At 64.1% G+C, this 55983-nt stretch carries 52 protein-coding genes, 2 tRNA genes and 1 pseudogene (1 of these 55 cut by a window edge); 37 read left to right on the forward strand and 18 right to left on the reverse strand.

Going from position 1 to position 55983, the window contains the following annotated elements; genetic code table 11:
- Positions 1-105 precede the first annotated feature (105 nt).
- Together orn and RTH46_RS06500 are read left to right on the forward strand one after the other, a co-directional pair.
- Positions 106-648, forward strand: a complete 543-nt coding sequence (gene orn / locus RTH46_RS06495; RefSeq protein ID WP_316905268.1) for an oligoribonuclease — start codon at positions 106-108, stop codon at positions 646-648.
- Positions 649-740: 92 nt separating this feature from the next.
- The gene (locus RTH46_RS06500; protein WP_110996140.1) at positions 741-1352 is read left to right on the forward strand and encodes a trimeric intracellular cation channel family protein; all 612 of its coding nucleotides are present in this window, start codon (positions 741-743) and stop codon (positions 1350-1352) included.
- Positions 1353-1503: 151 nt separating this feature from the next.
- Here RTH46_RS06500 and queG read toward each other — a convergent pair whose 3' ends face one another.
- Complete coding sequence (gene queG, locus RTH46_RS06505; RefSeq protein WP_316905269.1) at positions 1504-2568, reverse strand: tRNA epoxyqueuosine(34) reductase QueG; 1065 nt, start codon at positions 2566-2568, stop codon at positions 1504-1506.
- 65 nt (positions 2569-2633) lie between these two features.
- Here queG and RTH46_RS06510 point away from each other — a divergent pair, with 65 nt between their 5' ends.
- The 13 genes and pseudogenes from RTH46_RS06510 to RTH46_RS26240 all read left to right on the forward strand — a co-directional run bounded on the left by RTH46_RS06510 (position 2634) and on the right by RTH46_RS26240 (position 17105).
- On the forward strand, positions 2634-3494 hold the full coding sequence (locus RTH46_RS06510) for an NAD(P)H-hydrate dehydratase (RefSeq protein WP_316905270.1): 861 nt from the start codon (positions 2634-2636) through the stop codon (positions 3492-3494).
- Positions 3491-3955, forward strand: coding sequence for a tRNA (adenosine(37)-N6)-threonylcarbamoyltransferase complex ATPase subunit type 1 TsaE (tsaE, locus tag RTH46_RS06515; protein ID WP_371923667.1), 465 nt, complete (start codon positions 3491-3493; stop codon positions 3953-3955). Before RTH46_RS06510 ends, tsaE begins: the two co-directional genes overlap by 4 nt.
- 12 nt (positions 3956-3967) lie before the next feature.
- The gene (locus RTH46_RS06520; RefSeq protein ID WP_153786169.1) at positions 3968-5401 is read left to right on the forward strand and encodes an N-acetylmuramoyl-L-alanine amidase; all 1434 of its coding nucleotides are present in this window, start codon (positions 3968-3970) and stop codon (positions 5399-5401) included.
- Positions 5398-7299: a DNA mismatch repair endonuclease MutL gene (gene mutL / locus RTH46_RS06525; protein ID WP_316905271.1), complete on the forward strand. Its 1902-nt coding sequence runs from the start codon at positions 5398-5400 to the stop codon at positions 7297-7299. The genes RTH46_RS06520 and mutL overlap by 4 nt, the downstream gene beginning before the upstream one ends.
- 1 nt (position 7300) lies before the next feature.
- On the forward strand, positions 7301-8272 hold the full coding sequence (miaA, locus tag RTH46_RS06530; RefSeq protein WP_279846554.1) for a tRNA (adenosine(37)-N6)-dimethylallyltransferase MiaA: 972 nt from the start codon (positions 7301-7303) through the stop codon (positions 8270-8272).
- A 93-nt stretch (positions 8273-8365) separates the two neighbouring features.
- On the forward strand, positions 8366-8626 hold the full coding sequence (hfq, locus tag RTH46_RS06535) for an RNA chaperone Hfq (RefSeq protein WP_110996133.1): 261 nt from the start codon (positions 8366-8368) through the stop codon (positions 8624-8626).
- Between the two features lie 18 nt (positions 8627-8644).
- A complete protein-coding gene (hflX, locus tag RTH46_RS06540) occupies positions 8645-9946 on the forward strand; it encodes a ribosome rescue GTPase HflX (protein ID WP_153786172.1) in 1302 nt (433 codons plus the stop codon).
- A gap of 96 nt (positions 9947-10042) precedes the next feature.
- Positions 10043-11227 (forward strand): FtsH protease activity modulator HflK, encoded by a 1185-nt coding sequence (hflK, locus tag RTH46_RS06545; RefSeq protein WP_153786173.1) that lies wholly within the window; start codon positions 10043-10045, stop codon positions 11225-11227.
- A complete protein-coding gene (hflC, locus tag RTH46_RS06550) occupies positions 11227-12096 on the forward strand; it encodes a protease modulator HflC (RefSeq protein ID WP_110996130.1) in 870 nt (289 codons plus the stop codon). Before hflK ends, hflC begins: the two co-directional genes overlap by 1 nt.
- 280 nt (positions 12097-12376) lie before the next feature.
- Complete coding sequence (locus RTH46_RS06555) at positions 12377-13564, forward strand: ATP phosphoribosyltransferase regulatory subunit (protein ID WP_153786174.1); 1188 nt, start codon at positions 12377-12379, stop codon at positions 13562-13564.
- A 56-nt stretch (positions 13565-13620) separates the two neighbouring features.
- Complete coding sequence (locus RTH46_RS06560; protein ID WP_003249542.1) at positions 13621-14913, forward strand: adenylosuccinate synthase; 1293 nt, start codon at positions 13621-13623, stop codon at positions 14911-14913.
- A 1073-nt stretch (positions 14914-15986) separates the two neighbouring features.
- A pseudogene (locus RTH46_RS26235) lies at positions 15987-16199 on the forward strand (methyl-accepting chemotaxis protein); the annotation flags it as partial.
- Between the two features lie 201 nt (positions 16200-16400).
- Entirely contained in the window at positions 16401-17105 is a 705-nt protein-coding gene (locus tag RTH46_RS26240) for a methyl-accepting chemotaxis protein (RefSeq protein ID WP_410478550.1), read from the forward strand.
- Between the two features lie 78 nt (positions 17106-17183).
- On the opposite strand, the gene RTH46_RS06570 is transcribed toward RTH46_RS26240, so the two are convergent.
- From RTH46_RS06570 to RTH46_RS06585, 4 genes are all read right to left on the reverse strand, one after another.
- Complete coding sequence (locus RTH46_RS06570) at positions 17184-18749, reverse strand: ABC transporter permease (RefSeq protein ID WP_110996127.1); 1566 nt, start codon at positions 18747-18749, stop codon at positions 17184-17186.
- Positions 18749-19762 (reverse strand): extracellular solute-binding protein, encoded by a 1014-nt coding sequence (locus RTH46_RS06575; RefSeq protein WP_316905273.1) that lies wholly within the window; start codon positions 19760-19762, stop codon positions 18749-18751. The genes RTH46_RS06570 and RTH46_RS06575 overlap by 1 nt, the downstream gene beginning before the upstream one ends.
- Before the next feature lie 211 nt (positions 19763-19973).
- Positions 19974-20060, reverse strand: a tRNA-Leu gene (locus tag RTH46_RS06580).
- Positions 20061-20146: 86 nt separating this feature from the next.
- Positions 20147-20233: transfer RNA gene (locus RTH46_RS06585), tRNA-Leu, on the reverse strand.
- Between the two features lie 271 nt (positions 20234-20504).
- On the opposite strand from RTH46_RS06585, the gene rnr reads away from it, so the two are divergent.
- The 8 genes from rnr to RTH46_RS06625 all read left to right on the forward strand — a co-directional run bounded on the left by rnr (position 20505) and on the right by RTH46_RS06625 (position 30194).
- Positions 20505-23084: a ribonuclease R gene (rnr, locus tag RTH46_RS06590; RefSeq protein ID WP_153789208.1), complete on the forward strand. Its 2580-nt coding sequence runs from the start codon at positions 20505-20507 to the stop codon at positions 23082-23084.
- Positions 23081-23827 carry a 23S rRNA (guanosine(2251)-2'-O)-methyltransferase RlmB gene (gene rlmB / locus RTH46_RS06595; RefSeq protein WP_153789209.1) on the forward strand — a complete coding sequence of 249 codons (747 nt, stop codon included), beginning with the start codon at positions 23081-23083 and terminating at the stop codon, positions 23825-23827. The genes rnr and rlmB overlap by 4 nt, the downstream gene beginning before the upstream one ends.
- Positions 23828-24122: 295 nt before the next feature.
- Entirely contained in the window at positions 24123-24548 is a 426-nt protein-coding gene (gene rpsF, locus RTH46_RS06600) for a 30S ribosomal protein S6 (RefSeq protein ID WP_110996123.1), read from the forward strand.
- A 28-nt stretch (positions 24549-24576) separates the two neighbouring features.
- Positions 24577-24807, forward strand: a complete 231-nt coding sequence (gene rpsR, locus RTH46_RS06605; protein ID WP_003249563.1) for a 30S ribosomal protein S18 — start codon at positions 24577-24579, stop codon at positions 24805-24807.
- A gap of 35 nt (positions 24808-24842) precedes the next feature.
- Positions 24843-25709 carry a hypothetical protein gene (locus RTH46_RS06610; protein WP_316905275.1) on the forward strand — a complete coding sequence of 289 codons (867 nt, stop codon included), beginning with the start codon at positions 24843-24845 and terminating at the stop codon, positions 25707-25709.
- A gap of 20 nt (positions 25710-25729) precedes the next feature.
- Complete coding sequence (gene rplI / locus RTH46_RS06615) at positions 25730-26176, forward strand: 50S ribosomal protein L9 (protein ID WP_011535934.1); 447 nt, start codon at positions 25730-25732, stop codon at positions 26174-26176.
- 112 nt (positions 26177-26288) lie between these two features.
- Positions 26289-27686, forward strand: coding sequence for a replicative DNA helicase (gene dnaB / locus RTH46_RS06620; RefSeq protein WP_110996121.1), 1398 nt, complete (start codon positions 26289-26291; stop codon positions 27684-27686).
- 207 nt (positions 27687-27893) lie between these two features.
- Positions 27894-30194, forward strand: a complete 2301-nt coding sequence (locus RTH46_RS06625; RefSeq protein ID WP_153789207.1) for a YgiQ family radical SAM protein — start codon at positions 27894-27896, stop codon at positions 30192-30194.
- Between the two features lie 116 nt (positions 30195-30310).
- Here the strand turns inward: RTH46_RS06625 and RTH46_RS06630 are convergent, their stop codons facing one another.
- Positions 30311-30898, reverse strand: coding sequence for a TIGR00730 family Rossman fold protein (locus tag RTH46_RS06630; RefSeq protein ID WP_316905276.1), 588 nt, complete (start codon positions 30896-30898; stop codon positions 30311-30313).
- Between the two features lie 346 nt (positions 30899-31244).
- On the opposite strand from RTH46_RS06630, the gene azu reads away from it, so the two are divergent.
- Positions 31245-31694 (forward strand): azurin, encoded by a 450-nt coding sequence (azu, locus tag RTH46_RS06635; protein ID WP_279846562.1) that lies wholly within the window; start codon positions 31245-31247, stop codon positions 31692-31694.
- Between the two features lie 114 nt (positions 31695-31808).
- Here azu and nadE read toward each other — a convergent pair whose 3' ends face one another.
- Both nadE and pncB read right to left on the reverse strand, forming a co-directional pair.
- Positions 31809-32636, reverse strand: a complete 828-nt coding sequence (gene nadE / locus RTH46_RS06640) for an ammonia-dependent NAD(+) synthetase (RefSeq protein WP_279846563.1) — start codon at positions 32634-32636, stop codon at positions 31809-31811.
- Positions 32637-32639: 3 nt separating this feature from the next.
- Positions 32640-33845 (reverse strand): nicotinate phosphoribosyltransferase, encoded by a 1206-nt coding sequence (gene pncB, locus RTH46_RS06645; protein WP_153789204.1) that lies wholly within the window; start codon positions 33843-33845, stop codon positions 32640-32642.
- A gap of 467 nt (positions 33846-34312) precedes the next feature.
- Here pncB and RTH46_RS06650 point away from each other — a divergent pair, with 467 nt between their 5' ends.
- The 6 genes from RTH46_RS06650 (at position 34313) to RTH46_RS06675 (ending at position 41033) form a co-directional block, all read left to right on the forward strand.
- Positions 34313-35449, forward strand: coding sequence for a branched-chain amino acid ABC transporter substrate-binding protein (locus tag RTH46_RS06650; protein WP_153789203.1), 1137 nt, complete (start codon positions 34313-34315; stop codon positions 35447-35449).
- A gap of 340 nt (positions 35450-35789) precedes the next feature.
- Positions 35790-36704, forward strand: coding sequence for an ABC transporter permease subunit (locus RTH46_RS06655; protein WP_110992987.1), 915 nt, complete (start codon positions 35790-35792; stop codon positions 36702-36704).
- Between the two features lie 2 nt (positions 36705-36706).
- Entirely contained in the window at positions 36707-38008 is a 1302-nt protein-coding gene (gene livM / locus RTH46_RS06660; protein WP_316905277.1) for a high-affinity branched-chain amino acid ABC transporter permease LivM, read from the forward strand.
- Positions 38005-38880: an ABC transporter ATP-binding protein gene (locus RTH46_RS06665; protein WP_153789201.1), complete on the forward strand. Its 876-nt coding sequence runs from the start codon at positions 38005-38007 to the stop codon at positions 38878-38880. Before livM ends, RTH46_RS06665 begins: the two co-directional genes overlap by 4 nt.
- The gene (locus RTH46_RS06670; RefSeq protein ID WP_110992984.1) at positions 38877-39593 is read left to right on the forward strand and encodes an ABC transporter ATP-binding protein; all 717 of its coding nucleotides are present in this window, start codon (positions 38877-38879) and stop codon (positions 39591-39593) included. The genes RTH46_RS06665 and RTH46_RS06670 overlap by 4 nt, the downstream gene beginning before the upstream one ends.
- A 672-nt stretch (positions 39594-40265) precedes the next feature.
- Positions 40266-41033, forward strand: coding sequence for an SDR family oxidoreductase (locus tag RTH46_RS06675; protein WP_110992983.1), 768 nt, complete (start codon positions 40266-40268; stop codon positions 41031-41033).
- An 87-nt stretch (positions 41034-41120) separates the two neighbouring features.
- On the opposite strand, the gene RTH46_RS06680 is transcribed toward RTH46_RS06675, so the two are convergent.
- From RTH46_RS06680 to RTH46_RS06690, 3 genes are all read right to left on the reverse strand, one after another.
- Entirely contained in the window at positions 41121-42209 is a 1089-nt protein-coding gene (locus RTH46_RS06680; protein WP_316905278.1) for an AGE family epimerase/isomerase, read from the reverse strand.
- 153 nt (positions 42210-42362) lie between these two features.
- Positions 42363-42995: a TetR family transcriptional regulator gene (locus RTH46_RS06685; RefSeq protein ID WP_153789199.1), complete on the reverse strand. Its 633-nt coding sequence runs from the start codon at positions 42993-42995 to the stop codon at positions 42363-42365.
- A 122-nt stretch (positions 42996-43117) separates the two neighbouring features.
- Entirely contained in the window at positions 43118-43618 is a 501-nt protein-coding gene (locus tag RTH46_RS06690) for a phage infection protein (protein WP_316905279.1), read from the reverse strand.
- 339 nt (positions 43619-43957) lie between these two features.
- Here RTH46_RS06690 and RTH46_RS06695 point away from each other — a divergent pair, with 339 nt between their 5' ends.
- Positions 43958-46024, forward strand: a complete 2067-nt coding sequence (locus RTH46_RS06695; RefSeq protein WP_316905280.1) for an AsmA family protein — start codon at positions 43958-43960, stop codon at positions 46022-46024.
- Positions 46025-46117: 93 nt separating this feature from the next.
- Here RTH46_RS06695 and RTH46_RS06700 read toward each other — a convergent pair whose 3' ends face one another.
- Positions 46118-46645 carry a bacterioferritin gene (locus tag RTH46_RS06700; protein WP_316905281.1) on the reverse strand — a complete coding sequence of 176 codons (528 nt, stop codon included), beginning with the start codon at positions 46643-46645 and terminating at the stop codon, positions 46118-46120.
- Between the two features lie 26 nt (positions 46646-46671).
- On the reverse strand, positions 46672-47013 hold the full coding sequence (gene osmE / locus RTH46_RS06705) for an osmotically-inducible lipoprotein OsmE (RefSeq protein ID WP_110992977.1): 342 nt from the start codon (positions 47011-47013) through the stop codon (positions 46672-46674).
- Positions 47014-47137: 124 nt separating this feature from the next.
- On the opposite strand from osmE, the gene RTH46_RS06710 reads away from it, so the two are divergent.
- Positions 47138-48028, forward strand: a complete 891-nt coding sequence (locus RTH46_RS06710; protein WP_153785560.1) for an esterase/lipase family protein — start codon at positions 47138-47140, stop codon at positions 48026-48028.
- Between the two features lie 139 nt (positions 48029-48167).
- On the opposite strand, the gene RTH46_RS06715 is transcribed toward RTH46_RS06710, so the two are convergent.
- The gene (locus RTH46_RS06715; RefSeq protein WP_316905282.1) at positions 48168-49046 is read right to left on the reverse strand and encodes a DMT family transporter; all 879 of its coding nucleotides are present in this window, start codon (positions 49044-49046) and stop codon (positions 48168-48170) included.
- Positions 49047-49248: 202 nt separating this feature from the next.
- Between RTH46_RS06715 and RTH46_RS06720 the strand changes: the two genes are divergently transcribed.
- The 3 genes from RTH46_RS06720 to RTH46_RS06730 all read left to right on the forward strand — a co-directional run bounded on the left by RTH46_RS06720 (position 49249) and on the right by RTH46_RS06730 (position 51463).
- Positions 49249-50037, forward strand: coding sequence for a helix-turn-helix transcriptional regulator (locus tag RTH46_RS06720; protein ID WP_316905283.1), 789 nt, complete (start codon positions 49249-49251; stop codon positions 50035-50037).
- A gap of 63 nt (positions 50038-50100) precedes the next feature.
- Entirely contained in the window at positions 50101-50385 is a 285-nt protein-coding gene (locus RTH46_RS06725; protein ID WP_153785557.1) for a PsiF family protein, read from the forward strand.
- A gap of 70 nt (positions 50386-50455) precedes the next feature.
- Positions 50456-51463: an AI-2E family transporter gene (locus tag RTH46_RS06730; protein ID WP_125465731.1), complete on the forward strand. Its 1008-nt coding sequence runs from the start codon at positions 50456-50458 to the stop codon at positions 51461-51463.
- Positions 51464-51592: 129 nt separating this feature from the next.
- Here RTH46_RS06730 and RTH46_RS06735 read toward each other — a convergent pair whose 3' ends face one another.
- Positions 51593-52864, reverse strand: coding sequence for an Hsp70 family protein (locus RTH46_RS06735; RefSeq protein ID WP_316905284.1), 1272 nt, complete (start codon positions 52862-52864; stop codon positions 51593-51595).
- A 165-nt stretch (positions 52865-53029) separates the two neighbouring features.
- Between RTH46_RS06735 and cbpA the strand changes: the two genes are divergently transcribed.
- Both cbpA and RTH46_RS06745 read left to right on the forward strand, forming a co-directional pair.
- On the forward strand, positions 53030-53989 hold the full coding sequence (cbpA, locus tag RTH46_RS06740; RefSeq protein WP_153785555.1) for a curved DNA-binding protein: 960 nt from the start codon (positions 53030-53032) through the stop codon (positions 53987-53989).
- A gap of 2 nt (positions 53990-53991) precedes the next feature.
- Positions 53992-54297: a chaperone modulator CbpM gene (locus RTH46_RS06745; RefSeq protein ID WP_110992969.1), complete on the forward strand. Its 306-nt coding sequence runs from the start codon at positions 53992-53994 to the stop codon at positions 54295-54297.
- A gap of 146 nt (positions 54298-54443) precedes the next feature.
- On the opposite strand, the gene RTH46_RS06750 is transcribed toward RTH46_RS06745, so the two are convergent.
- The 3 genes in view from RTH46_RS06750 to urtE are tightly spaced (at most 31 nt apart) and all read right to left on the reverse strand, a layout consistent with a single transcriptional unit that may run on beyond the window.
- Entirely contained in the window at positions 54444-54986 is a 543-nt protein-coding gene (locus tag RTH46_RS06750; protein WP_316905285.1) for a GNAT family N-acetyltransferase, read from the reverse strand.
- 5 nt (positions 54987-54991) lie between these two features.
- On the reverse strand, positions 54992-55516 hold the full coding sequence (locus tag RTH46_RS06755; RefSeq protein ID WP_316905286.1) for an N-acetyltransferase family protein: 525 nt from the start codon (positions 55514-55516) through the stop codon (positions 54992-54994).
- A 31-nt stretch (positions 55517-55547) separates the two neighbouring features.
- Positions 55548-55983, reverse strand: partial view of an urea ABC transporter ATP-binding subunit UrtE gene (gene urtE / locus RTH46_RS06760; RefSeq protein ID WP_316905287.1) — the 3' portion only. Its footprint extends 263 nt past the window's final position; only the last 436 of its 699 coding nucleotides appear in the window; its start codon lies beyond the right edge, outside the window — the gene reads right to left on this strand; it ends in the stop codon at positions 55548-55550.

Genomic DNA, 55983 nt, shown 5'->3' on the forward strand with positions numbered 1-55983 from the left:
GGTTCCGTATCGGCGAGGCAGTGAGAAAACCGCGGCAGTTTAGCATGGCCCGCCCACGCACCGCCTGGCTGGGCTAATATGACGGCCTATTCGAGGAGCACTTTCATGCAGAACCCACAGAACCTGATCTGGATCGACCTGGAAATGACCGGCCTGGACCCGGACAGCGACGTCATCATCGAGATGGCCACCATCGTCACCGACAGCGAGCTGAACACCCTGGCCGAAGGCCCGGTGATCGCCATTCATCACAGCGATGAAGTGCTGGCCCGCATGGATGAATGGAACACCCGCACCCACGGCGGCTCGGGCCTGACCCAGCGCGTGCGCGAGAGCAAGATCAGCATGGCCGAGGCCGAGGCACAGACCATCGCCTTCCTGGAGCAGTGGGTGCCCAAGGGCAAGTCGCCGATCTGCGGCAACAGCATCTGCCAGGACCGCCGCTTCCTGTACCGGCACATGCGCGGGCTGGAAAACTACTTCCACTACCGCAACCTCGATGTCTCCACGCTCAAGGAGCTGGCCGCGCGCTGGGCGCCGGACGTGCGTGACAGCTTCAAGAAGGGCAGCACCCACCTGGCCCTGGACGACATTCGCGAGTCGATCGCCGAGCTGCGTCACTACCGCGAGCACTTCATCAAGGCCTGACCCTGCCGCGCGCCGACAATCGTCGGCGCGCCCTCTTTTGGTGCCTCGCGCGACTGGGTAGACTGCGCGCCTTTCCCGCACGGACCTGCACCATGTTGTTGATGCTCTACCTCATCGCCATCACCGCCGAAGCCATGACTGGCGCCCTGTCTGCCGGCCGACGCGGCATGGACTGGTTCGGTGTGGTGCTGATTGCCTGCGTCACCGCCCTGGGTGGCGGCTCGGTGCGTGACGTGCTGCTCGGGCACTATCCGCTGACCTGGGTAAAACACCCGGAATACCTGGTGCTGACCAGCTTTGCCGCGCTGGTGACCATCTTCATCGCACCCTTGATGCGCCATCTGCGTTCGTTGTTCCTGGTGCTCGATGCCCTGGGCCTGGTGGCGTTCACCCTGATCGGCTGCATGACTGCACTGGAGATGGGGCAGGGCTTCCTGGTTGCCTCGATCAGCGGGGTGATCACCGGGGTGTTCGGCGGCATCCTGCGGGACATCTTCTGCAACGACATCCCGTTGGTGTTCCGGCGCGAGCTGTACGCCAGCGTGTCGTTCGCGGCGGCGTGGTTCTACCTGGGCTGCGTGTACTTCAAGGTGCCGGCCGAGCAGGCGATGCTGCTGACCCTGTTTGGCGGGTTCCTGGTGCGCTTGCTGGCGATCCGTTTCCACTGGGAAATGCCCAAGTTCCACTACAACGACCAGCAGTGACGGGTTGCGGTCTCTGTAACAGCAGTGCGTGGGAGCGGGCTTGCCCCGCGATTGGATGCACCGGCTTAGCCGAGATCGCGGGGCAAGTCGCATCGGCGCACCGCCGCTCCCACGTTGTGCGGTCGCGCACGCCGAAGGGTTGGAAGATTTCCTACAGGGCGCCGTGCCGCCCCAGCGCCCATTCCACATGCTCGCGCACCAGCGCCGACGGGTCATTGCGCCGCGCTTTCAGCGCCTCTACAACCGGGATCGTGGTGGGCGCGTTGCCCAGCCCCACCGCCAGGTTGCGCGAAAACCGCTCATACCCCGCACGCCGCAACGGCGAGCCTTCGGTGCTGCCGAGAAAGCGCTTTTCATCCCACAGGAACAGCTCGGCCAACTCGACGTTGTCCAGGCCGCGCCGCGGCATGAAGTCATCCTCGGTGGTGGTCTTGGCGAAGCGATTCCATGGGCAGACCAGCTGGCAGTCGTCGCAGCCAAACACACGGTTGCCGATCAGCGGGCGCAGCTCCACGGGAATGGCGTGGCGCAGTTCGATGGTCAGGTAGGAAATGCAGCGCCGTGCATCGAGCTGGTAAGGGCCGACGAAGGCCTGGGTCGGGCAGATGTCCAGGCAGGCCTGGCAGCGGCCGCAGTGGTCGCTGCCCTGCACGCCGTCGATCGGCAACGGCAGGTCGACGAACAGCTCGGCGAGGAAGAAGTAGCTGCCGGCCTTGCGGTTTAGCAGCAAGGTGTTCTTGCCGATCCAGCCCAGGCCGGCCTCCTGCGCCAGGGCCTTCTCCAGCACCGGGGCGCTGTCGACGAAAGCGCGATAGCCGAACGGGCCGATGGCCTCCTGGATGCGGTCGGCGAAGTGCTGCACGCGCTTGCGCACCAGCTTGTGGTAGTCGCGGCCCAGCGCGTAGCGCGCGATATAGGCTTTTTCCGGCTGGGCCAGGCGCTGGGCCATCTGCGTGTCGCCCGGCAGGTAGTCCATGCGCAGCGAGATCACCCGCAGGGTGCCGGGGATCAGCTCGGCGGGGCGCGAACGCTTGGTGCCGTGCTCGCCCATGTATTCCATCTCGCCCTGGTAGCCGGCCGCGAGCCAGCGCTGCAGGTGCTGTTCGTGCTCGCCAAGGTCCACCCCGGCGATGCCGACGTGGGCAAAACCGAGTTCCTGGCCCCAATCCTTGATCGATTGGGCCAATGTGTTGATGTCTGGAAGCGTGGCGGGCATGGATGGGCAAGGCATTACGGGTGTAGGTGCGTATAATTCTGCCAGACATCGGAGCCTTTGACCCCATGCCTCAGACCAAACACCCCGGTAATACCCCACAACCGCTCAATCGGCTGACCCTGGCCGGCCTGCCACCGCGTGCTGCCGGCGCCCACAAGGGTGACTTCGGCCACGTGCTGGTGGTCGGTGGCGACCTGGGGACCGGCGGGGCGGTGATGCTCAGTGCGCAAGCCGCGCTGCGTTGTGGCGCCGGGCTGGTCAGTGTGGCCACGCGCCCGGAACATGTCGGCGCCGGCTTGGCCCGTTTGCCCGAGACCATGTGGCTGGGCGTGAGCTCGGCCAATCAGCTGATGGGGCCGCTGGAGCGCGCCTCGGTGCTGGTGGTCGGGCCAGGGCTGGGCCAGGCGGCCTGGGGGCGCAGCCTGTTGTCGGCGGTGGCCAACGCGCACCTGCCGCAAGTCTGGGATGCCGATGCGCTCAACCTGCTGGCGCGATCGCCGCTGGCGCTGCCCAGCGGCAGCGTGCTGACCCCGCACCCGGGGGAGGCGGCGCGCCTGCTGGGGATCTCCACCGAAGCGGTGCAGGCCGACCGGCCCGGTGCCGCGCGCAAGCTGGCGCGCAAATATGCCAGCGTCTGTGTGCTCAAGGGCGCCGGTACGCTGGTGGCTGACCCAGCCGGGCGGCTGGCGCTGTGCGATCACGGCCATCCGGCCATGGCCGGCGCGGGGCTGGGGGATGTGCTCACCGGGGTGCTGGCAGCGCTGCTGGCCCAAGGGCTGGACGCCTGGCAGGTAGCCTGCCTGGGGGTGTGGCTGCATGCCCGTGCCGGCGAGCGGCTGGGGGTTGAGGGAAGAGGCCTGGCGGCCAGCGATCTGGTTGCGGTCATTAGAGAATTGTTGGAGGAACATTCAGCGTGTCTGGCATAACCCTGTTTTTGGCCGATGAAGAGGCCACCGTCGACTTCGGCGCGAAGCTGGCTGAAGTGACCGGCGGTCATGGCGTGATCTTTCTCGAGGGCGACCTGGGCGCCGGCAAGACCACCCTGTCCCGCGGCCTGATCCGTGGCCTGGGCCACACCGGACCGGTCAAGAGCCCGACCTTCACCGTGGTCGAACCCTACGAGATCGGCGACATTCGCGCTTTTCACTTCGACCTGTATCGCCTGGTCGATCCGGAAGAGCTTGAATTCATGGGGATTCGCGATTACTTCGAGGGCGACGCCCTGTGCCTGTTCGAGTGGCCCGATAAAGGTGCGGGCGTTTTGCCAAAGCCCGACCTGACCATTACCATAAGCCCGCAAGCGGGCGGGCGCTCGCTGAACCTGTCGCCGCAGGGGGCACGCGGCGAAGCCTGGTGTGCCGATCTGGCCAAGAAAATCAAACAGTAAGTGGGGAAAGGTATGCGCATACGCGCACTGGTCGCTGTCGTTGGGCTGCTGCTGACAACGGTGACCGTTGACGCTCTGGCGGCTGTCACTCAAGTCAAGAGCGTGCGCCTGTGGCGTGCGCCGGACAACACGCGGCTGGTCTTCGACCTGTCCGGGCCTGTACAGCACAGCGTCTTCACCCTGACCGCGCCGGATCGCCTGGTCATCGATATCAACGGTGCCACCCTGGGTGGGCCGCTGAACGTGGCCACCTCGAACACGCCGATCAACAGCATGCGTTCGGCCCAGCGCACGCCCACCGACCTGCGCGTGGTGATCGACCTTAAAAAGGCCGTATCGCCCAAGAGCTTCACCCTGGCGCCGAATGCCCAGTATGGCAACCGCCTGGTGGTCGACCTGTACGACCAGGAAGCCGACGCCATCGCCGCCAGCAACCCGACGCCGCCCCCTGCGGTGCAGCCGCCTGCGACCACGCCGGCGGTGCCGGTGACCCCGGTGCAACCGGCGATCAAGCTGCCACCGGCACCGGCCGGCAAGCGCGACATCGTGGTTGCCATCGACGCCGGCCATGGCGGCGAAGACCCAGGCGCCTCGGGCTCGCGCGGGCAGCATGAGAAAGACATCGTGCTCGACATCGCCAAGGAGCTGCAGCGTCAGATCAACAGCGAGAAGGGTTACCGCGCCGAGCTGACCCGTACCGGCGACTACTTCATCCCGTTGCGCAAGCGCACCGAGATCGCCCGCAAGAAGGGCGCTGACCTGTTCGTCTCGATTCACGCCGACGCTGCGCCGTCCAAGGCCGCCTTCGGCGCCTCGGTATTCGCCCTGTCCGACCGCGGTGCCACCTCCGAGACCGCGCGCTGGCTGGCCGACACGGAAAACCGTTCCGACCTGATCGGCGGCGCCGGCAACGTCAGCCTCGACGACAAGGACCGCATGCTCGCCGGGGTACTGCTCGACCTGTCGATGACCGCCACCCTCAGCTCCAGCCTCAACGTCGGGCAAAAGGTGCTGGGCAACATGGGGCGCGTGACACCGTTGCACAAGCAGCGCGTCGAGCAGGCCGGGTTCATGGTACTGAAGTCGCCGGACATTCCATCGATCCTCGTTGAAACCGGGTTCATCTCCAATGCCAACGAGGCGGCCAAGCTGGCCACGCGCAGCCATCAGCAGGCGCTGGCCCGTTCGATCCATACCGGCGTGCGCCAGTTCTTCCAGCAGAACCCGCCACCGGGCACCTACATCGCCTGGCTGCGTGACAGCGGCAAGATTGCCCAGGGCCCGCGCGATCACACCGTGCGCCCCGGCGAGACCCTGGCGATGATCGCCGTGCGCTACCAGGTCAGCGTTGCCAGCCTGCGCAGCAGCAACAGCCTGAAGACCGATGAGCTGAAAGTCGGCCAGCACCTCGACATTCCGGGTACCACCCTGGCGTCGCAGCAATGAATGGCGGTTCGCGCATCCAGCTGCTCAGCCCGCGGCTGGCCAACCAGATCGCCGCGGGCGAGGTCGTCGAACGCCCGGCCTCGGTGGCCAAGGAGTTGCTGGAGAACAGCCTCGACTCCGGCGCCCGGCGCATCGAGGTCGAGGTCGAGCAGGGCGGCGTGAAGCTGCTGCGGGTACGCGACAACGGCAGCGGCATTGCCCCGGACGACCTGCCGCTGGCCCTGGCGCGCCACGCCACCAGCAAGATCCGTGAACTGGAAGACCTCGAAGGCGTGCTCAGCCTGGGCTTTCGCGGTGAGGCCCTGGCCTCGATCAGCTCGGTGGCCCGCCTGACCCTGACTTCACGCACCGCCGACGCCGGCGAAGCCTGGCAGGTGGAGACCGAAGGCCGCGACATGCTCCCGCGCGTGCAGCCTGCCGCGCACCCGGTCGGTACCTCGGTGGAGGTGCGTGACCTGTTCTTCAATACCCCGGCCCGGCGCAAGTTCCTCAAGGCCGAGAAAACCGAATTCGATCACCTGCAGGAAGTCATCCGGCGCCTGGCGCTGGCGCGCTTCGACGTGGGCTTCCACCTGCGCCATAACGGCAAGACCATCTTCAGCCTGCACGAGGCTGGCGACGAAATGGCCCGGGCGCGGCGTGTGGGTACTATCTGCGGCCCGGGCTTCCTCGAGCAGGCCTTGCCGATCGACGTCGAGCGCAACGGCCTGCGCTTGTGGGGCTGGGTGGGCCTGCCGACGTTCTCGCGCAGCCAGGCAGACCTGCAGTACTTCTTCGTCAATGGCCGCGCGGTGCGCGACAAGCTGGTCGCCCACGCGGTGCGCCAGGCTTATCGCGACGTGCTGTTCAACGGCCGGCACCCGACCTTTGTGCTGTTCCTTGAACTCGACCCGACCGGTGTCGACGTCAACGTGCACCCGACCAAGCACGAAGTGCGCTTCCGCGAAGGGCGGATGGTCCACGATTTCCTCTATGGCACCCTGCACCGGGCCTTGGCTGATGTGCGGCCTGAGGACCAGCTCGCGGCCCCTGCGGCAACCGCCGAACTGATTCGCCCGAGCGGCCAGCAGGCCGGGGAATTTGGCCCCCAGGGCGAAATGCGCCTGGCTTCGCCGGTGCTGGAGCAGCCCCAGGGCGAGGCGCGTCAGCCGTTCTCCTCGGGCGGCGCGGGTGCGGGCTATCAGTATCAATACACCCCGCGCCCGTCCCAGCCGCTCGCTGTTGGTGAGGCCCAGGCGGTCTACCGCGAATTCTATGCGCCGCTGGACAACGCCACGGCTGCGCCGGGCGCGTTGCCGGACAGCCAGGGTGATATCCCGCCGCTGGGCTATGCCCTGGCCCAGCTCAAAGGCATCTACATCCTGGCCGAGAACGCCATCGGCCTGGTGTTGGTGGACATGCATGCCGCCCACGAGCGGATCATGTACGAGCGCCTCAAGGTGGCCATGGCCAGCGAAGGTCTGAGCGGCCAGCCGCTGCTGGTGCCCGAATCGCTGGCGCTGAGCCAGCGCGAGGCCGACTGCGCCGAAGAGCACGCCCAGTGGTTCCAGCGCCTGGGCTTCGAGCTGCAGCGCCTGGGCCCGGAAACCCTGGCGATCCGGCAGATCCCGGCGCTGCTCAAGCAGGCCGAGGCCAACCGCCTGGTGCAGGACGTACTCGCCGACCTGATGGAGTACGGCAGCAGCGACCGCATCCAGGCGCACCTGAACGAGTTGCTCGGGACCATGGCCTGCCACGGTGCGGTGCGCGCCAACCGGCGCCTGGCGATCCCGGAAATGAACGCCCTGTTGCGCGACATGGAAAACACCGAGCGCAGCGGCCAGTGCAACCATGGCCGGCCGACCTGGACCCAGATGGGCCTGGACGACCTGGACAAGCTGTTCCTGCGGGGGCGATGAGATGAGCATGAAACCCCCGGCGATATTCCTCATGGGCCCGACGGCGGCCGGCAAGACCGACCTGGCCATCGAGCTGACCAAGGTGCTGCCGTGCGAGCTGATCAGTGTCGATTCGGCGCTGGTCTATCGCGGCATGGATATTGGTACCGCCAAACCTTCCAAAGAGGTGCTGGCCGCCCATCCCCACCGGCTGATCGATATCCTCGACCCGGCCGAGAGCTATTCGGCAAAGCAGTTCTGCACCGATGCGCTCGAGGCCATGGCCGAGATCACCGCGCGCGGCAAGATCCCGCTGCTGGTCGGCGGTACCATGCTTTATTACAAGGCCTTGGTCGACGGCCTGGCCGACATGCCGCCGGCCGATGCAAGTGTTCGCGCCGAGCTTGAGGCTCAGGCCAGTGAGCTGGGCCTGGCGGAGTTGCATCGGCAACTGGCCGAGGTGGACCCCGAGTCGGCGGCGCGTATCCATCCGAATGACCCGCAGCGTCTGATTCGTGCGCTTGAGGTGTATCGGGTGAGCGGCGAAAGCATGACCGCCCACCGTCAGCGACAATTCGCCGAAAGTCGCGGCGCAGACGCAGGCGTGAGCGGGCATTTGCCCTATACTGTCGCCAGCCTGGCCATAGCGCCTACAGATCGTCACATTTTGCATGAGCGAATTGCGTTACGATTTTCGCAGATGCTGGAACAGGGCTTCGTCGACGAGGTCCGATCGCTGCGAGCCAGAAGTGACTTGCACGCCGGGCTGCCGTCTATACGGGCAGTGGGGTATCGGCAGGTCTGGGATTACCTGGACGGCCAGCTAACTGAGAATGAGATGCGTGAACGCGGTATCATTGCCACGCGTCAGTTGGCCAAGCGCCAATTCACCTGGTTGCGCGGTTGGTCCGACGTGCACTGGCTGGATAGCCTGGCCTGCGACAATCTGTCCCGCACCTTGAAATACCTTGGGGCCGTCTCCATATTGAGCTGAGTCCCTGCTTATTGCCGTCTATTCTTGCGAGAGGCGGCAGCAATTACTGAATTTTCTAGTTTTTTACTATTGATCCTTACAGGAGTGCGGCATATGTCAAAAGGGCATTCGCTACAAGACCCTTACTTGAACACCTTGAGAAAAGAAAAGGTCCCGGTTTCGATCTATCTGGTCAACGGGATCAAGTTGCAGGGCCAGATTGAATCGTTCGACCAGTTCGTCGTGCTGCTGAAGAACACCGTCAGCCAGATGGTCTACAAGCACGCGATCTCGACCGTCGTACCTGCCCGTCCAGTTCGTCTGCCTAGCCCGACCGATGGCGAGCACGGCGACAGCGAGCAAGGCAACGCTTGAAAACAGTAGGAGCCTGCATTGTTCTTTGAGCGCCACGGTGGTGGTGAGCGAGCGCTGCTCGTTCACTTGGAAGGTCAGAACCCTGAGGCGCGCGAAGATCCGCAGGAGTTTCAGGAGCTGGCGCTGTCGGCCGGAGCCGAGATCGTTACACTGGCGACAGTGTCACGGCATCAGCCCACCGCCAAGTTTCTGATCGGTAGCGGCAAGGTCGAGGAGTTGCGCGACCTGGTCAAAACCGAAGAAGTTGACCTGGTGATTTTCAATCACACCCTCACGCCCAGCCAGGAACGTAACCTCGAACGTGTTTTCGAGTGTCGCGTGCTGGACCGTACCGGGCTGATTCTCGATATCTTCGCCCAACGGGCGCGTACTCACGAAGGCAAGCTGCAGGTCGAACTGGCCCAGCTCGAGCACATGAGCACGCGGCTGGTACGCGGCTGGACCCACCTCGAGCGGCAAAAGGGCGGTATCGGCCTGCGCGGCCCGGGTGAAACCCAGCTGGAAACCGACCGCCGTCTGTTGCGGGTGCGCCTGCGCCAGATCAAGGGCCGCCTCGAGAAGGTACGCAGCCAGCGCGAGCAGGCCCGTCGCGGGCGCAAGCGTGCCGACATCCCGTCCGTGTCGCTGGTGGGTTACACCAACGCCGGCAAGTCGACCCTGTTCAACGCCCTCACGCAGTCCGAGGTCTATGCCGCGGACCAGCTGTTCGCCACCCTCGACCCTACGCTGCGCCGCCTCGAGCTGGCCGACCTCGGGCCGATCGTGCTGGCCGACACCGTGGGTTTCATCCGCCACTTGCCGCACAAGCTGGTCGAGGCATTTCGGGCTACGCTCGAAGAGTCGAGCAACTCCGACCTGCTGTTGCATGTGATCGATGCCCATGAGCCCGAGCGCATGGAGCAGATCGAGCAGGTGTTGGCGGTGCTGGGCGAGATTGGCGCTGAAGGCTTGCCGATCCTCGAGGTGTATAACAAACTCGACCTGCTCGAAGATGTCGAGCCGCAGATCCAGCGCGATGCCGACGGCAAGCCGCAGCGGGTCTGGGTATCGGCACGTGACGGACGAGGCCTGGAGCTGGTTGGCCAGGCAGTTGCCGAATTGCTGGGGGAAGATCTTTATGTCGGAACCCTGTGCCTGGAGCAGCGTTTTGCCCGCTTGCGCGCGCAATTCTTCGCGCTGGGTGCCGTGCAGAGTGAAGAGCATGATGAAGAAGGGCGCAGCCTGCTGAGCGTGCGACTGCCCAGGGTCGAGTTGAATCGCCTGGTCAGCCGCGAAGGCATGGAGCCGCAAGTGTTTGTCGAGCAACACACTTTGCAATAAATGCTCGTCGAGGTCGCCGGGCAGCAGTGACAGGCATTCTGTAGCATTGGACGGCGCGCCGTGGGCGCGTCTTTGCTTTATCAGATGGAGAGCGCTATGGCTTGGAACGAGCCGGGTGGCAACTCGAACAATCAGGATCCCTGGGGCGGTCGTCGCGGTGGCGGTGGCGGCGGTGGCGACAAGAAAGGCCCACCGGATCTGGACGAGGCCTTCCGCAAGCTGCAGGACAGCCTGAACGGCATGTTCGGCAGTGGCAAGAAGCGCGGTGGCAACAGCGACCGCAATATCGGCAAAGGTGGCGGCCTGGGCCTGCTGGGCGTAGGCCTGGCGGTGCTGGCGGCGATCTGGCTGTACAACGCCGTGTACGTGGTGGACGAGCAGGAGCAGGCAGTCGTGCTGCGCTTCGGCAAGTACTACGAAACCGTCGGTCCTGGCCTGAATATCTATTTCCCGCCGATCGACCGCAAGTACATGGAAAACGTGACCCGCGAGCGGGCGTACACCAAGCAGGGCCAGATGCTCACCGAAGACGAGAACATCGTCGAAGTGCCGCTGACCGTGCAGTACCGCATCAGCAACCTGCAGGACTTCGTGCTCAACGTCGACCAGCCGGAAGTCAGCCTGCAGCATGCGACCGACAGCGCCCTGCGCCACGTGGTGGGTTCCACCTCGATGGACCAGGTGCTGACCGAAGGCCGTGAGCAGATGGCCGTGGACATTCGCGAACGTCTGCAGCGTTTCCTCGACACCTACCGTACCGGTATCACCGTGACCCAGGTCAACGTGCAGAGCGCGGCAGCCCCGCGTGAAGTGCAGGAAGCCTTCGACGACGTGATCCGTGCCCGTGAAGACGAGCAGCGTGCCCGCAACCAGGCCGAATCCTACGCCAACGGCGTGGTGCCGGAAGCCCGTGGTCAGGCGCAGCGCATCATCGAGGACGCCAATGGCTACCGCGATGAAGTCATCGCCCGCGCCAAGGGTGAGGCCGATCGCTTCACCAAGCTGGTCGCCGAGTACCGCAAGGCACCAGAGGTTACCCGCCAGCGTCTGTACCTCGAGACCATGCAGGAGGTTTACAGCAACTCCAGCAAAGTCCTGGTGGCAACCAAGGACGGGCAGAACAACCTGCTCTACCTGCCGCTGGACAAGATGGTCGAAAGCGGTCGCAGCAACACTGCAGTCCCAGCCAGCAGCGTAACGCCGTCGGTCAATGACGCCGCCGCACGTGCCGCCCAGGACCTGCAACAACAACCGCCGCTGCGTTCCAGGGAGAGCCGCTGATGAGCAATAAATCGCTGTTCGCCCTGATTGGCGCCGTGGTGCTGGCGATCGTCGCCTGGAACTGCTTCTACATCGTTTCGCAAACCGAGCGCGCGGTATTGCTGCAGTTCGGTCGCGTGGTCAAGGCCGATGTCCAGCCTGGCCTGCATGTGAAGGTGCCGTACGTGAACCAGGTGCGCAAGTTCGACGCCCGCCTGATGACCCTCGATGCCCCGACCCAGCGTTTCCTGACGCTGGAGAAGAAAGCAGTGATGGTCGACGCCTACGCCAAGTGGCGCGTCAAGGACGCCGAGCGCTTCTACACCGCTACCTCGGGTATGAAGCAGATCGCCGACGAGCGCCTGTCGCGTCGTCTGGAAAGCGGCCTGCGTGACCAGTTCGGTAAGCGCACCCTGCACGAAGTGGTGTCGGGTGAGCGTGACGCACTGATGGCTGACATCACCGCCTCGCTGAACCGCATGGCCAGCAAGGAATTGGGTATCGAAGTGGTCGACGTTCGCGTCAAGGCCATCGACCTGCCCAAGGAAGTCAACCGCAGCGTGTTCGACCGCATGAGCACCGAGCGTGAGCGTGAAGCCCGCGAGCACCGCGCCAAGGGTAACGAGCTGGCCGAAGGCATCCGTGCCGACGCCGACCGTCAGCGCCGCGTGCTGCTGGCCGAAGCTTATCGTGAAGCGGAAGAGACCCGCGGTGATGGCGACGCCCAGTCGGCTGCCATCTACGCCAAGGCCTACACCCAGGACGCCGATTTCTACGCGTTCTACCGTAGCCTGCAGGCGTACCGCGAGAGCTTCTCCAGCAAGAGCGACGTGTTGGTCCTGGACCCGAAGAACGAGTTCTTCCGCTTCCTGGACAAGAGCAAGCCCTGAGGTTGCTCTCAAGATGGGCGCACCCCGCCCGGCAGCTAAAATGCCTGGCGGGGTGCATCCTGAATGAAAAGGGGTGTATGATGCGGCAGCCGGGAAATTCCCGGCTTTTTTGCGTCTGTAAGGTTGGTTGGCCGATGGCAGGCCCCGGCGCAAGGTATTCAAGGGTGTTGGTAACGGTGGCTGCGCTGGGTTCGGTCCTGCCCGCTGCTGTCCGCCAGGGCCCGTTTCACTCAAGGCTTGCCCGCAGGGTGGCCGCCCGGACCAAAGGGGAAATGGCGTAATGGCAACGGTAGACCGCTGGCTTTTGCCAGATGGCATCGAGGAAGTACTGCCACCTGAGGCTGCGCGCATCGAGATCGCGCGTCGGCAGGTGTTGGACCTGTTCCAGAGCTGGGGTTACGAGCTGGTGGTCACCCCCCATATCGAATACCTGGAGTCGCTGCTGACCGGTGCCGGTGCGGACCTGGACGAGCGCACCTTCAAGGTTGTCGATCCGCAGTCCGGGCGCCTGATGGGCTTCCGTGCCGACTTTACCCCGCAGGTAGCGCGTATCGACGCCCACACCCTGCGTCGCGAAGGCCCGAGCCGCCTGTGCTATGCCGGTAGCGTGCTGCACGCCCAGCCACGCGCGCTGTCCACCTCGCGCAGCCCGATCCAGTTGGGTGCCGAGCTGTACGGCGACGCCAGCCCCACCAGCGATGTCGAAGTCATCAGCCTGATGCTCGCCACGCTGCAACTGACCGACGTGGCGGATGTGCACATGGACCTCGGCCATGTCGGCATCTACCGTGGCCTGGCCCGCGCCGCCAACCTGTCGGGCGATGTCGAGCAGCAGCTGTTCGACGCCCTGCAGCGTAAGGCGGTCGACGAAGTTCAGGCGCTGACCGCCAACCTGCCGCAGGACCTTGGCAACATGCTGCGCGCCCTGTGCGAGCTGTGCGGTGGTCGCGAAGTGCTGGCCGAAGCCCGCGTGCGCCTGGGCCGTGCCCCGGCCAGCGTGCTGGCAGCGCTGGACGACCTGCTGGCGATCGCTGATCGCCTGGCTTCGCGCTACCCGGAGCTGCCGCTGTACTTCGACCTCGGCGAGCTGCGCGGTTACCACTATCACACTGGCGTGGTGTTCGCCGTGTTCGTGCCTGGCGAGGGCCAATCGATCGCCCAGGGCGGGCGTTACGACGACATCGGCGCCGACTTCGGCCGGGCACGCCCGGCCACCGGTTTCTCCACGGATTTGAAGACCCTGGTCACACTGGGGCGAGCGGAGGTCGTACTCCCGGCTGGCGGCATCTGGATGCCCGACAGCGGTGATGCGGCCCTCTGGCAGCAAGTCTGCCAGTTGCGCAACGAGGGCCAGCGTGTGGTCCAGGCTCTGCCTGGCCAGCCGCTGAGTGCTGCCCTTGAGGCGGATTGTGATCGGCAATTGATTCAGCAAGACGGGCGCTGGCAGGTTCTGCCGCTGACCCATTGAGATTCTTCGCCGGCGATGGGCCGGCAACCAAGTTTGCGTGAATGAGGACAAGTGTTATGGGTAAGAATGTCGTCGTCCTGGGCACCCAGTGGGGTGATGAGGGCAAAGGCAAGATCGTCGATCTGCTGACCGAACATGCTGCCGCCGTCGTGCGCTACCAAGGTGGCCACAACGCGGGTCACACCCTGGTGATCAACGGTGAGAAGACCGTTCTGCACCTGATTCCGTCGGGCATCCTGCGTGAAGGCGTACAGTGCCTGATCGGCAACGGCGTGGTCGTTGCCCCGGATGCGCTGATGCGCGAAATCACCAAGCTGGAAGAGAAGGGCGTACCGGTGCGCGAGCGTCTGCGCATCAGCCCGGCTGCCCCGCTGATCCTGTCGTACCACGTGGCCCTCGACCAGGCCCGTGAAAAAGCCCGTGGTGAAGCCAAGATCGGCACCACCGGCCGCGGCATCGGCCCAGCCTACGAAGACAAGGTCGCACGCCGCGGCCTGCGTGTAGGCGACCTGTTCCACCGCGAGCGTTTCGCCGCCAAGCTCGGTGAGCTGCTGGACTACCACAACTTCCAGCTGGTGAATTACTACAAAGAGCCGGCCATCGACTTCCAGCAGACCCTGGACGAGTGCATGGCCTACGCCGAGCAGCTCAAGCCGATGATGCTCGACGTTACCGCCGAGCTGCACAACCTGCGCCGCGCTGGCAAGGACATCATGTTCGAAGGCGCCCAAGGCTCGCTGCTGGACATCGACCACGGTACCTACCCGTACGTCACCAGCTCCAACACCACCGCTGGCGGCATCTCCACCGGTTCCGGCGTTGGCCCGATGTACCTGGACTACATCCTCGGCATCACCAAGGCCTACACCACCCGTGTCGGTTCCGGTCCGTTCCCGACCGAACTGTTCGACGAAACCGGCGCCACCCTGGCCAAGCGTGGCCACGAGTTCGGTTCCACCACCGGCCGTGCCCGTCGTTGCGGCTGGTTCGATGCGGTCATCCTGCGTCGCGCCATCGACGTCAACAGCATCTCGGGCATCTGCCTGACCAAGCTGGACGTACTGGACGGCCTGGAAACCATCAACATCTGCGTGGGCTACAAGAACGAGAACGGTGCTGTCATCGACGCGCCTTCCGATGCCGACAGCTACATCGGCCTGGAGCCGGTGTACGAAGAGATGCCAGGCTGGAGCGAGTCGACCCTGGGCGTCAAAACCCTGGAAGAGCTGCCACAGGCCGCGCGCGATTACATCAAGCGCATCGAGGAGCTGGTCGGCGCGCCGATCGACATCATCTCGACTGGCCCGGACCGCAACGAGACCATCGTGCTGCGTCATCCGTTTGCCTGATTAGCCTTTCCGGCTGATCGAACGCCGCGTTCCCGCAAGGGTTCGCGGCGTTTTCATTTACGCTGGTTTCGTGGGAGCGGGCTTGCCCCGCGATGCAGCCTTCGAGGGGCAAGCTCGTATAGGCGCACCGCCGCTCCCGCGCATATTCACCGCATCTATTTGGCGTTTATACCTCCTGCCTTCGGCACAACCCTTGCTGTAAGAAGTTTCCGTAGATGCCATCAAAGTAATGGCGCCAGAAACACGAGGGTTACAACGTGTCTGCCATCCTTTCACTGTTACGAAGCCGCCTGTTGCGGCCTGTGTTTGTTGCGCTTGGTATCGCTCTTCTGGTGCAGGTGCTGGTCGCCGTTGCACTGACACGGAGCACGGTCACGGCCCTGGAGGCCGATTTGGGCGCGCGCCTGGGGCATGACAGCCAGAAACTGGCCGCAGAACTGGAGCAGGCCGGCCAGGATGTGCGCGCCGGGCTCGACAGCCTATCTGCCAGTACCCGCCAGCGCCTGAGCGCCGGCCTTTCCGAGCGGCTGCAGAGCGAGCAGCAACAACTGCGCGCGACCCTGGAAAAGAACCTCAAGGACTCGGCCAACGACATGGCCGAACTCTTGGCATCGGTTGCGCCGCGCGCCATCTGGGATAACGACGTGCCGATGTTGTCGGACTTCGCCCGCCGCGCCCAGCGCAACCCCAACGTACTGTTCGTGATCTATGACGATGCCCAGGGCCAGCACCTGACCCGCTACCTCAACCGGCAGAACCCGATCAACCAGGCACTGATGGACAAGGGCCAGGGCGAGCGGGCTCTGGACAAGGTGCTGGATGCGGCGCGCAAGGACCCGTCGGTGTACTTCGTCGAAGCGTCCATCAGCCCCAATGGCGCCGAGATCGGCAAGGTGCTGATGGGCGTTTCCACGGCGGGCGTCGATCAGGAGCTCAAGGCGCTCGACCAGCGTTTTGCCGCGTTGATCGGCAGCGGTGAGCAGTTGGTCGGCGACAGCCTGGTGGCCGCCGCCGCCGACAGTGGCAAGGCCCTGCGCGCCCGCCTGGAAACCGCCCAGAACAGCGCCACGGCGATGCAGGCCAATACCGCGCAGACCGTGCGTGACGCCGCAGGCGAGTTGCGCTGGCGTATCGGCCTGGGTCTGGTGCTGGTCGGGCTGGGGGTATTGCTGGTGGTCGCCGTGGTGCTCGGGCGCCGGGTGCTCAGCAAGCTGCGCCTGCTGATTGCCGCGCTCAACGACCTGGCTGCGGGTGAGGGCGACCTCACCAAGCGTGTGACCCTCGACAGCCGCGACGAGATCGGCGACATGGCTTCGGCGGTCAATCGCTTCGTCGACAAGCTGCAACCCATCGTGCGTGAGGCCGGTGAGGTGGCCCAGCGCACTGGGGTGGAGATCGGCAGCATGGCCCAGCGCAACGCCGGGGCCGACGCCGCGGCGGCGCTGCAGCGCGATGAAGTGGCCGCCAGCCTGCGCGACCTGTCGAGCATGGCCGACGAGGCCCAGGCCGAAAGCCATGCCATGCAGGCCGCCTTGCAGCAGGTGGTGGATATCCGCCAGGCCACCGATGAGAACAGCCGTGCGTCTACGCAGCTGGCGCGGCTGATCGAGAACCTGGCCGGCGAAGTAGAGACCGGCTCCCAGGTGATCGAGCGGCTGGCCAAGCAAAGCGAGCAGATCGAAGTGGTGCTGACGGTCATCCATGGTATTGCCGAGCAGACCAACCTGCTGGCGCTCAATGCCGCCATCGAGGCGGCGCGGGCGGGCGAGACTGGGCGTGGCTTTGCCGTGGTGGCTGACGAGGTGCGGGCGTTGGCGAGCAAGACGCAGAGCTCGACCGGCGATATCCAGTCGCACATCACCGCCTTGCAGGAGGGTGCCAAGGAGGCGGTTGCCACCATCAGCCAGGCCGGGCGCCAGGCCAGCGAAGGTTTGCTGGTGCTGCGCGACAATGAGCGGCGTCAGCAGTCGGTACAGGCGGCGGTGGAGCAGGTGCATGCTGCGATCGGCCTGGCTACCCGTGCGGCGGAGCAGCAGGCCAATGGTGCGCAGGCAGTGCGTGGGCGGGTGGAGAACATCCATGCCCAGGCCGAACGCTCGGCCGAGGTGGTGATGCAGACCACGGCCAGCAGCAAGGTGCTGGATGACCTGGCCGCGCAGTTGCGCGCAAGTCTGGGCCAGTTCAGGGCCTGAAAAGCATCGCGGGGCAAGCCCGCTCCCACGCGACCGACAAACGGCGGCGTGGGAGCGGGCTTGCCCCGCGATAGGGCCTTATGCCTTGTTCAGATACATCCGCGTAGTCAGCAGATACACCGGCAACCCCGACACCACGATCAACAGCGCCGCATAAGGCGCCGCCGCCGCAAACTCGACGTTGGCGGTATGGGCCCACACCTCGGTTGCCAGCGTGGTCATCCCGGTCGGGCTGAGCAGCAAGGTTGCGGTCAGCTCCTTCATGGCATCCAGGAACACCAGCGCAAACGCCGCCGCCATGGCCGGGAAGATGATCGGCAGGGTCACCCGGCAGAACGCCGCGAAGCTGCTTGCACCCAGCGTGCGCGCGGCCTCTTCCAGCGTCGGCGAAGCCTTGTTCAGCGCCGTGCGCACCGGCGACTGGGCTAGTGGCAGGAACAGCAGGGCATAGGCCAGGATCAGCAGGGCAGTGGTCTGGTACAGCGCCGGCACGTAGTGCAGGGCGAAGAACACCAGGGTCAGTGCGATCACCAGGCCCGGCAGGGCGTGCAGCAGGTACGGCAGGCGTTCGGCCCAGATCGCCAGGCGACCCTTGTAGCGCACCACCAGGAAGCTGATCGGCAATGCCAGCAACACGCAGAAACCTGCGCCGCCCAGCGACACCGACAGCGAGGTGGCCAGTGCCTTGCCGATGGCCGCCACCGGGAAGGCCGCCGACGAGCCGACACTCAGCCAGTAGCCGAGCATGGCCAGTGGAATGCCGCTGCCCAGCACCGCAAGCGCCAGGCACAGCAGTTGCCCCAGTGGCATCCAGCCACGCAGGTTGACCGGTTGGGCGCGGCGTGCCACGCCCTGGCCGATCCGCACATGGCGGGCCTTGCCGCGCACCCGCAGCTCCAGCCAGAGCATCACCAGGCACAGCGCCAGCAGCACTGCCGAAAGCATGGCGGCATTGGCGTTGCTGAATTCCAGTTCGAACTGCTGGTAGATCGCCGTGGTGAAGGTCTGCAGACCAAGAATCGACAGGGCGCCGAACTCCACCAGCATGTGCAGGGCGATCAGCAGGGCGCCGCCCAGCATCGACGGCCAGAGCAGTGGCAGGGTGATCTTGCGGAACACGCCCCAGCGGCTGCAGCCCAGGGTGCGCGCCGATTCTTCCAGCGCGGTGTCGAGGTTGCGCAGGGTAGCGGCCACCGGCAGGAACACCAGCGGGTATTTGGACAGCGCCATCACCAGGATCGCCCCGCCCAGCCCTTCGAAGTCCGAACTCAGCGACACCCAGGTGAAGCTGCTGACGAACGACGGCACGGCAAACGGCAGGCACAGCACCACGCCCCACAGGCGCCGGCCGGGCAGGTCGCTGCGCTCCAGCAGCCAGGCCAGGGCCACGCCCACCACCAGGCACAGCGCGGTGACGCCGGCCATCAGCAGCAGGGTGTTGCGCAGCAGGCCCCAGACGAACGGGCGCCAGAGCAGGCGCAGGGCCTCGTGCGCGCCGGCTTCCCAGGCCTTGAGCCCGACATATAGCAGCGGCAGCAGGCTCATCGCCACCAGGAACAGCACCGGCAGCAGCACCCAGACAGACGGGCGCTTGCGCTTGGGGACGAAGCGGGAGAGGGCGGGCGAGGGCAGGGCGGCGGTCATCAGAGCAGACCAACCTCACGTTCGAGCTCGATGGCTTCCTCGGCATTGCCCAGGTCGGCCGGCGAGATCTTCGGCGGGCGCAGTTCCCCGAATGGCTTCAGGCCACGGTCCGAGACCATGCCCTTGTGCAGCGGGTATTCGGCGGTGGTCTGGGTGATCACACGCTGGCCTTCTTCGCTGGCCATCCAGTTGAGCAGGGCCTGGGCTTCTTTCGGGTGCTTGCTGGCTTTCACCGCGGCAGCGCCGGAGATGGTCACCAGGTTGCCGGCATCGCCATCGGCCAGGTAGTACAGCTTGGAGTCGAGCTTGCCGCGTTCGCGCTCCAGGGCGTACCAGTAGTAGTTGTTCACCAGCACGGCGGCGACTTCGCCTTTTTCCACGGCCTTCAGGGCAACCATGTTGTTGGTGTAGGTCTTGCCGAACGCTTTCAAGCCGGTCAGCCATTCCTCGGTGGCCTCGCGCCCGTGCATCTTGAGGATGGCCACGGCCTGCTCCTGGAATGCGCCGCTGGTGGGCACGTAACCGACCCGGCCTTCCCATTCAGGGTCGGCGAAGTCCATCACGGTGGTGGGCAGGTCTTTCTCGTCGATCTTCTTCGGGTTGTACACCACCACGCGGGTGCGGGCAGTGACGCCCATCCAGGTGCCATTGGCGCCCACGTATTCCTTGGGCAGCATGTTCAGGGTGGCGTCGTCGATCTTCGCCAGCAGGCCCAGTTCGCCCAGGTTGTTCAGCGGTGGCGACTCTTCGGTATAGATGATGTCAGCGGGCGAGCGGTCGCCTTCCTCGATGATCTGGCTGGCCAGCTGGTTGCTGCTGCCTTTGCGGATATTGATGTGGATGCCGGTCTTGGCCTCGTAGGCCTTGGCAATGGCTTCGCCGATTTCCTTGTGCTGACCGTTGTACATGGTCAGGCTGGCCGGGGCGTCTGCCAGGGCGGCCGGAGCGCCGATCACCAGGCTCAGCACTGCAGCGGCCAGGGTGCGCATCAGCGGTTGCGGGCGGATCGTCATGCGGGTACTTCCTCGCTTACGGCTACATATTTGGAAACAATGGTAAACGAAATCGTTTCTCAAATGGGCGCATGACGGGAAATTCATGGGTGTTCGTCGTGATTCCTGCTGTGTCTTTCAGATCGAGCGCCAGAGAACCTTCGGCGGGAGAGGGGGCAACCAAAAATCGCAGGCAAGAAAAAACCCACTAGCAAGCTAGTGGGTTTTTATATGGTGCCCAGGAGAAGACTCGAACTTCCACGACCGTTAAGTCACTGATACCTGAAACCAGCGCGTCTACCAATTCCGCCACCTGGGCAAAGCTTTGAATCAACTGGTGAGGCGACTATCGTTCGCTTTCACACAGTAGTAATAGATCCTTGGTCATCTATTACTTGAAAATCTTGGTGCCCAGGAGAAGACTCGAACTTCCACGACCGTTAAGTCACTGATACCTGAAACCAGCGCGTCTACCAATTCCGCCACCTGGGCACACATTCGAGATTACAAGATGCTTTACAGCGCCGTTCATCTCTACTACAACTTCGGGGTTGTCCGTCGTTGTGGTGCGCACTATACGGGCGGTCCTGGAGGCTGTAAACCCCCCGAGCGAAAAAAATTTCAAAAAATTCAACTTGTTGATTCCGCAGGCCTATTACTGCCTGACGGACGCTGTGCTGGGGCTGTCCAAGGCTGACATTTCCGGTTTCAATACGCCTATGCCAGAATTCATATCTATATACCCCAAGGTGAACCCCTTCTGATGGCCGATTGGCAATCCCTCGATCCCGAGGCCGCTCGCGAAGCGGAAAAATACGACAATCCTATCCCCAGCCGTGAGCTGATCCTGCAGCGCCTCGCCGACCGTGGCGAACCTGCTGCCCGCGAAGAACTGGCGGCAGAGTTCGGTCTGTATGAAGAAGACCAGATCGAAGCCCTGCGTCGCCGCCTGCGCGCCATGGAGCGTGATGGCCAGCTTATCTATACCCGGCGTGGCACCTATGCCCCGGTAGACAAGCTCGACCTGATCTGCGGCCGTGTCTCCGGCCACCGCGACGGCTTCGGCTTCCTGATCCCCGACGACGGCAGTGAAGACCTGTTCCTCAGCCCCTCGCAGATGCGCCTGGTATTCGACGGTGACCGCGGCCTTGCCCGGGTCTCCGGTGTCGATCGCCGTGGCCGCCGCGAAGGCGTGCTGGTCGAAGTCATCTCCCGTGCCCACGAGAGCGTGGTCGGCCGCTACTTCGAAGAAGGCGGCATCGGCTATGTGACGCCGGACAACCCGAAGATCCAGCAGGAAGTGCTGGTCACCGCCGGGCGCAACGGCGGCGCGAAGATCGGCCAGTTCGTCTCGATCAAGATCACCCACTGGCCCACCCCGCGCTTCCAGCCGCAAGGTGACGTTGTCGAAGTGATCGGCAACTACATGGCCCCGGGCATGGAGATCGACATCGCCCTGCGCAGCTACGACATTCCCCATGTCTGGCCCCAGGACGTGATCAAGGAAGCGCGCAAGTTCCGCTCCGAAGTCGAAGAAAAAGACAAAGAGAAGCGCATCGACCTGCGTCACCTGCCGTTCGTCACCATTGACGGTGAAGACGCCCGTGACTTCGACGATGCCGTTTATTGCGAGCCGCTGGGCAAGCTGCGCCTGTTCTCTGGCGGCTGGCGCCTCTACGTGGCGATCGCTGACGTTTCAAGCTACGTGCGCCTGGGTTCTGCCCTGGACACCGAAGCACAGCAGCGCGGCAACTCGGTGTACTTCCCGGAGCGCGTCATCCCGATGCTGCCCGAGGAGCTGTCCAACGGCCTGTGCTCGTTGAACCCGCACGTCGATCGCCTGGCCATGGTCTGTGAAATGACCATCAACAAGGCCGGCCAGATGGTCGACTACCAGTTCTACGAGGGGGTCATCCACTCCCACGCGCGCCTGACCTACAACAAGGTCAGCAGCATGCTCGAGCATGCCCGTACCCGCGAAGGCAAGGCCCTGCGCGAGGAGTACAGTGCGGTCCTGCCAGACCTCAAGAGCCTGTACGCACTGTACAAGGTGCTGCTGGCGGCCCGTCACACCCGTGGCGCGATCGACTTCGAGACCCAGGAAACCCGGATCATCTTCGGCGAAGACCGCAAGATCGACGAAATTCGTCCGACCGTGCGCAATGACGCCCACAAGCTGATCGAGGAATGCATGCTGGCGGCCAACGTCGCCACCGCCGCGTTCCTGCAGAAGCACAACGTGCCGTCGCTGTACCGCGTGCACGACGGTCCGCCGCCGGAACGCCTGGAAAAACTGCGCGCCTTCCTTGGCGAGCTGGGCCTGAGCCTGCACAAGGGCAAGGATCCGTCGCCGAAGGACTACCAGGCCCTGCTGGCGAGCATCGCCGGGCGCCCGGACTTCCACCTGATCCAGACCGTCATGCTGCGCTCCCTGAGCCAGGCGGTGTACAGCGTCGAGAACAATGGCCACTTCGGCCTGAACTACGAAGCCTACACCCACTTCACCTCGCCGATCCGTCGTTACCCGGACCTGCTGGTGCACCGTGCGATCCGCAGCGTGATCCGCTCCAAGGTCGATACCCCGCACGTCAAGCGTGCCGGCGCCATGAGCATCCCCAAGGCGCGTATCTACCCGTACGACGAGAATGCCCTCGAGCAGATGGGCGAGCAGTGCTCGATGACCGAGCGCCGCGCCGACGAGGCCACCCGCGACGTGGTCAACTGGCTCAAGTGCGAGTACATGCGAGATCGAGTCGGGGAAATCTTCCCGGGCGTGATCACGGCGGTGACCGGCTTTGGCCTGTTCATCGAGCTGACCGACATCTATGTCGAAGGCCTGGTGCATGTCAGCGCCTTGCCGGGTGACTACTACCACTTCGATCCGGTTCACCATCGCCTGTCGGGCGAGCGTACCGGGCGCAGCTTCCGCCTTGGCGACACGGTCGAGGTCAAGGTCATGCGCGTCGATCTCGAGCAGCGCAAGATCGACTTCGAGATGTCCGAGCAGACCGTCACCGCGCCGGTTGGCCGCAAGGCGCGCGCCGGTGCCGCCACCGAGTCGGCGGCGCAGCCAGCGCCTGCCGGCGAGGCGAAAATCTCGCCCAAACCGCGCAGCCGCAAAGGCGAAACCGCCGATGCCTACTTCCCGAAAGACGCCGTCCAGCGTAACGCCGAAGTGCGCAAGAGTCGCGAGATGAAGAAAGCGCTGATGAGCGATGCGCGCACCGGGCATGCCAGCAGCAAGTCGGAAAAAGGTAGCAAGTCGGCTTCCGGCAAACCGACCAAGCATCGCAAGGGTCCGTCGAAGTCCGGCGCGCCACGTAAAGGCAAGAACAAGTCATGAGTCAGCTGGAAAAAATCTACGGCGTGCATGCCGTCCAGGCACTGCTGCAGCACCATCCCAAGCGGGTCAAGCAGATCTGGCTGTCGGAAGGCCGTAGCGAACCGCGTCTGCAGGCCTTGCTGGCCTTGGCCGCGGAAAACCGCGTCCAGGTCGGCCAGGCCGAGCGCCGCGAGCTCGATGCCTGGGTCGAGGGCGTGCATCAGGGCGTAGTGGCCGAGGTAAGCCCGAGCCAGGTGTGGGGTGAATTGATGCTCGAAGAGTTGCTCGAGCGCACCGAAACCCCGCCGCTGATCCTGGTGCTCGATGGCGTCACCGACCCGCACAACCTCGGCGCCTGCCTGCGCACCGCCGATGCCGCGGGCGCTACCGCGGTGGTGATCCCCAAGGACAAGTCGGCCAGCCTGACTGCCGTGGTGCGCAAGGTGGCCTGTGGTGCCGCCGAAGTGATCCCGCTGGTGGCCGTGACCAACCTTGCCCGCACCCTGGAAAAACTCCAGCAGCGCGGGCTGTGGGTGGTCGGTACCGCTGGCGAGGCCGAACAGGAGATCTACCAGCAGGACCTGACCGGCCCGCTGGTGATGATCATGGGCGCCGAAGGCAAGGGCATGCGTCGCCTGACTCGCGAGCACTGCGATTTCCTGGTCAAGCTGCCGATGGCCGGCAGCGTCAGCAGCCTGAACGTCTCGGTCGCCACCGGGGTGTGCCTGTTCGAGGCCGTGCGTCAGCGCCAGGCCAAACGCTGATTCGTTGTCTGCGGGGCGGGCTTGTGGGAGCGGGCTTGCCCCGCGATGGCGGTGGTGGGTTTGCCATCGTGTCGCGGGGCAAGCCCGCTCCCACGAACCCCGCTCCGCGAATATGTTTCCGGCTGTTCAAATATTCGCCAATCACCTTGCTTGTCCCCCCGGCCTTCTCTACAATTGCGCCCCTTGCCAGCTGGCCGGTGCGCATGCGCCTACACGCCGGGGCAAGACTTACAGTGTCATTCACTCCTTGTCTGACCAGATTCGCTGGCAGACTACTAACCCGTAAGGAGCATTCATGCGTCATTACGAAATCATCTTCCTGGTCCACCCGGATCAGAGCGAGCAAGTCGGCGGCATGGTTGAGCGTTACACCAAGCTGATCGAAGAAGACGGCGGCAAAATCCACCGTCTGGAAGACTGGGGCCGTCGTCAGCTGGCCTACGCAATCAACAATGTTCACAAGGCTCACTACGTGATGCTGAACGTTGAATGCACCGGCAAGGCCCTGGCCGAGCTGGAAGACAACTTCCGCTACAACGATGCCGTGATCCGTAACCTGGTCATCCGTCGTGACGAAGCCGTTACCGGCCCGTCCGAGATGCTCAAGGCAGAAGAGAACCGCAGCGAGCGCCGTGAGCGTCGCGAACGTCCTGACAGTGCTGATGGCGTCGATGGCGACGACAGCAATGACAGCGACAACAGCGATAACGCTGACGAGTAATCCACGGACCTTTTGAGGAGCCAATCACATGGCACGTTTCTTCCGTCGTCGTAAATTCTGCCGCTTCACTGCTGAAGACGTGAAAGAGATCGACTTCAAAGATCTCAACACCCTGAAAGCTTACGTATCCGAAACCGGCAAGATCGTTCCAAGCCGCATCACCGGTACCAAAGCTCGTTATCAGCGTCAGCTGGCTACCGCTATCAAGCGCGCCCGCTTCCTGGCCCTGCTGCCCTACACCGACAGCCACGGCCGCTGAGACCGGGTCGTCGACTTAAGTAGCAAGGGATAAGCATGCGAGCGTTGGCAAGTTTCATCATGCGCGGTCGTGTGCAGGCCACCTTCGTGGTGGTCATCAGTGCGGTACTGCCGCTGCTGTTCTGGTTGAGTGCCGCCGCCGGGAGCCTGGTGTTCCTGCGGCGTGGTTTCAAGGATGCTTCATCGGTCATCGCCTGGGGCCTGTTGCCGGCGGTGGTCATGTTGTACTTCGGCGAACCCAGCACCTTGCTGGTGTTTTTGGGAACGCTGGGCCTGGCTGCGCTGTTGCGTGCCGGGCACTCCTGGAGCCGGGTGCTGCTGTCCAGTGTCGTATTAGGCTTGCTGTACAGCCTGATCCTGGATGCGGTGCTGCGCGAGACCTTCGAGGTGTTGGCCAAGGCGCTTGAAAAAGCCCTGCCGCAGTTCGAAGGCAAACCCGTACTACCTGGTGAGCTGATCGGCCCTTTGCTGGTCGCTTCCAGTGCGGTAATGCTGCAGCTGTTCAGCCTGCTGGCTTTGATGCTGGCGCGCTATTGGCAGGCAGCGTTGTACAACCCCGGTGGTTTCGGCCGCGAGTTTCGCGAACTGAGGCTACCGCCGGTGCCCATGCTGGCACTGGTGTCGCTGATGGCACTGGGTCCGTTTATCGGGTCACAGTTCATCGTGCTGGCATCGGCTTCCAGCCTGGTACTGCTTCTGGCTGGCATCGCCCTGATTCATGGGTTGGTGGCGCAGGGGCGACTGGCCGGCTTCTGGCTGGTGGGGATGTACGTGACGTTGCCGCTGCTCATGCAGCTGATGTATCCGTTGCTCGTGGTTTTGGCCATTGTCGACAGCCTGATTGATTTTCGCGGTCGCAAGTCCCCTTCGCAGGGTGACGATTCCGCGAACGGTGAAGGTTAAAAGTTAAGAGGTTTTACCAAATGGAACTGATCCTGCTGGAAAAAGTCGCCAACCTGGGCAACCTGGGCGACAAAGTAAACGTTAAGGCCGGTTACGGCCGTAACTTCCTGCTGCCGTTCGGCAAGGCCACCGTTGCCAACGCCGCCAACCTGGCCGCGTTCGAAGAGCGCCGCGCTGAGCTGGAAAAAGCCGCAGCAGACAAGAAAGCATCGGCTGAAAGCCGCGCTGCCCAACTGGCCGAGCTGGAAGTGACCATCACTGCCACCGCTGGCGACGAAGGCAAGCTGTTCGGTTCGATCGGCACCCACGACATCGCTGACGCCCTGACCGCCTCCGGCGTTGAAGTGGCCAAGGCTGAAGTTCGTCTGCCGAACGGCACCATCCGTCAGGTTGGCGAATACGACGTAGCCGTGCACCTGCACAGCGACGTTGAAGCCACCGTACGTGTGGTCGTCGTAGCTGCCTAAGCTGCGCAATCGGCTGGTCCCTCGCGGGCCAGGCGGTTAACATCGGGCACGGTCCTGTTTATTACAGGCCGTGCCCTTTGTCTTTTTCATCTTCCAGAATTCTTTCGTGGCCATGAACGAGATTACCCATCCCGAACAGCTCGACCTGCAAACCGCTGCCCTGAAGGTGCCGCCGCATTCCATCGAGGCCGAACAGGCCGTGCTCGGTGGCCTGATGCTGGACAACAACGCCTGGGAGAAGGTGCTGGATCAGGTGTCGGATGGCGATTTCTATCGGCATGACCACCGCCTGATCTTCCGCGCCATCCACAAGCTGGTCGACGCCAACCACCCGTTCGACGTGGTGACGCTGCACGAGCAACTGGACAAGGAAGGGGTCTCCACCCAGGTCGGCGGCCTGGCCTATCTGGCCGAGCTGGCCAAGAACACGCCGTCGGTGGCCAACATCAAGGCCTATGCCGCGATCATTCGCGAGCGGGCCACGCTGCGCCAGCTGATCAGCATCAGCACCGACATCGCCGACAACGCCTTCAACCCCCAGGGGCGCAACGCCGAAGAGATCCTCGACGACGCCGAGCGGCAGATCTTCCAGATCGCCGAAGCGCGGCCGAAGACCGGCGGCCCGGTGGGCGTCAACGAGCTGTTGACCAAGGCCATCGACCGCATCGACACGCTGTTCAACTCCGACAGCGACATCACCGGTGTCTCCACCGGTTACACCGACCTCGACGAGAAGACCAGCGGCCTGCAGCCTGCCGACCTGATCATCGTTGCCGGCCGTCCGTCGATGGGCAAGACCACCTTCGCCATGAACCTGGTGGAGAACGCCGTACTGCGCAGCGACAAGGTGGTGCTGGTGTTCTCCCTCGAGATGCCAGGTGAATCGCTGATCATGCGTATGCTCTCGTCCCTCGGCCGGATCGACCAGACCAAGGTGCGTTCCGGCCAGCTGGACGATGACGACTGGCCGCGCCTCACTTCCGCGGTCAACCTGCTCAACGACCGCAAGCTGTTCATCGACGACACCGCCGGCATCAGCCCCTCGGAAATGCGTGCCCGTACCCGCCGCCTGGCCCGTGAGCACGGCGAGATCGCCATGATCATGGTCGACTACCTGCAGCTGATGCAGATCCCGGGCTCGGCCGGTGACAACCGCACCAACGAGATCTCCGAGATCTCCCGCTCGTTGAAAGCCCTGGCCAAGGAATTCAACTGCCCGGTCATCGCCCTGTCGCAGCTCAACCGCTCCCTGGAGCAGCGCCCCAACAAGCGCCCGGTCAACTCCGACCTGCGTGAATCCGGTGCGATCGAGCAGGACGCCGACGTGATCATGTTCGTCTACCGCGACGAGGTGTATCACCCCGAGACCGAGCACAAGGGCGTGGCCGAGATCATCATCGGCAAGCAGCGTAACGGCCCCATCGGCTTCATCCGCCTGGCGTTCATCGGCAAGTACACCCGCTTTGAGAACCTTGCGCCGGGCATGTATAACTTCGACGACGACGAGTAGCGCCATCGGGCCGGGCTGACTCCTGTGGGAGCGGGCTTGCCCCGCGATTACGGTGTTGAAGCATCCGCCACCATCGCGGGGCAAGCCCGCTCCCACAAAGGCGATGCCTCAGCTGTTATGAATCCGACCACCACCGTCGGATTTGGTCAAAATTTGTGCTATATTCCGCGCCCGCGATTTCCCTGCACACCAGAACCGGTCACTGACATGCAAGCAGCCAAACCACTCTACGACTATCCCAAGTACTGGGCCGAATGCTTCGGACCAGCGCCGTTCCTGCCGATGAGCAGGGAGGAGATGGATCAGCTCGGCTGGGATTCCTGCGACATCATCATCGTGACCGGTGACGCCTACGTCGATCATGCGTCGTTCGGCATGGCCATCATCGGCCGCCTGCTCGAGGCCCAGGGCTTCCGGGTAGGCATCATTGCCCAGCCGAACTGGCAGTCCAAAGACGACTTCATGAAGCTCGGCGAGCCGAACCTGTTCTTCGGCGTCGCGGCCGGCAACATGGACTCGATGATCAACCGCTACACCGCGGACAAGAAGATCCGTTCCGACGACGCCTACACCCCCGGCGGCCTGGCCGGCAAGCGCCCGGATCGCGCCAGCCTGGTGTACAGCCAGCGCTGCAAGGAAGCCTACAAGCACGTGCCGATCGTGCTCGGCGGCATCGAGGCCTCGCTGCGCCGTATCGCCCACTACGACTACTGGCAGGACAAGGTCCGCCACTCGATCCTGGTGGACGCCAGCGCCGACATCCTGCTGTACGGCAACGCCGAGCGGGCCATTGTCGAGGTCGCCCAGCGCCTGTCCCAGGGCGAGCCCATCGAGCAGATCACCGACGTGCGCGGCACGGCGTTCATTCGCCGCGACACGCCTCAGGGCTGGTACGAGATCGACTCCACCCGCATCGACCGTCCGGGCCGGGTCGACAAGATCATAAACCCCTACGTCAACACCCAGGACACCCAGGCCTGTGCCATCGAGCAGGCCAAGGGCGAGCAGGACGACCCGAACGAAGCCAAGGTGGTGCAGATCCTCGACAGCCCGCAGATCACCCGCGAAAAGTCGGTGATCCGCCTGCCATCGTTCGAGAAAGTGCGTAACGACCCGGTGCTCTATGCCCACGCCAACCGCGTGCTGCACCTGGAGACCAACCCCGGTAACGCCCGCGCCCTGGTGCAGAAGCACGGTGAAGTGGATGTGTGGTTCAACCCGCCACCCATCCCCATGACCACCGAAGAGATGGACTACGTGTTCGGCATGCCCTACGCACGTATTCCGCACCCGGCCTACGGCAAGGAGCGCATCCCGGCCTACGAGATGATTCGTTTCTCGGTCAACATCATGCGTGGCTGTTTCGGCGGCTGCACCTTCTGCTCGATCACCGAGCACGAAGGCCGGATCATCCAGAACCGCTCGCATGAGTCGATCCTGCACGAAATCGAAGAGATGCGTGACAAGGTGCCAGGCTTTACCGGCGTGGTCTCCGACCTGGGCGGCCCGACCGCCAACATGTACCGCATCGCCTGCAAGAGCCACGAGATCGAGAAGCACTGCCGCAAGCCGTCGTGCGTGTTCCCCGGCATCTGCGAGAACCTCAACACCGACCACAGCTCGCTGATCGAGCTGTACCGCAAGGCACGTGCCTTGCCGGGGGTGAAGAAGATCCTGATCGCCTCGGGCCTGCGCTACGACCTGGCGGTGGAATCGCCGGAGTACGTGCGCGAGCTGGTGACCCACCACGTCGGTGGCTACCTGAAGATTGCCCCGGAGCACACCGAGCGTGGCCCGCTGGACAAGATGATGAAGCCGGGTATCGGCACCTATGACCGCTTCAAGCGCATGTTCGAGAAGTTCTCGAAAGAAGCGGGCAAGGAGCAGTACCTGATCCCGTACTTCATCGCCGCGCACCCGGGCACCACCGACGAAGACATGATGAACCTGGCCCTGTGGCTCAAGGGCAACGGCTTCCGCGCCGACCAGGTGCAGGCGTTCTACCCGTCGCCGATGGCTTCGGCCACGGCCATGTACCACTCGGGCAAGAACCCGCTGCGCAAGGTCACCTACAAGAGCGAAGGGGTGGAGATCGTCAAGAGCGAGGAACAGCGCCGCCTGCACAAGGCGTTCCTGCGCTACCACGACCCGAAGGGCTGGCCGATGCTGCGTGAGGCGCTGGAGCGCATGGGCCGCGCCGACCTGATTGGCCCGGGCAAGCACCAGTTGATCCCGCTGCACCAGCCGCAGACCGACAGCTACCAGAGTGCCCGGCGCAAGAACTCCACGCCGGCCGGCAGCCACAAGGTGGGCAAGGAGCAGAAGATTCTCACCCAGCACACCGGCCTGCCGCCGCGTGCCAGCGATGGCAGCAAGCCGTGGGACAAGCGCGAGAAGGCCAAGGCCGAAGCGTTCGCCCGCAACCAGCAGGCGGCCAAGGAGCGCAAAGAGGCGGCCAAGGGTGGCGGCAAGGGCAAGAAGCCGCGTCAGCCGGTCATCCCGCGCTGAAGCAGGACGCCATGTAGTTCGTGGGAGCGGGCTTGCCCCGCGATGGGGTCGGTGAATTCACCATCGCTATCGCGGGGCAAGCCCGCTCCCACGGGTGTTCAGGTCACCCGTTCGACTCAATCAGGCTTCTTGTCCACCCACTTCGGCGCCACCGGCGCAATGAAGCTGTCCATCCCGTCCAGCAGCTCATCCGGCTGCTGCGCCAACTGCAACATCGCCCGATGCTGCGGCCTGACGAAGCCCTCTTCGACCACATGGTCGAGGAACCCGCCCAGCTTCTCGTAGAACCCGTTCACATCCAGCAAGCCCAGCGGCTTGGCGTGATACCCCAACTGCCCCCAGGTCCACACCTCGAACAGCTCCTCCAGCGTCCCCAGCCCGCCCGGCAGGGCGATGAAGGCATCGCTGAGTTCAGCCATGCGCGCCTTGCGCGCGTGCATGCCGTCGACCACCTCCAGGCGGCTAAGGCCTTTGTGGCCCACTTCGGCATCCAGCAGGCTCTGGGGGATGATCCCGACCACCTCGCCTCCGGCCGCCAGGGCCGCGTCGGCGACGATGCCCATCAGGCCGACCGCGCCACCGCCGTAGACCAGCGTCAGGCCGCGGCGAGCGATGGCCTGGCCGAGGGCGATGGCCGCCTCGCGGTAGGCCGGGTTGGCGCCGGTGCTGGCGCCGCAGAACACACAAACGGAACGTACTGGCATTGCTTGTCTCCCTTCACAGGGCTGACAGGGTAAGGCGCAAGGCCGCAGCTTCCAAGGCTGTCTTCACTCCGGGCGGGAGAATTCGCAGGCCGCGCCGGTGGCACCCTGGGCGTAGGCGGCGAGCAGGCTGTTCATGAAACTTGAGAGGGACATTTCAGTTACTCCTAAATGAAAGGTTGTCCCATCGTCTATCAAGAGGGCATGATGTGCTCTTTGATTGGTTGTATACAATCCATTGAACAATTCAACTGGCTGGCCACTTGACACCCCTTGACCCACATCAGGGCTGGGTTGCATGGTTTCAGGCAGTCTCGCAATTGATAAAACCCTGCCAAGGAGATTCATGATGTTTGCGAAAGCTGTAGCGGTATCCCTGCTGACCCTCGCCAGCGCCTCTGTCTTTGCAGCCGAATGCTCGGTCACCGTCGAGTCGACTGACCAGATGTCCTACACCAGCAAAGAATTCACCGTCGACAAGAGCTGCAAAGAGTTCACCGTCAAGCTGACCCACTCCGGCAGCCTGCCGAAGAACGTCATGGGCCACAACCTGGTGATCAGCAAGACTGCCGACATGCAGGCGATCGCCACCGAAGGCATGAGCCAGGGCATCGACAAGGGCTACTTGAAAGCAGACAACGCCAACATCATCGCCCACACCGCGATGATCGGCGCGCCTGAGAAAGAGACTGAAGTGAAGTTCGACACCTCGAAGCTCGAAGCCGGTGGCGACTACAGCTTCTTCTGCACCTTCCCGGGCCACATCTCGATGATGAAGGGCAAGGTTATCGTCAAGTAAGCGATACCTGACGCAATACCCTTGTGGGAGCGGGATTGCCCCGCGATGGCGATGGTGAGTCCACCAGCGTCATCGCGGGGCAAGCCCGCTCCCACAGGTCTTTCTACAGCCTGATCAAGGCGCGAACGGCAGTTCGCGCTTGTGCTGGGTCTTGCGGTAGGTGCCGACGATGATGTCGAACGCCGCCTGATCGACTGGCAGGCCATGCAGGAAAGCATCGATCTGCTGGTAGGTGACGCCGTGGGACGCTTCGTCCGGCTTGCCCGGTTCCAGGTCTTCCAGGTCGGCGGTCGGCACCTTCTCCACCAGCGATTCCGGCGCGCCAAAGCTGCGCGCAATCGCCCGCACCTGGTTCTTCACCAGCCCGCTCAGCGGCGCCAGGTCGCAGGCACCATCACCGAACTTGGTAAAGAAGCCCATCACCGCCTCGGCGGCGTGGTCGGTGCCGATCACCAGGCCCGCGCGGGCGCCGGCGATGGTGTACTGCGCCACCATGCGCATGCGCGCCTTGGTATTGCCGACGACGAAGTCCACCAGGCTCGGCGAGCCACCTTCCAGCGCTTTCACTTCAATGGCCAGGGCGCGTACTGCCGGGGCAATGTCGACGGTGTGCACTTCGTCGGCCTTGATCACGTCCAGGCAGGCCTGGGCGTCATGCTCGTCGTGCTGCACCTGGTACGGCAGGCGCACGGCGATGAAGGTGTAGGCCTTGTCGCCCGTCTCGCTGCGCAACTCGTTGATGGCGCGCTGGGCGAGCAGGGCGGCGGTCAGCGAATCGACGCCGCCGCTGATGCCCAGCACCAGGGTCTTGAGCCGGGCGTTGGCCAGGCAATCCTTGATGAACGCCACGCGCCGGGCCACTTCCTGCTCGAGTGCGGCGGCATCGGCGAACGGCGGCTGCACCTTGAGCGCCTGGGCAATCTCCTGCTGTACGGCTTGCATGGGTTACTCCTTGCTGGGGATTTTGAATACGTGACGCAGGTAGGCGACGAAGTTCTGGTCGCGGCACTGGGTCTTGGCGGCTTCGTCGGAGATCTTCGCCACTGGCGAGCCGTTGCAGTCGGTCATTTTAAGCACGATGTTCATGGGCGCCACACCGGGGATATCGCAGGTCAGGTTGGTGCCGATGCCAAAGCTGACGTTGATCCGACCGCGCAGGGCACGGAAGATTTCCAGTGAGCGGGTCAGGTTCAGGCCATCGGAGAACACCAGGGTCTTGGTCATCGGGTCGACGCCCAGCTTCTGGTAATGGGCGATGGCTTTCTCGGCCCAGGCCACCGGCTCGCCCGAGTCGTGGCGCAGGCCGTCGAACAGCTTGGCGAAGTACAGATCGAAATCCTTCAGGAAGGCATCCATGGTGATGCAGTCGGTCAGGGCGATGCCCAGCAGCCCGCGGTACTCGCGCACCCAGCAGTCCAGCGCGGCGATCTGGCTGTCGATCAGCCGCGGACCGAGTTGCTGGTGGGCCATGAACCACTCGTGGGCCATGGTGCCCAGCGGCTTGATATCCAGTTTCCATGCCAGGTCGACATTGCTGGTGCCGACGAAGCGGGCCGGGAAGTCATCGCGCAGCACCCGCACCACTTCCTCCTGCACCCGGCTGGAAAAGCGCCGGCGGGTGCCGAAGTCGGCCACCTGCAGTTCGGCCAGCTCGTCATCGCTGGCATGGGCGCGCAGCCAGTCGAACTTGCGGTGCAGCTGTTCACGCGCCACGGCCAGGCGCATGTGCGGGTGCAAGTGGCGGTTGCGCACTTCGCTGATGATCGCCAGCAAAGGTACTTCGAAGAGGATCACGTGCAGCCATGGGCCCCGCAGGCGCAGGCTCAACTGGTCATTTTCGATCCCTAAGTGCACGTAGCGCAGGTTGAAGCGGAACAGCCGCAGAAAACGCAGGAAGTCGGGCTTGAGGAAGCTGATGCGCTCGAGGAAGGCCAGCTGGCCATCATCCAGGGTGAGCTCGCTGAGCAACTCCAGTTGGTGGCGGATTTCGCCCAGGTAGGGGCGCAGGTCTTCGCCATTGCGGCAGCGAAACTCCCACTCGACGTCGGCGTCCGGGTAGTTGTGCAGCACGCCCTGCATCATCGTCAGCTTGTAGAAATCGGTGTCGAGCAGGTTGTGCACGATGCGCTCGGCGAATGCGCTCTCGCTCATGTAAAGCTCCAGGTCGGCGGCGCCTGCTGTAAACGGTGCAGGCGCGCGTGAATGGTGGCCATTGTGCCAGTGTTTGTGCCAGCCATGAGCAAAATGGCCGGGGCTGGCGATCCACCCAGGCGAGTTTTCCGTGCACCGGCTAGCCTTCAAACGGTGCTGCCTGTAGCAGTCGCGCACCAGCGGTGTGCAGTTCGGTGACGTCGGCTGTTACAGGGCGGTTGCACGTTAACACTTGCAAGGGTTGCAATGATGGCACTCGATGGTTGCTCCTTGTCTAGGCGTTTGGGTGGCGCTCACCCTGCAACAGACGGTTGCACGCTCAATAAAGAAAAGGCCGTCGGTCGCCTCGTCTGCCCCTGCACAGTGAGTTTTCCCGCAATGCAAAACCAATGGCACGGCCCTTGCTCGGAGCACAGGGTTGATGAAGTTGTAGTGCCAACCAAAAAAAACTCTAGGAGCACCACCTCATGTCGCAGACGTTTTACAAGAAAGGTTTCCTGGCACTGGCAGTAGCCACAGCACTGGGTGTTTCTTCGTATGTTCAGGCCGACGTCAAGATCGGTGTAGCGGGCCCCATGACCGGTGCCAACGCAGCGTTTGGCGAGCAGTACATGAAAGGTGCCCAGGCGGCAGCCGACAAGATCAACGCCGCCGGCGGGGTGAACGGCGAAAAAATCGTTCTGGTCAAAGGTGACGACGCCTGTGAACCCAAGCAGGCCGTGGCCGTGGCCAACCGCCTGGTGGACCAGGACAAGGTGATCGGCGTGGTCGGCCACTTCTGCTCCTCCAACACCATCCCCGCCTCCGAGGTGTATGACGAGGCCGGCGTGATCGCCATCACCCCGGGCTCCACCAACCCGCAGGTCACCGAGCGTGGCCTGTCCGCGATGTTCCGCATGTGCGGTCGTGACGACCAGCAGGGCATCGTCGCCGGCGACTACATCGTCGACGTGCTCAAGGGCAAGAAAGTGGTCGTGCTGCACGACAAGGACACCTACGGCCAGGGCCTGGCCGACGCCACCAAGGCACAGCTCGAGAAGCGCGGCGTCAAGCCGGTGCTGTACGAAGGCCTGACCCGCGGCGAGAAGGACTTCAGCGCCGTGGTCACCAAGATCCGCGCCGCCGGTGCCGACGTCGTCTACTTCGGCGGCCTGCACCCCGAGGCCGGCCCGCTGGTACGCCAGCTGCGCGAGCAGGGCCTGAAGGACGTCAAGTTCATGTCCGACGACGGCATCGTCACCGACGAACTGGTCACCACCGCCGGCGGTGCCCAATACGTCGATGGCGTGTACATGACCTTCGGCGCCGACCCACGCCTGCTGCCTGACAGCAAGGCGGTGGTCGAGGAGTTCCGCAAGAACGGCACCGAGCCGGAAGGCTACACCCTGTACGCCTACGCTTCGCTGCAGGCCCTGGCCGCCGGGTTCAACGGTGCCAAGTCGAACAAGGGCGAAGACGCCGCCAAGTGGCTCAAGGCCAACCCGGTCAAGACCGTCATGGGCGAGAAGAAGTGGGACAGCAAGGGCGACCTTACCGTGTCCGACTACGTGGTCTACCAGTGGGATAAAGACGGCAAGTATCACCAGCTCGAAAAACAAAAATAACCAGGGTGGGGCCTGATGCCAGTCAGTTAGCGCTTCATTGCACTTATTGGGGCTGCTTTGCAGCCCTTCGCGGGTAAACCCGCTCCCACAGGATCACGCGAAGTCTGAGTCGAGCGCTGTACTTGTGGGAGCGGGTTTACCCGCGAAGGGGCGCGCAGCGACCCCAATGGGCTCAACTGACTGGCATTTGGGTGGGGCCCGGGTCTGAATGCCCGGGCCAACGCCCCCGCAGCAGCTGTCTTTATTCGTAGATCTGCACGGTTCTGCGCCGCAACGGCCACGTCATCCGTGGCCTGCCGTGGTCGGCGCTCGTGCAATCTCAATCAGGTGAGATTGCGTTATGGATGGTATTTTCCTGCAGCAACTGGTCAACGGCCTGACCCTCGGGTCGGTCTATGGCCTGATCGCCATCGGCTACACAATGGTCTATGGCATTATCGGCATGATCAACTTCGCGCACGGCGAGGTGTACATGATCTCCGCGTACCTCGCGGCGATCAGCCTGGCATTGCTGGCCTACTTCGGCATCGAGTCGTTCCCCTTGCTGATGCTCGGCACGCTGTTGTTCACCGTCGTCGTTACCGGCGTCTACGGCTTCACCATCGAGCGCATCGCCTACAAACCCCTGCGCAACTCCACCCGCCTGGCACCGCTGATCAGTGCCATCGGCATCTCGCTGATCCTGCAGAACTACGCACAGATCAGCCAGGGCGCCCGCCAGCAGGGCGTACCCACGCTGCTCGAAGGCGCCATGCGCATCGACGTCGGCAGCGGTTTCGTACAGCTGACCTACACCAAGATCTTCATCCTGGTCGCCGCGTTCGTCGGCATGGGCCTGCTCACCTACGTGATCAAGTACACCAAGCTCGGCCGCATGTGCCGGGCCACCCAGCAAGACCGCAAGATGGCCTCCATCCTCGGTATCAACACCGACCGGGTGATCTCCTACGTGTTCGTCATCGGCGCGGTGATGGCCGCACTGGCGGGCGTGCTGATCACCATGAACTACGGCACCTTCGACTTCTATGCCGGCTTCATCATCGGCATCAAGGCATTCACCGCTGCCGTATTGGGCGGTATCGGCTCGCTCCCGGGCGCCATGCTTGGCGGGATCATCCTGGGGATCTCCGAGTCGCTGTTCTCCGGTCTGATCAACTCCGACTACAAGGACGTGTTCAGCTTCTCGCTGCTGGTGATGATCCTCATCTTCCGTCCCCAAGGCCTGCTGGGTCGCCCGCTCGTGGCTAAGGTGTGAACATGTCCGCTGCCAATACTGCCCCTGCTGTTGCAAACAAAGGTTTCGATCTCAAACGCAGCCTGCTGGAGACCATCGTCGCCGGCCTGCTGGCCCTTATCGTGTTCGGTCCGGTCGTCGGCGTGGTGCTCGACGGCTACAGCTTCAACGCCCAGCCGTCCCGCGTGGCCTGGCTGGTCGGCGGGGTGATGGTCGGGCGCTTCGTGCTCAGCCTGTTCCTGCAGAGCCCAACCGGCCTGCGCATGCTCCAGGGCTTCGACAGCGGTGGTTCGGGCGTGCACGTGCTGGCGCCGGACTACAAGTCGCGCCTGCGCTACATCATTCCGGCGCTGATCGTGATCGCCATCGTGTTCCCCGTCTTCGCCAACAAGTACCTGCTGACCGTGGTCATCCTCGGCCTGATCTACGTGCTGCTGGGCCTGGGCCTGAACATCGTGGTCGGCCTGGCCGGCCTGCTCGACCTGGGTTACGTGGCGTTCTATGCCATTGGTGCCTACGGCCTGGCGCTGGGCTACCAGTACCTGGGCCTGGGCTTCTGGAGCGTGCTGCCGCTGGCGGCCATCGCCGCCGCGCTGGCGGGGTGCATTCTCGGCTTCCCGGTGCTGCGGATGCACGGCGACTACCTGGCGATCGTGACCCTGGGCTTCGGTGAAATCATCCGCCTGGTGCTGAACAACTGGCTGTCGTTCACCGGCGGCCCGAACGGCATGCCGGCGCCATCGCCGACCATCTTCGGCCTGGAGTTCGGTCGCCGGGCCAAGGACGGCGGGGTGCCGATCCACGAGTTCTTCGGCTTCGAATACAACGCCAACCTCAAGTTCGTGTTCATCTACGCGGTGCTGTTCATCGTTGTGCTGGCAGTGCTGTACATCAAGCACCGGCTGACCCGCATGCCCGTCGGCCGAGCCTGGGAAGCGCTGCGCGAAGACGAGATCGCCTGCCGCTCGATGGGCCTGAACCACGTGCTGGTCAAGCTCTCCGCCTTCACCCTGGGTGCCTCTACCGCAGGCCTTGCCGGCGTGTTCTTCGCCACCTACCAGGGCTTCGTCAACCCGTCGTCGTTCACCTTCTTCGAGTCGGCGCTGATCCTCGCCATCGTCGTGCTGGGCGGCATGGGCTCGACCGTGGGCGTGGTGATTGCTGCCTTCGTGCTGACCGTGGCCCCCGAGCTGCTGCGCAGCTTCTCCGAGTACCGCGTGCTGCTGTTCGGCGTGCTGATGGTGCTGATGATGATCTGGCGACCACGGGGGCTGATCCGCATCAGCCGTACCGGTGTGGTCCCGCGTAAAGGAGTGGCGCCATGAGCGACGAAATCATTCTGTCGGTCGACAACCTGATGATGCAGTTCGGTGGGATCAAGGCGCTCAGCGATGTCAGCCTGAAAGTGAAGCGCAACCAGATCTTCGCCCTGATCGGCCCCAACGGTGCCGGCAAGACCACCGTGTTCAACTGCCTGACCGGTTTCTACAAGGCCAGCGGCGGGCGCATCGAACTGAACGTGCGCGGTAACAGCACCAACGTCATCCAGCTGCTGGGCGAGCGTTTCCAGCCGGCCGACTTCGTGTCCCCCGCGCGTTTCGCCAACCGCATGTACTACAAGATGTTCGGCGGAACCCACCTGGTCAACCGGGCCGGGCTGGCGCGTACTTTCCAGAACATCCGCCTGTTCAAGGAAATGTCGGTGGTGGAGAACCTGCTGGTGGCTCAGCACATGTGGGTCAACCGCAACCTGCTGGCCGGCGTGCTCAACACCAAGGGCTATCGCCAGGCCGAAAGCGAGGCGCTGGACCATGCCTTCTACTGGTTGGAGGTGGTCGACCTGGTCGACTGCGCCAACCGCCTGGCCGGCGAACTTTCCTATGGCCAGCAGCGCCGCCTGGAGATCGCCCGGGCCATGTGCACGCGGCCCAAGATCATCTGCCTGGACGAACCGGCCGCCGGCCTCAACCCGCAGGAAACCGAGGCGCTCAGCCGCATGATCCGCGTGCTGCGCGACGAGCATGACATCACCGTGGTGCTGATCGAGCACGACATGGGCATGGTCATGAGCATTTCCGACCACATCGTCGTGCTCGACCACGGCAACGTGATCGCCGAAGGCGCGCCGCAGGATATCCGCCACAACCCGACGGTGATCGCCGCCTACCTGGGTGCCGACGAAGAGGAACTGGTATGACCGCACCCATTCTCGAACTGAAGGACCTCGAGGTGTTCTACGGGCCGATCCAGGCCCTGAAGAAAGTCTCGATGCACATCAACGAAGGCGAGACGGTGAGCCTGATCGGCGCCAATGGCGCGGGCAAGTCGACCTTGTTGATGTCGATCTTCGGCCAGCCCCGGGCGGCCTCCGGGCAGATTGTCTACCGTGGCACCGACATCACCCGCAAGTCGTCGCACTACATCGCCTCCAACGGCATCGCCCAGTCCCCCGAAGGGCGCCGGGTGTTCCCCGACATGACCGTCGAGGAAAACCTGATGATGGGCACCATCCCCATCGGCGACAAACATGCCGACGAGGACATGCAGCGCATGTTCTCGTTGTTCCCCAGGCTCAAGGAGCGGCGTAACCAGCGGGCGATGACCATGTCCGGTGGCGAGCAGCAGATGCTCGCCATCGCCCGGGCATTGATGAGCCGGCCCAAGCTGTTGCTGCTCGACGAGCCGTCGCTGGGGCTGGCGCCGATCGTGGTCAAGCAGATCTTCGCTACCTTGCGTGAGCTGGCGCAGAGCGGGATGACCATCTTCCTGGTGGAGCAGAACGCCAACCATGCGCTGAAGCTCTCGGACCGCGCCTATGTGATGGTCAACGGGCAGATCCGCATGACCGGTACCGGGCAAGAGCTGCTGGTCAACGAGGAGGTGCGTAACGCCTATCTGGGCGGGCACTGAGCTGGCAATCGCGGGGCAAGCCCGCTCCCACGAGTCAGCAGGCTCACTCGCCTTGGCAGACTCACAGCGTGGGAGCGGGCTTGCCCCGCGATGCTTTTTATGCTCGGTCCAGCATGTGGACAACTTGTCGCATATCTTTCTCGAAGCACTCCACAACCCCCTCGCAAGCCCTTGTTTCCACAGGTACAAAACTTTCCACGGATTATGTGGAACCGCCTGTGGAAAACATGGTGGCACCTCGCTGTACGCCTTTGTTTTCAAGGTCTTCAAGGGTCTGTACGTTTTTTGATCATGTACGCTTTGTGGTTGATTCAACGACTGTTTTTGCCTGCAGGAGGACGTGGCCACAGGGTGCGGATATCTGTGGATAACTCTGTGCAAAAACCTTGGACAGACTGCCGCAGGCGGCATGGTTGAAAGCGTTGCGCCATCACTGAGAGATTTCCACAGGACCTCGGCCGAGCAAAAGGTTCCGCGCAACCGACGAGTTGCCCCCAATCCGTGGGGAAAGGCTTGTGGATAAGGTGCGCATAGCTCTCTCAGGGCCATCTAGCACGGGGTCTTCAAGGCTTTGATCGTTTTTTGACCAGGCATTGAAACGGTTGTCGCCAGGGCGTGCGCCGGGCATGCTGCGAGGCCTGCAGCACGTAATCCACAGCCAAGGAGAAGAGCATGACATCCACCGTATTCATTACTGGCGCGACTTCCGGTTTCGGTGAGGCCACCGCCCGCCGTTTCGCCGAGGCCGGCTGGAAGCTGGTCCTCACCGGCCGTCGCCAGGAGCGCCTGGATGCCCTGCGCGCCGAGCTGTCGGCCAAGACCGAAGTGCATACCCTGGTGGTCGATGTGCGTGACCGCAAAGCCATGGAGGCGGCCATCGCCAGCCTGCCGCCGGCCTTCGACAAACTGCAGGGCCTGGTCAACAACGCCGGCTTGGCGCTGGGTGTCGATGCTGCGCAGAACTGCAGCCTGGACGACTGGGAAACCATGGTCGACACCAACATCAAGGGCCTGATGTACACCACCCGCCTGCTGCTGCCACGCCTGATCGCCCACGGCCGTGGCGCGTCGATCCTCAACGTCGGCTCGGTGGCGGGCAACTACCCGTACCCAGGCGCCAACGTGTACGGCGGCACCAAGGCATTCGTCGGCCAGTTCTCGCTGAGCCTGCGCTGCGACCTGCGCGGTACCGGGGTGCGGGTGAGCAATATCGAGCCAGGCCTGTGCGAGAGCGAGTTCTCGCTGGTGCGCTTCGGCGGTGACCAGGCCAAGTACGACGCCACCTATGCCGGTGCCGAGCCGATCCAGCCGCAGGACATCGCCGAGACTATCTTCTGGATCCTCAACCAGCCGGCGCACATCAACATCAACAGCCTCGAGCTGATGCCGGTGAGCCAGGACTGGGCAGGTTTCTCGATCGACCGCTCGGCCAAGGGCTGAGCCAATTGATAGGGGCCGCCTTGCGGCCCATTCGCGGGGCAAGCCGGCACTCACAGACTGTGGGAGCGGGCTTGCCCCGCGATTGCGTCAGTCCAGGCGCTGCAAACCTTCCAGGCAGGTCGCCAAGTGATAAGGCGTAGTCGAAGGCATGTCATGCCGGCTGACCGCGCCATTGCCATCCCGGCACTCATGCCAGCCGCCGTCATGCAGGAACTGCCCTTGCAGGGCCTGCAACTGCCCAAGCAATTTTTCAGCGCTGGCCGAGCGCAGTACCAGCGCCCGCAGATACTCCGCCTGGGCCCAGATCCGCTGGGTGGAGTCGAGCACCTTGCCGTCCACATCCAGCATCGCCAGCACCGCCGAATCCTTCACCCCGCACTGTTCGGCGTAGCCGAACGCCCGGCTGATGGAGGCATGCAGCGGCGTGCCGCGCAGCAGCGGCGAACTGTCGAGCAGGTAGAACCATTCGAACTGATGGCCAGGCTCGAACCAGTTATCCACAGCCCCGCGCGGTTTCTCCAGCATCAGGCCGTGTTGCGCTTCGACGAATTGCGCCTGCAGGGCATCGCACAGTTGCAGCAACGCCTGGCGTACCGCTTCATCCTCACGTACCGCCAACACCTGCAGGAAAGCTTCGGCCAGGTGCATCTGTGGGTTCTGCAACGGGCCGCTGCCCAGGTCCGACCAGTCTTCACCCAGGCTGGCCTCGTACAGGCCATCGTCACGGGCGAACTGCTCGGCCACCACTTCAAGTGCCGCATTGAGGGTGGCCTCTACCAGGCCTTCACCCACCTTGCCCCAGTAATGTGCGCAGGCAAACACGATGAAGGCGTGGGTATAGAGGTCCTTGCGCCGATCCAGCGGCTTGCCTTGGGCGTCGATGCTGTAGAACCAGCCGCCGTGCTCGGCGTCATGAAAGTGTTTTTGCAGCGAGCGGAACAGCGCCGCCGCGCGTTCGGCCGCGCCCGGTTGTTCGATACGGCTGCTGAACAGGTACAGCTGGCGCGCGCAGGCCATGGCGCGGTAGCGCTGTACCGGCAGCGGGCGGTGTTGGGCGTCCAGGGCTTCATAGGGCAGCGCCATCTCGGCGTTCCAGCCCGGGCCTTGCCACAGCGGCACGATGCGTTCGGCGAAGTGCTGTTGGAAACGGGTCAAAGCTAGGCGGGGGTCGGACATGCTGGCGCTCATGGACGGTCGGGCAGGGCGCCATGGTAGCAGACGGGGTTCAGGGTTGCTTGTGCCGGCCCTATCGCGGGGCAAGCCCGCTCCCACGTTGTACTGCGTGGGAGCGGGCTTGCCCCGCGATAAGGTCGTGAAGGCGAAATCAGTTCAGCCCGGGTTCCCCAACCCCTGCCAATGCCGCGCACCCACGAATATGAAGCGCAACTGCTGGGTGATCTTCTCCTGCGCCGTCATCGCCTGAGGGTTGCCCGGCTCCGGGCTGTCGATCAGTTCCGGCAGGGTGGCGAACACGGTCTTGACCACCAGGTCGGCCATCACCGCCAGGGCGGCGCTGTCCAGGTGCTGCCAGCGCGGCATGCGCGCAAGGTCGGTGGCCAGGTCGTTGCTGATGTCCTGGCGCAGGCGGGCGATGGCCTGGCGTACGGCTTGCGAGCCGCCGTACTGTTCGCGGGCCAGGAACAGGAACTGGGCGCGGTGGGCGGTGACCACATCGAGGAAGATGCGCACCGAGGCGTCGGTGATGCCACCCAGCTCGAATTCGTTGTGCCGCACCAGGCGGATGGTCTGGCGGAAGGTGGTGTCGATCTCGGCGACCAGGGCCAGGCCCAGGGTGTCCATGTCGGGGAAGTGACGGTAGAAGCCAGTGGGCACGATGCCGGCAGCCTTGGCCACTTCGCGCAGGCTGATGCTGCCAAAGCCACGGCCGCTCTCCATGAGCTGGCAGGCGGCGTCCAGCAGGGCCTGGCGGGTCTGTAGCTTCTGTTCGGCACGCGGCAGCATGGGGCGGGATTCTGTGGCTGTGAGGCCGGCCATTCTGGATAAAAAAACAAAGCCCGGTCAATGGACCGGGCTAGGAGGGGAGCAGATACAGCGGGGCGGTTTGTAGTTTTCGGTCATGGCGATCAGCTCACACGGCTGAGTTCGACCAGGCGATCCGAGCCACCTTCGGCGACGCGGTTGTTGCGTTCGATCAGACGATCCGAGCCACCTTCGGCGACGCGGTTGTTGCGTTCGAGCAGACGGTCCGAGCCACCTTCGGCGACGCGGTTGTTGCGTTCGAGCAGACGGTCCGAGCCACCTTCGGCGACGCGGTTGTTGCGTTCGATCAGACGATCCGAGCCACCTTCGGCGACGCGGTTGTTGCGTTCGATCAGACGATCCGAGCCACCTTCGGCGACACGGTTGTTGCGTTCGATCAGGCGGTCCGAGCCACCTTCAGCGACGCGACCGGCACGTTCCTGCAGGCGTTCGGCGCCACCTTCAGCCAGGGTGTTCAGCGGCTGGGCAACAGTGGCTGCGCTGGAGCGCGATTCGGCGCTCAGGTGCTGGTCTTCAGCGGGCAGGGCGAAAGCGTTGGCGGCAAGTACGGACAGGGTCAGGCTCAGCAGCAGATGGCGTTTCATGATTCGGTGCTCCTCTCGGGGGCTGAAAAGTGGCTACGGAGGCAATGCTACGCCGCGTAACGCCAGAGAGAAGTTCATCAGGGTAATGGTAACAATCGACGCTATTGATACTCAGGTGCGACAGCTCTGAATCAAGGGTTGTGGCGATGATGGCGGCAGTGTGCGCTGCCGATTTCGCAGTAACACCCTGGCGCGTGGCAGACCAATAGCGCAGAAAAGTGCCAGGAAAACTTCGTTATCATGGCAACCCGGACTAAACCCTGCGGGTTTTCGTCAGTCCGACATGTTAAGTGCCATCGTTATGCCCGCCTCATGCCCTGCAGCCAGGAGAACCCCGCAATGACGCGCCCCGCCAGAATCCTTGTCTGGACCTTCGCCACCCTGGCCACGCTGCTGGCGATCCTGGTAGTGGTTATTGCCACCTTCGACTGGAACCGCGTAAAGCCACTGCTCAACGAGAAGGTGTCCGAGGCCCTGCATCGGCCCTTCGCGATCAACGGCAACCTCGCCGTGCACTGGCGCACCGCACCGGAAGAAGGCGGCTGGCGCGCCTTCGTGCCCTGGCCGCATTTCACCGCCGAAGACCTCACGCTGGGCAATCCGGACTGGCTCAAGGAGCCGCGCATGGTCGGCCTCGAGCGGGTCGAGTTCCGCCTGGCGCCACTGCCGTTGATCGTCCAGCGCATCAGCATCCCGCGCATCGACCTGGTCAAGCCCAGCGCCAGCCTCACCCGGCTGGCCGACGGCCGCGCCAACTGGACCTTCGACTTCGGGCCCAAGGACGAGAATGAGCCCCCGTCGAAATGGGTGTTGGACATCGGCGCCATCGGCTTCGACCAGGGCAATGTCAGCTTCGACGACCAGACCCTCAAGACCAGCCTGAAGGTGCAGATCGACCCGCTGGGCAAGCCGATCCCGTTCAGCGACATCGTCGGCAAGGCCCGCGCCGAGAAAGCCGGCAACGCCCAGGCCTACGCCTTCGGCCTCAAGGCCCAGGGCCGCTACAAGGGCCAGGCAGTGGCGGCCACCGGCAAGATCGGCGGCCTGCTGGCGCTGCAGGATGCCAGCCAGCCGTTCCCGCTGCAGGCCGACGCCCGCATCGGCGACACCCAGGTGGCACTGAGCGGTACCCTGACCGACCCGCGCAACCTGGGCGCCCTCGACCTGCGCCTGAAGCTGTCTGGCAGCAGCCTGGGCAACCTCTACCCGCTCACCGGCGTGACCTTGCCGGACACCCCGGCTTATGAAACCGACGGCCACCTCAACGCCAACCTGCATGCTGCCGAGGGGGCGCAGTTCCGCTACGAGGGCTTCAACGGCAAGATCGGCGCCAGCGATATCCATGGCGACCTGGCGTTCGTCGCCAGCCAGCCCCGGCCGAAACTGACAGGCAACCTGGTGTCGAACCAGTTGCTGTTCAAGGACCTTGCACCGCTGATCGGCGCCGACTCCAACAGCCAGCAGAAAGCCCGTGGCGGCGCCAGCAAACAGCCGGCGGGCAAGGTGTTGCCGGTAGAAGAGTTCCGCACCGAGCGCTGGCGGGCCATGGATGCCGATGTCACGTTCGCCGGCAAGCGCATCGTCCACAGCGAGCAGTTGCCGTTCAACGACCTGGCCGCCCATGTGATCCTCGACGATGGCCTGTTGCGCCTGGAGCCGCTGCGCTTCGGCGTGGCCGGCGGCAACCTCGATTCCAATATCAGCCTGGACGGGCGCAGCACACCGTTGCAAGGGCGGGCCAAGCTCACTGCCCGCGGGTTCAAGCTCAAGCAGCTGTTCCCAAGCTTTGCGCCGATGCAGACCAGCTTCGGTGAACTCAATGGCGATGCCGACCTGCGCGGGCGCGGCAACTCGGTGGCGGCCTTGCTCGGCACCTCGAACGGTGACCTGCGCCTGCTGATCAACGATGGCGCGATCAGCCGCAGCCTCATGGAAATCGCCGGGCTCAATGTCGGCAATTACGTGGTCGGCAAGCTGTTCGGCGACGAGGACGTGAAGATCAACTGCGCGGCCGCCGATGTGGGCATCAAGGATGGCCTGGCCACGACCCGCCTGTTCGTCTTCGATACCGAGAACGCGATCATCTACATCAACGGCACGGCCAACTTCGCCAGCGAGCAGCTGGACCTGAAGATCACCCCGGAATCCAAGGGCGTGCGGCTGTTCTCGCTGCGCTCGCCGTTGTATGTGCGCGGGCCGTTCGCCAAGCCGAATGCCGGCGTGCAGGCGGTGCCGCTGGCGCTGCGTGGCGCGGGGATGGTGGCCTTGGGTGTGGTGGTGGGGCCGGCGGCGGGGCTGCTGGCGCTGATCGCGCCGAGCAGTGGCGATGCGCCGAACCAGTGCACGCCGCTGTTGCAGCAGATGAAAGCCGGCAAGGCGCCGGCTGCGGTGAACAAAGGTCGTTGAAGTGCGTGGGAGCGGCGGTTCGGCGCCCCGACTTGCCCCGCGATGGTTTCAAGGCCATCGCGGGGCAAGCCCGCTCCCACGTAGGTATTGTGTTTACAACCCCTGCAACAGATCCGACATATCGTCCGCGTGCTCCTCTTCCTGCGCCAGGATGTCCTCGAAGATCCGCCGTGTGGTCGGGTCGCTGTCGCCGATGAACTGGATGATCTCGCGATAGCTGTCGATGGCGATGCGCTCGGCCACCAGGTCTTCCAGCACCATTTCCTTCAGGTTCTTGCCCTCCACGTACTGGGCATGTGAATGCTTGCTCAGGTTGTCCGGGTTGAAGTCCGGCTCGCCGCCCAGCTGCTCGATGCGCTCGGCCAGCTTGTCGGCGTGCTCGGCTTCCTGGGTGGCATGCTCGAGGAATTCCGCTGCCGCAACACTGGCCTTGATGCCGCTGGCCATGAAGTAGTGGCGCTTGTAGCGCAGCACGCACACAAGCTCGGTGGCCAGCGACTCGTTGAGCAGGCGCAGGATCTTCTCGCGGTCGGCCTGGTAACCCTCGGTCACCGCGCCGTTTTCAGCGTGCTTGCGCGCACGTTCGCGCAGGGTCTTCACATCGGTCAGTTCAACGCTCATGTTCATCTCCGAAAACATCAGGGTGGTCATGCGCCGTGGGCGGCGTCGCTGTCTTGCTGGCGTTGCTTGCACGTCTTGAAGCCCTTGGCATCGACATGCCCGGTGGCGTCAAAGCGTACGTAGTAGGCCTGCTGGTGGCCGTCGCGGTTGAGGATGTAGTCGTTGCAGGTGCCGCCATGGGGCAGGTCGATGACATTCGACGGGTTGCCACCGATGGCGATGACCTTCTGCATGGTCATGCCGTTTTCCACCTGCTTGACCAGCGGCTGGTCGCGGTAGGTCACGTAGTCCACCGGGTTTTCCGGGCGGCTGCTGCAGGCGGCGAGGGTGGCGCTTGCCAGAAGAATGGCCAGGGTCTGCTTGTACATGGTCCCGCTCCTTGCTCGAGGGTCTGTTTTGCTTGGAACCGCGCGGCGCGCCAGGAGTTCGATTGCGCAGGGCGCAAACGGCGCTGTAGTGTGGGCCGGTCGTCCATGGAGAGGGGCTGGGGCAATGACGCAGGCGTTGGCTACACGCTATCCACTGGTGCTGGTGCCGGGCATGCTCGGGTTTGTGCGCTTGCTGCTCTATCCCTACTGGTTCGGCATTGTCCCGGCCTTGCGCCGGGGCGGCGCGCAGGTGTTCCCGGTGCAGGTCTCACCCCTGCATGGCAGCGAGGTGCGCGGCGAACAGCTGCTGGCCATCATCGAAGACATCTGCCAGCGCACGGGGGCCGAAAAGGTCAACCTGATCGGCCACAGCCAGGGCGCGCTGAGTGCCCGCTATGCGGCGGCGAAACGCCCCGACCGGGTAGCCTCGGTGACCTCGGTGGCCGGGCCCAACCATGGCTCGGAGCTGGCCGACCACCTGGAGCGCACGGCACCGGGCGACTCACCCCAGGGGCGTATCCTCAAGGCTGTGCTGCACGGCCTGGCGGTGTTGCTGGTGTGGCTGGAGACCGGCTGGCGCCGGGATCCGCTGCCGATCGACGTGCATGCCTCGCATCAGTCACTGACCTGCGCCGGGGTGGCGCTGTTCAACCAGGCTTATCCACAGGGGCTGCCCGAGGTCTGGGGCGGGGAAGGGCCGGGTGAGGTGAACGGCGTGCGCTACTACTCCTGGTCCGGCACCCTGCAGCCCGGGCGCACCGACCAGGGGCGCAATCGCTTCGATGGCAGCAACCGCTTCTGCCGCCTGTTCGCCCGCAGCTTCGTAAGGGAGAAAGGCCAGTGCGATGGCATGGTTGGGCGCTTCAGTTCGCACCTGGGCCAGGTGATCGGTGATGACTATCCGCTCGATCACCTGGACATCGTCAACCAGTCGCTCGGCGCGGTGGGCAAGGGCGCCGAGCCGGTGCGGCTGTTTACCGAGCATGCCGCTCGGCTCAAGGCGGCGGGGTTGTGATCCAGCGGCCAGCGCGTACCCTGTGGGAGCGGCTTTAGCCGCGAAACAGACGACGCGGTGGATGGCACCGGCTGCGCCGGTGTTCGCGGGTGAACCCGCTCCCACAGGTACTCACTCAATCAACAAGTCATGTGCAGTTCTATGAGGCACGACGCACCGGCGTAGTCCAACGCTCGGCCAGCAGCACCCCCACCAGGGTCAGCAACCCGCCAACCAAGTGATAGCTGGCCAACTGCTCATCCAGTACCAGCGCGGCAATCACCGCCGTCACCACCGGCAGCAAGTTGAAGAACAGCGTGGTCCGGCTCGGCCCCAGCCGGTGCACCGCCTGCATCCATACCCGTGGCGCGACCATCGAGGCCAGCACGCAGGCATACACCACCAGGCCGATGTTTTGGCCGTTCAGCCCGGTCTTGGGCGACAGCAGGAACAGTGGCAGCAGCACCAGGATCGCCACCAGGATCTGCAGGTACAGCAGTTGCATCGGCGGCAGGCGCAGTTGCCATTTCTTCAGCAGAAAGCTGTACAGCGCATAGGCGAAGGTGGCCACCAGCATCATCAGGTCGCCGCTGTTCAGGCCCTGGTGCAGCAGCGCCGAAGGTTGGCCGGCCGAGACCACCTCGAGCACGCCGAAGAACGACACCAGCGCGCCGAGCAAGGCGCCGTAGCTCAGGCGCTGGCCCAGCCAGGCGATGGACAGCGCCAGCGACATCAGCGGCATCAGCGACAGGATGATGCCCATGTTGGTGGCGCTGGTGATGCCGGCGGCGAAGTAGGCCAGGCTCTGGTAGATGGCCATGCCCAGCACGCCCAGGACGAAGACCTTGGCCAGGTGCGGGCGGATCGCTGCGCGGTTGCGCCATACCTGGGGCAGCAGGAAGGGGGTGAACAGCAGGCCGGCCAGCAGCCAGCGGTAGAAGCCGATCTCGGCCGGGTAGATGGCCCCGGCGGACAGCTTGGTGACCACGGTGTTGCCGGCCCAGATGAGGATGGCGGTGAGGGGGAAGAGGTAGTTCATGAGGCATCTCGGATAACGGTGAACACCTGTGGGAGCGGGCTTGCCCCGCGATGGCGGCCGCCTGGGTGACAATACCGGGGCAGGTGACGCAATCGTGGGGCAAGCCCGCTCCCACGGGGAGAGTGTGATGCCTGGCATTATCGATTGTCTGTTCGAAAGTCTATACTCCCATCCAGACAACCCGCCCCGCGAAGCAGCCAACATGCCCCGCCAGTACCTCGACATCCCGCAATTCGACCAGCTCCCCGCCCCGGTCTACTTCCGCTACGACGAATTCGGCGCCGGCAGCCAGAGCGCGCCCCATCGCCACCCCTGGGGCCAGCTCAACTACGCCTCCCACGGCGTCATGCACCTGGATGTCGAAGGCCAGCGCTTCATCTCGCCGCCGAACTACGCCGTGTGGGTGCCGCCGGGCACCGAGCACGGCTGCTACAACCCCCAGGCCATCGTCTACCGCTCGGTGTACCTGGACCGCAGCCTGTGCGCCGAACTGCCGGCCCAGCCCTGCAGCCTGGTGGTCAGCGACATCCTCAAGGCGATCCTCGGCGACTTCGCCCGGCGCGACCTCAAGGTGGCCCAGGACGCCTGCGACCAGCGCCTGGTCCAGGTGTTGCTCGACCAACTGCACCAGGCGCCGCGGCAAACCTGCTACCTGCCGTTCGCCCACAGCGACAGCCTGGGCCAGGTGCTCGCCGGCCTGCAGGCCGAACCCGGCGACAACCGCCCACTGGCCGACTGGGCCGCGCAGGTGCATGTCAGCGAGCGCACCCTGGCCCGGCACTTTCTGCGCGAGCTGGGCATGAGCTTCGGCGAGTGGCGCCTGCGCCTGCGCTTTCTGCGGGCCATCGAGGCGCTGGAGGCCGGCACGCCGATCCAGGCCATCGCCTTCGACCTCGGCTACAGCAGCGGCTCGGCGTTCATCGCCATGTTCCAGCGCCAGGCCGGCTGCACGCCGGAGCAGTACCGGCGGCAGGCCCGGGCAGAGATGTAAGATTTGTTGTCTACACTCTGCTCGACAGGCGCGCATCCGGCGCGCCGCCAAGGAGACCACTCCATGAAGCTGCTGCATGTGCCACTGCTGGTGTTGGGCATGTTGATCGCAGGGCAAGGATTCGCCGCCACCGCGCAACAGGAAAAGATGAAGACCTGCAACGCCGACGCCACCGCCAAGGCGCTCAAGGGCGATGAGCGCAAGGCGTTCATGAGCACCTGCCTGAAGAAGGATGTGCCGCAGACCCAGCAGGACAAGATGAAGACCTGCAACGCCGACGCCACCACCAAGGCGCTCAAGGGCGACGAGCGCAAGGCGTACATGAGCGACTGCCTGAAGAAGAAATGACCTGCGCCTATGCCTGTGCTTTGAAGGCTGGCAGACTGCGGGACTTTCCGCTGTCTGCCGTCGAGGCTGTATGACCTTCACCCCCCGCCAGATCTCCCTTGCCAGCCTGGTCATCGTCATCGCCGGCCTGTTGCTGGCATTGCCCCTGAAGTTGCTCCCCAGCCTGCTGGCCGGGCTGTTGGTGTTCGAGCTGGTCAACATGCTCACCCCGCGCCTGCAGCCGCTGATCGCCGGGCAGCGCGCCCGCTGGCTGGCGGTCGCCCTGCTGGGCACGCTAGTGGTGAGCACCCTGACCCTGCTGTTCGCCGGTGCCTTCAGCTTCCTGTTGCACGAAGCCGAGAACCCCGGCGCCTCGCTGGACAAGTTCATGGCCCTGGTCGAGCGTGCCCGTGGCCAGTTGCCGCCGTTCATCGAAGCCTACCTGCCGGCCAGCGCCGCCGAGTTCAAGGTGGCCATCGGCGACTGGATCAAGAGCCACCTGAGCGACCTGCAGCTGGTGGGCAAGGGCATGGCGCACATGTTCGTGACGCTGCTGATCGGCATGATCCTCGGCGCCATCGTCGCCTTGCAGCGCATCCCCGACATTTCCCGGCGCAAGCCCCTGGCCGCGGCCTTGTTCGAGCGCCTGAGCCTGCTGGTGCAGGCGTTTCGCAACATTGTTTTCGCGCAGATCAAGATCTCGCTGCTCAACACCGCGTTCACCGGCATCTTCCTGGCCGTGGTGCTGCCGCTGTTCGGCGTGCACCTGCCGCTGACCAAGACGCTGATCGTGCTGACCTTCCTGCTCGGCCTGCTGCCGGTGATCGGCAACCTGATGTCCAACACCCTGATCACCATCGTCGGGATGTCGCTGTCGATCTGGGTGGCGGCGGCGGCGCTGGGCTACCTGATCGTGATCCACAAGGTCGAGTACTTCCTCAACGCGCGGATCGTCGGCGGGCAGATCAGTGCCAAGGCCTGGGAGCTGTTGCTGGCGATGCTGGTGTTCGAGGCCGCGTTCGGGCTGCCGGGGGTGGTGGCGGGGCCGATTTACTATGCGTACCTGAAGAGTGAGCTCAAGCGGATGGAGCTGGTCTGAGGGATTGCTTGAACCTGTACCGGCCTCTTCGCGGGTAAACCCGCTCCCACAGGTTCACCGCTGCCTTCAAGGCATAGCTAATCCTGTGGGAGCGGGTTTACCCGCGAAGAGGCCAGTGCAGGCTAAAGATCAGATTGTGCCGTACCGCTTGCGCGCCTCGATCGCCAGCCCGCTACCGATGCTGCCGAAGATATTCCCTTCCACATGCCGCGCATTGGGCAGCATGGCCGCCACGCTGTTGCGCAGTGCCGGGATACCGCTGGAACCGCCGGTGAAGAACACCGTGTCCACCTGGCCTTCATTCACCCCAGCCCTGGCCAGCAGCTCGGTCACGCTGCCACGCACACGCTCCAGCAAGCCATCGATGGCATCCTCGAACAACGCGCGGGTCAGCTCGGCAGAAAGCCCCGGCTCGATGCGGCCAAAGTCGACGCTACGGCTGTCGCGGTCGGTCAGCTCGATCTTGCTGGCCTCCACTTCCATCGCCAGCCAGTGCCCGGCGCGCTCTTCGATCAGCTTGAACAGGCGGTCGATGCCCAGGGTGTCCTCGATGTCGTAGCGCATGTTGCCCAGCGCCAGCTGCGACTTCTGCGAGTACAGGGCGTTGATGGTGTGCCAGGTGGCCAGGTTGAGGTGGTAGCTGGTGGGCATCAGCGCGCCGCTCTTCATCCGGCTGCCGTAGCCGAACAGCGGCATCACGCCCTGCAGGCTCAACTGCTTGTCGAAGTCGGTACCGCCGATGTGCACGCCGCCGGTGGCGAGGATGTCGTCCTGGCGCTCGTCCACCAGGTGACGCTCGGGCGACAGGCGGATCAGGGTAAAGTCCGAGGTACCACCGCCGATATCGACGATCAGCACCAGCTCTTCCCGGCTGATGCCCGACTCGTAGTCGAACGCCGCGGCGATCGGCTCGTACTGGAACGACACGTCCTTGAAACCGATCTTGCGCGCCACCTCGGCCAGGGTGTCCTCGGCCTCCTGGTCGGCAGCCGGGTCTTCGTCGACGAAGAACACCGGGCGGCCCAGCACCACCTGGTCGAACTCGCGGCCGGCGGCGGCTTCGCCACGCTTTTTCAGCTCGCCGATGAACATGCCCAGCAGGTCCTTGAACGGCAGGGCGCTGCCCAGCACGCTGGTGTCGTGCTTGATCAGCTTGGAACCCAGCAGGCTCTTGAGCGAGCGCATCAGGCGGCCTTCGTAGCCTTCCAGGTACTCGTGCAGGGCCAGGCGGCCGTACACCGGGCGACGTTCCTCGATGTTGAAGAAGACCACCGAAGGCAGGGTGATCTTGCCGTCTTCCAGGGCGATCAGCGACTCGACGCCCGGGCGGTGCCAGCCGACCGTGGAGTTGGAGGTGCCAAAATCGATGCCGAGGGCGCGGGCCGGGGATACGTCAGACATGAGGGGAAAGCTTCCGGAGGCAAAACGGCCGCGCAGTGTATGCCAGTTGGCTACAGAATCAAGACCGGTCGTCTGCCGTGAGGCAAAGCCAAGCGCACCTTGAAAGGCTATGCTTGGCCCCTATCTTCAGTTGCAACCTGCACTTTTCACATTGGTGATCCACAGATGGACTTCAAAGACTATTACAAGATACTCGGCGTCGAACCGAGCGCGGACGAGAAGGCGATCAAGGCCGCGTACCGCAAGCTCGCGCGCAAGTATCACCCCGACGTCAGCAAGGAGCGTGACGCCGAGGACAAATTCAAGGAGGCCAACGAGGCCTACGAAGTGCTTGGCGACAAGGACAAGCGCGCCGAGTTCGACGAAATCCGCAAGTACGGCGGCCAGCACGGCCGGCCGTTCCAGGCCCCGCCTGGCTGGCAGAGCCGCGGCGGCAATGGCGGCGGCGGTTTCGAGGGCGGCGACTTCTCCGACTTCTTCAGTTCGATCTTCGGCGCCCGGGGTGGCAACCCCTTCGGTGGTGGCGGCCGGCAACAGCGCAGTACCGGCAGGCGAGGGCAGGACGTGGAACTGGAACTGGCGGTCTTCCTTGAAGAGACCCTGAACAACGAATCCAAGCAGATCAGCTTCCAGGTGCCGCAGACCAACGGCGCCGGGCAGCGCACCGGGTTCACCACCAAGACCCTGAACGTGAAGATCCCCGCCGGGGTGACCGACGGCGAGCGCATCCGCCTCAAGGGCCAGGGCGCGCCGGGTGTGGGCGGTGGCGCCAACGGCGACCTGTTCCTGACCCTGCGTATGGCACCGCACCCGCTGTTCGATGTCGAAGGCCATGACCTGATCATCACCGTGCCGCTGGCCCCGTGGGAGGCCGCGCTGGGCGCCAAGGTGGCGGTGCCGACCCTGACCGGCAAGATCAACCTGACCATCCGCCCCGACAGCCAGAGCGGCCAGCGCCTGCGGGTCAAGGGCATGGGCCTGTTGAACAAGCAGGGCGAGCGCGGCGACCTCTATGCGCAGTTGAAAGTGGTCATGCCCGCCCAGTCCGACGCCGCCGCGCGCGAGCTGTGGACCCAGCTCTCCGAGAAAGCCGCGTTCAATCCGAGGACTCAATGGAGTAAGTGATCATGAGCAGCACCCTGATCGTTCAACTGGACATGCGTACCCTTTGCCAGGAGGCCGATGTCACGGCCGACTGGGTGATCGAGATCGTCGAGCACGGCATTGTTGAACCGTCGGGTCGAACGCCTGACGAATGGCTGTTCGATGACCGCGCGCCGGTGACCTTGAAGCGCGCGGTGAAGCTGCATCAGGAGCTGGAGCTGGAGTGGGAAGGGGTGGCGCTGGCGCTGGAGCTGCTGGAAGAGGTGCAGCAGTTGCGCAGCGAAAACAGCATGTTGCGCCAGCGCTTGGGCAGGTTTACCCAGATGTGAAGTCGCGTCGCGGACCTGTGGGAGCGGGTTTACCCGCGAATCAGGCAGTGCGGTGTATGGCACCGGCTTCGCCGGTGTTCGCGGGTAAACCCGCTCCCACAGGTGACGTCGATTTGCTGTGGGAGCGGGCTTGCCCCGCGATGGCCCTAACGCCGCTCTGAAGCCGGCACCAGCACCTTGAAATACGACGCAGTGGCCCGATACACCCCATCCGGCCCACAGGCATAGTCCGGAATCTCCCCCGCCTTGCTGTACCCTTGCGCCCGATAGAACGCCTCCGCGCCAGAACCGGCCTCAGTATCCAGATACAGCATCCCCCGCCTGATCCGCAGGGCATCGGCCTCCAGCGCATTCATCAGTTGCTGCCCCAACCCACGCCGCCGTGCATCGCTGTGCACCAGCAGTTTCTGCACCTCGGCTCGGTTCAGCCCATTGGGCTTCAGGCACAGGCCCAGCTGTACGCTGGCCAGCACCTCATGGCCCTGGGCGATCACCCATAACAGTTGCTCGCCACTGGCCAGGCGCGCCTTCACCTCATCGAAATAGGCATTGGCCTGCTGCTCGTCGATATCCGCGAGAAAGCCCACCGAAGCCCCCTGTCGCACCGCATCCAGCAGCAGGGCCACCAGGCCCTCGCGGTAATAGGCCAGGCCTTCGTGGGTGACGCGTTGCAGGTGGGCGGCGTTCATGGGGTTCAGCTCCTTGAGGGGGGAAGGGCGTTCTCGTCCAGGTTCAGCTGCATGAAGGTCAGGTCCAGCCAACGGCCGAACTTCACGCCCACCTGGGCCATCTGCCCGGTGATGGCGAAGCCCAGGCGTTCGTGCAGGCGGATCGACGCGGCGTTGCCGCTCTCGATGGCGGCGACCATCACATGTTTGTCGCAGGTGCGCGCACGTTCGATCAGTGCCGCCATCAGGATCGGCCCCAGGCCTTTGCCACGCTGGTCGCCACGGATGTACACCGAGTGCTCGACGGTGTGCCGGAAGCCTTCGAAGGGCCGCCAGTCGCCGAACGAGGCATAGCCTAGAACCCCGGTTTCATCCACCGCCACCAGGATCGGATAGCCCTGCTGCGCGCGGGCCTCGAACCAGGCCTGGCGGTTGGCCAGGTCGACCGGGGTTTCGTTCCAGATCGCCGTGGTGTTGCGCACGGCGTCGTTGTAGATGTCGAGGATGCCCGGCAGGTCTTCGGCCAGGGCATCGCGCAGCGGGTAACTCATGACGGCATCTCGCAAGGGAAGTCTGTGCAGATTAAATGGTAACCAGGCCGCGTACACCTTCGGCCTGCATGTTTTCACCCCGGCCACGCTGGACGATCTCGCCGCGGGCCATCACCAGGTACTGGTCGGCCAGTTCCTCGGCGAAGTCGTAGAACTGCTCTACCAGAAGGATGGCCATGTCGCCCCGGTCGGCGAGCTTGCGGATCACCGCGCCGATTTCCTTGATCACCGAGGGCTGGATGCCTTCGGTCGGTTCGTCGAGGATCAGCAGGCGCGGGCGGCTGGCCAGGGCACGGCCGATGGCCAGCTGTTGCTGCTGGCCGCCGGACAGGTCGCCGCCACGGCGCTGTTTCATTTGCTCCAGCACCGGGAACAGTTCGTAGATGAACGCGGGTACCTCCCGTGCCTCGCGGGCCGGGAAGCGCGACAGGCCCATCAGCAGGTTCTCCTCCACCGTCAGGCGCGGG

The organism is Pseudomonas sp. zfem004, from assembly GCF_032621715.1.
In the GTDB taxonomy this organism is placed as follows: Bacteria; Pseudomonadota; Gammaproteobacteria; order Pseudomonadales; family Pseudomonadaceae; genus Aquipseudomonas; species Aquipseudomonas sichuanensis.

Excerpts from the sequence above, each read along its gene's own strand:
- RTH46_RS06520 (WP_153786169.1), top strand. The coding sequence starts at position 3,968 with ATGCGCATACGCGCACTGGTCGCTGTCGTTGGGCTGCTGCTGACAACG.
- hfq (WP_110996133.1), top strand. The coding sequence starts at position 8,366 with ATGTCAAAAGGGCATTCGCTACAAGACCCTTACTTGAACACCTTGAGA.
- RTH46_RS06725 (WP_153785557.1), top strand. The coding sequence starts at position 50,101 with ATGAAGCTGCTGCATGTGCCACTGCTGGTGTTGGGCATGTTGATCGCA.
- RTH46_RS06755 (WP_316905286.1), bottom strand. The coding sequence starts at position 55,516 with ATGAGTTACCCGCTGCGCGATGCCCTGGCCGAAGACCTGCCGGGCATC.
- RTH46_RS06695 (WP_316905280.1), top strand. The coding sequence starts at position 43,958 with ATGACGCGCCCCGCCAGAATCCTTGTCTGGACCTTCGCCACCCTGGCC.
- RTH46_RS06655 (WP_110992987.1), top strand. The coding sequence starts at position 35,790 with ATGGATGGTATTTTCCTGCAGCAACTGGTCAACGGCCTGACCCTCGGG.
- queG (WP_316905269.1), bottom strand. The coding sequence starts at position 2,568 with ATGCCCGCCACGCTTCCAGACATCAACACATTGGCCCAATCGATCAAG.
- RTH46_RS06730 (WP_125465731.1), top strand. The coding sequence starts at position 50,456 with ATGACCTTCACCCCCCGCCAGATCTCCCTTGCCAGCCTGGTCATCGTC.
- RTH46_RS06720 (WP_316905283.1), top strand. The coding sequence starts at position 49,249 with ATGCCCCGCCAGTACCTCGACATCCCGCAATTCGACCAGCTCCCCGCC.
- RTH46_RS06715 (WP_316905282.1), bottom strand. The coding sequence starts at position 49,046 with ATGAACTACCTCTTCCCCCTCACCGCCATCCTCATCTGGGCCGGCAAC.
- nadE (WP_279846563.1), bottom strand. The coding sequence starts at position 32,636 with ATGCAAGCCGTACAGCAGGAGATTGCCCAGGCGCTCAAGGTGCAGCCG.
- RTH46_RS06610 (WP_316905275.1), top strand. The coding sequence starts at position 24,843 with ATGCGAGCGTTGGCAAGTTTCATCATGCGCGGTCGTGTGCAGGCCACC.
- miaA (WP_279846554.1), top strand. The coding sequence starts at position 7,301 with ATGAGCATGAAACCCCCGGCGATATTCCTCATGGGCCCGACGGCGGCC.
- RTH46_RS06625 (WP_153789207.1), top strand. The coding sequence starts at position 27,894 with ATGCAAGCAGCCAAACCACTCTACGACTATCCCAAGTACTGGGCCGAA.
- RTH46_RS06745 (WP_110992969.1), top strand. The coding sequence starts at position 53,992 with ATGAGCAGCACCCTGATCGTTCAACTGGACATGCGTACCCTTTGCCAG.
- RTH46_RS06510 (WP_316905270.1), top strand. The coding sequence starts at position 2,634 with ATGCCTCAGACCAAACACCCCGGTAATACCCCACAACCGCTCAATCGG.
- RTH46_RS06665 (WP_153789201.1), top strand. The coding sequence starts at position 38,005 with ATGAGCGACGAAATCATTCTGTCGGTCGACAACCTGATGATGCAGTTC.
- livM (WP_316905277.1), top strand. The coding sequence starts at position 36,707 with ATGTCCGCTGCCAATACTGCCCCTGCTGTTGCAAACAAAGGTTTCGAT.
- RTH46_RS06750 (WP_316905285.1), bottom strand. The coding sequence starts at position 54,986 with ATGAACGCCGCCCACCTGCAACGCGTCACCCACGAAGGCCTGGCCTAT.
- dnaB (WP_110996121.1), top strand. The coding sequence starts at position 26,289 with ATGAACGAGATTACCCATCCCGAACAGCTCGACCTGCAAACCGCTGCC.
- rlmB (WP_153789209.1), top strand. The coding sequence starts at position 23,081 with ATGAGTCAGCTGGAAAAAATCTACGGCGTGCATGCCGTCCAGGCACTG.
- osmE (WP_110992977.1), bottom strand. The coding sequence starts at position 47,013 with ATGTACAAGCAGACCCTGGCCATTCTTCTGGCAAGCGCCACCCTCGCC.
- RTH46_RS06560 (WP_003249542.1), top strand. The coding sequence starts at position 13,621 with ATGGGTAAGAATGTCGTCGTCCTGGGCACCCAGTGGGGTGATGAGGGC.
- hflK (WP_153786173.1), top strand. The coding sequence starts at position 10,043 with ATGGCTTGGAACGAGCCGGGTGGCAACTCGAACAATCAGGATCCCTGG.
- RTH46_RS26240 (WP_410478550.1), top strand. The coding sequence starts at position 16,401 with ATGGCCGACGAGGCCCAGGCCGAAAGCCATGCCATGCAGGCCGCCTTG.
- RTH46_RS06685 (WP_153789199.1), bottom strand. The coding sequence starts at position 42,995 with ATGCTGCCGCGTGCCGAACAGAAGCTACAGACCCGCCAGGCCCTGCTG.
- mutL (WP_316905271.1), top strand. The coding sequence starts at position 5,398 with ATGAATGGCGGTTCGCGCATCCAGCTGCTCAGCCCGCGGCTGGCCAAC.
- rpsF (WP_110996123.1), top strand. The coding sequence starts at position 24,123 with ATGCGTCATTACGAAATCATCTTCCTGGTCCACCCGGATCAGAGCGAG.
- azu (WP_279846562.1), top strand. The coding sequence starts at position 31,245 with ATGTTTGCGAAAGCTGTAGCGGTATCCCTGCTGACCCTCGCCAGCGCC.
- rnr (WP_153789208.1), top strand. The coding sequence starts at position 20,505 with ATGGCCGATTGGCAATCCCTCGATCCCGAGGCCGCTCGCGAAGCGGAA.
- pncB (WP_153789204.1), bottom strand. The coding sequence starts at position 33,845 with ATGAGCGAGAGCGCATTCGCCGAGCGCATCGTGCACAACCTGCTCGAC.
- RTH46_RS06575 (WP_316905273.1), bottom strand. The coding sequence starts at position 19,762 with ATGACGATCCGCCCGCAACCGCTGATGCGCACCCTGGCCGCTGCAGTG.
- RTH46_RS06690 (WP_316905279.1), bottom strand. The coding sequence starts at position 43,618 with ATGAAACGCCATCTGCTGCTGAGCCTGACCCTGTCCGTACTTGCCGCC.
- RTH46_RS06675 (WP_110992983.1), top strand. The coding sequence starts at position 40,266 with ATGACATCCACCGTATTCATTACTGGCGCGACTTCCGGTTTCGGTGAG.
- orn (WP_316905268.1), top strand. The coding sequence starts at position 106 with ATGCAGAACCCACAGAACCTGATCTGGATCGACCTGGAAATGACCGGC.
- RTH46_RS06555 (WP_153786174.1), top strand. The coding sequence starts at position 12,377 with ATGGCAACGGTAGACCGCTGGCTTTTGCCAGATGGCATCGAGGAAGTA.
- RTH46_RS06570 (WP_110996127.1), bottom strand. The coding sequence starts at position 18,749 with ATGACCGCCGCCCTGCCCTCGCCCGCCCTCTCCCGCTTCGTCCCCAAG.
- rplI (WP_011535934.1), top strand. The coding sequence starts at position 25,730 with ATGGAACTGATCCTGCTGGAAAAAGTCGCCAACCTGGGCAACCTGGGC.
- RTH46_RS06700 (WP_316905281.1), bottom strand. The coding sequence starts at position 46,645 with ATGAGCGTTGAACTGACCGATGTGAAGACCCTGCGCGAACGTGCGCGC.
- cbpA (WP_153785555.1), top strand. The coding sequence starts at position 53,030 with ATGGACTTCAAAGACTATTACAAGATACTCGGCGTCGAACCGAGCGCG.
- RTH46_RS06630 (WP_316905276.1), bottom strand. The coding sequence starts at position 30,898 with ATGCCAGTACGTTCCGTTTGTGTGTTCTGCGGCGCCAGCACCGGCGCC.
- RTH46_RS06670 (WP_110992984.1), top strand. The coding sequence starts at position 38,877 with ATGACCGCACCCATTCTCGAACTGAAGGACCTCGAGGTGTTCTACGGG.
- RTH46_RS06680 (WP_316905278.1), bottom strand. The coding sequence starts at position 42,209 with ATGTCCGACCCCCGCCTAGCTTTGACCCGTTTCCAACAGCACTTCGCC.
- RTH46_RS06710 (WP_153785560.1), top strand. The coding sequence starts at position 47,138 with ATGACGCAGGCGTTGGCTACACGCTATCCACTGGTGCTGGTGCCGGGC.
- RTH46_RS06735 (WP_316905284.1), bottom strand. The coding sequence starts at position 52,864 with ATGTCTGACGTATCCCCGGCCCGCGCCCTCGGCATCGATTTTGGCACC.
- hflC (WP_110996130.1), top strand. The coding sequence starts at position 11,227 with ATGAGCAATAAATCGCTGTTCGCCCTGATTGGCGCCGTGGTGCTGGCG.
- rpsR (WP_003249563.1), top strand. The coding sequence starts at position 24,577 with ATGGCACGTTTCTTCCGTCGTCGTAAATTCTGCCGCTTCACTGCTGAA.
- RTH46_RS06500 (WP_110996140.1), top strand. The coding sequence starts at position 741 with ATGTTGTTGATGCTCTACCTCATCGCCATCACCGCCGAAGCCATGACT.
- RTH46_RS06650 (WP_153789203.1), top strand. The coding sequence starts at position 34,313 with ATGTCGCAGACGTTTTACAAGAAAGGTTTCCTGGCACTGGCAGTAGCC.